Here is a 55,998-nt window from a genome sequence, read left to right on the forward strand (position 1 = left end):
TTGTTTTTTCTTTTTTCTTTGAGTTCTGCGGGGGCGGCGCGCCCCCCCGCCCGCCCCCCCCCCCCACCCCACCGGGACGGCACCGGGAGCCCGCACCGGGACCGGGCCGCCTTCACGCCCGCCGTCCGCACCCTTCGGCAGGAGCCCGCGTCCGGTGCTCGATAGGATGGCCGGGTCGACGGCGGCTGTGGCGGGCGCGCGGGCCCCGCAGGAGCCCCGTTCCACCGGTGTCCGGAGCCCGGTCACCGGTCCGGAGCCGGACCGGAAGCGTACGGTCCGGACCGCTCGACCCGGGAGGCGTCGCGATGGCCGCACAGATCACCTACCGGCGGGTCTACGAGGAGTCCTCGCCCCGGGACGGGCAGCGGGTCCTGGTCGACCGGGTCTGGCCGCGCGGCGTGCGCAAGGAGGACGCGCACCTGGACGAGTGGCTGCGCGACGTCGCGCCGTCCACCGAACTGCGCCGCTGGTACGGCCACGAGCCGAGCCGCTACGCCGAGTTCCGCCGCCGCTACCACGCGGAGCTGCGGGACGCCGGACACCGCGATGCGGTCGGCCACCTGCGCGAGCTCGCCGGCCACGGCCGGCTCACGCTGCTCACCGCCACCAAGGACGTGGACCACAGCCAGGCCGCCGTCCTCGCCGAGTGGCTGTCCGGGACGGAAGGCCGTACGGCCTGACCGAAGGCCCGAACTCCACCTGCCCGTACGCGCCTTGGCCCCGCCGGCCGGCCGCCCCGGGCCGGCGCCGGTCCGGTCGGAGCGGCGGGGATGATCATCCGGGCGTAGGCTCTCGGCTGATCACAGGGGCAGGAGAGGAAGACATGGGCCAGAAGATCATCCGGTTCTCGGACCTGACCGGCAAGCACGCGGAGAACGACGGGGACCTGGTGCGGATCGTGGTGCTCCAGCACCCCGACCTGACGGACGGTCCGGTCGAGATCGACGCGCTCGCCGGGGAGTTGGGCGGGGTGCGGGAGCTGGCGCTCGACCTGGTCACGGTCGAGCTGCACCACCCGGACCGGGCGGAGCCGCAGACGGTGGTGATGGAGGCCGAGACGTTCAACCGGCTGGCCTCGGCCGCGCCGATGGCCGAGGTGCTGCGCGGCGCCAGGCCGGCCGCCCGGGCCGCCACGTCCGGGACGGCGGTCACCGCCGGCCGGGAACGGGTCAACTACGCCAGCCTGGAGCACGCCGGGCGGCCGCACAAGGGCCGCACCACCGATGCGGAGAAGCAGCTCGTCCAGCAGCACCTGGAGGAGATCAACGAGCGGCTCGCCGCCGAGGGCGTCCGCACGATCGACCTGGAGAACGGCGAGCACGTGACCCGGTACGGCCTGGACACCCTGGCCCGGGAGACCGGCGTGATGCTCAGCTGACCAGCGCGGGCCCGCCCCCTGCCGCCGGAACCCGACGGCAAGGGGCGGCCGGCCCGCCGGTCGGGCGCCTCAGTCCCGGTCCGCCTCGGACAGCACGTCGGTGACCAGCTTGGTGGCGAAGTCCTTGCCGTTGCCGGAGATCCGGTTGACGTACTCCGCGAGCAGGACCGCCGTGGCCTCCAGGGGATTCATCTCCTCCTTCGTCCAGGGTCCGTACTGGGCGCGCCACAGGTTGGGGCTCAGGCCGGTGCCGGCGGCGATGAGCAGGCCGGCCATGGTGGGGATGACCTCGGGACGGAAGGTCCTCGGCATCATCCGCATGGTGGCCACCAGGCTGGGGATCGCGTGCTCGATCACGTCCTCCTCGTGCTGCTCGAAGGCCGATCGCAGCCAGTTCATGTACAGGTACACGAGCGTGCAGGCGCCTTCCACCAGCGCCTCGGCCTCCTCGGGGCCGAAGGACGCGGTGAGCTGGTCGACCATCCGCTGGTGCTCGGGGTCCGTCCCGGACTTGCCGTCGTAGACGGCCTTGAGCCGGGAGTCGATCACCATGAGCGCTGCGCTCACATCACCGACGGGAGCGTGCTGGGGGTCGCAGGACGACACAGGACTCCTCCTAGAGCGGCCACGGCCGGAACGGCCGGTCCGTTCGAAGGGTAGGCGACCGATCCGACGGGTCCGACGGATCCGGCCGGAGGCACCCCCGGTGACGGGTGCGCAAGGGCCGCCCCGGGCGGGCCGGGGCGGCACGGTGGCGGTGACTCGGGGCCTGTCGCCCGCTCCCCGTCACCCGGAGGCCGCGCCTCACACGTCAGAGCGAGGCGCCGGCAGCCGGGTTGACGGCGGCGGGCGGAGGGCGGCCGGCCCGCGCTCCCGGGCCGGCCGCCCTCCCTCCCGTCAGACGGCCGACGCGGCCGGCCTGGCGTTGCGGCGACGGACGTAGACGGTGGCCAGGACGCCGGCGAGCACCGCCCCACCACCCGTCCTCGCGACCGACGGGTCGATCATCGGGACCGCGGCCGCGGGCTCGGCCGCGCCCTGCGGGACCTGCTCGCCGACGAGGCCGCCACCGAACGGCTGGCGCGCCTCCCCTCGCCCTACGGCACCGGGCAGGCGAGCGCCGAGATCGTCGCCGCGGTCCGCAGCCGCTACCTCGCCCCCGAACGGCCCTCCGAACGCCCCGCGGAGCAGCCCGCCGTCCCGCTGCCCGCCCTCGACCGCGCGCCGGTCCCGGCCGCGGCCGCCCGCCCCCGGCACTGACCGGACCGCCGCCGCGGTCCACCCCCGACCGGCCGGAGCCCCTGGCAGGAAGGTGGCGGATCGGACCCGTCGACCCTGCGCGCACCGGCTGGCAAGGTCGGAAGCAGCCCGCAACCGGCGGGATCCACTGCATCCGGGGGGCTCCCTTGACGACGACATCCGACAGCCGGACGGCCACCGGAACCGGCGCCGACACCTACCGGCCGCGGACCGCGGGCTGAGGCGGGCACCATGGACGACCGCTACGAGCGCCACTGCCTCGCCGACCCGCTGTTCTACGACGAACCCGCCCGCGCCGAGCACCCGGACGACCGGTTCGCCGCCGCCTCCGCCCCGCTGCCGCCGGGCTGGCAGCGGGGCGAGCACGGCCCCTGGGTGCACGTGCGGCCGCCACACGCGCAGCTGCCCGAGCAGGGCTGGAAGGTGCACGTCTCGGCCACCCCGGACGAGGCCGAGCGAGTGATCGACCAGGTCCTGGCGTACTGCCTGGAGCACGAGCTGACCTGGAAGTTCCTGCGCGGCCGGGCCACCGTACTGATGGCGAACGGCAAGTACGCCGACCGCCGCTCCAGCGGCAAGCTGATCACGCTCTACCCGGAGGACGACGCCCGGCTGGCGCAGGTGCTCGACGAGCTGTCCACCCTGCTCAAGGGCGTCCCCGGCCCGTACGTGCTGAGCGACCTGCGCTACCGGGAGGGCCCGCTCTACCTGCGCTACGGCTCGTTCGTCGAGCGCTACTGCACCGACGAGCAGGGCCGGCGGGTGCCGGCCGTGAACGGGCCGGACGGCGAGCCGGTACCGGACGTCCGGGGTACGGTCTTCGCCGTGCCGGACTGGGCGCCGGTGCCGGAGGTCGTCGCGGCCCAACTGGCCGCCGACGCCGAGCGGGAGGCCGGGACGACGACCGAGTTCCCGTTCGAGGTCACCAAGGCGCTGCACTTCTCGAACGGCGGCGGCGTCTACCTGGCCACCGACCGGCGCAACGGCCGCGAGGTGGTGCTGCGCGAGGCCCGCCCGCACGCCGGCCTCGACTACGCCGGCCGGGACGCGGTGCAGCGGCTGCTGAGCGAGCGTCGGGTGCTGGAGGCCCTGGCCGGGCTGGACTTCGTGCCCGCACTGTACGAGCACCGGCAGGTCTGGGAGCACCACTACCTGGTCGAGGAGTACATCGAGGGCCAGCGGCTGGAGGAGGTCTTCACCCGCACCTGCCCGCTCGCCCACCCCGACCCGGACGAGGCCGAGCTGGCCGAGTACACCACCTGGGCGCTCGACGTGGTCGAGCAGGTCGCCGGCATGCTCGCAGCGCTGCACGAGCGCGGGCTGGTCTTCGGCGACCTCCACCCCAACAACGTGCTGATCCGGCCGGACGGGCGCTGCGCGCTGGTCGACTTCGAGATCACCTTCCCGGCCGACGACACCACCGCGCCCCCGCTGGGCGCGCCCGGTTTCGTCTCGCCTTCGGCCCGGCGCGGCACCGCGGTGGACGCGTACGCGCTCGCCGCGCTGCGGCTCTACCTCTTCCTGCCGGTGAACAACCTGCTCGCACTGGACTCGGGCAAGGCCGAGCTGGCCGGTCGGGAGATCTCCGCGCGCTACCCCGTCGGCCCCGGTTTCGGGGCCGAGGTCGCCGAGGCGCTGCACCGGGCGGCCGGCGGACGGCTGCCGCGTGGCGCCACCGAGCGCCGACCGGGCGCCGCCGACGGCGGCCCGGGGCCGTCGCGGCCGGCCTGGCCGCAGGCACCGGCGACGGACACCGAGGCCTGGCGCCCGGTGCTGGACTCGCTGGCCGCGGGCATCCTGGCGACGGCCACGCCCGAGCGGACCGACCGTCTCTTCCCCGGGGACGTCGAGCAGTTCGCCCCGGGCCACAACGGGCTGGGCCTCTCCTACGGTGCGGCCGGCGTGCTGTACACGCTGCGGGCCTGCGGCCGCCCCGCCCCGGCCGAGCACACCGACTGGCTGGTGGCCCGCGCGAACACCGAGCCGGACCTGCCGGCCGGGCTGTACGACGGCCTGACCGGCATCGCCTGGACGCTGGCCCGCCTCGGTGCGCCGGACGCGGCCGGTGCGCTGGTCGAGCGACTGCTCACCGCCGAGCTGCCGCTCGATCCGGGGCTCGGTTCCGGACGTGCCGGCATCGCGCTCGGACTGCTCGACCTGGCCGGCGCACTCGGCCAGGACCGCCTCGCCGACCGGGCCCTGGCCCTCGGGCACGAGCTGGCCCGTGAGGAGCGAGCGCCGCTGCTGCGCGGTCTGCTGGACGGCTGGAGCGGGCAGGCCTCGCTGTTCCTGCGGTTGCACGGGCACACCGGCGAGGCCGGCTGGCTGACGGCGGCCGAGGCGGCGCTGGGCCGGGAGCTGGACGAGGCGGACATCACCGACGGGATGCTCTTCCTGGTCGAGGACCGCTACCGGCGCAAGCTCCCGTACCTGGCCGCGGGTGGAGTGGGCACCGCGGGCCTGATCGCCGAGCTGACCGGGCGCACCGGCGCCGACCGGCTGCCCGACCGGTTCGCCGAGGCGCTGACGGCCGCCGACCGCGCCTGTCTGCCGGACCTGGTCGCCGCGTCGGGCCTGTTCGAGGGCCGGGCCGGGCTGCTGCTGCACCAGCTCCGGACCGGGCGGCGGGCGGAGGCCGACCGACACCTGCGGCTGCTGGAGTGGCACGTGATGGACCACCGCGGTCACCTGGCGTTCCCGGGGCGCCGCTCGATGCGGCTCTCGGCGGACCTGGCCACCGGCGCGGCCGGGGTCCTGGCCGCGCTGCACGAGGCGGTGCTCGGCCCGGTGCAGCTGCCCGGCATCACCGACCTCGCCCGGCCCTGACACCCGCCATCGACGCCCGGCACCACACGGCGCTGCCCGGCATCACGGACTTCCCCCGGCCCCGTGCCGGGGGAGCACGACGGTCACCACCCGGTGGCCGGGACCACATCACGGAAAGGAACGGACCATGACGCAGATCCTCGCGCTCCAGGGGCTGGAGACCGAGACCGGCACGTCGGCCTACACCAGCACCATCCTCCCGCCCAGCCACACGAGCAGCGCCCTGCACATGCGCTTCGACGCGCCCGTCTCGGACGAGACGGCGCGCTGATGTCGAAGATCCTGGCCCTCCAGGGCCTCGACACCGAGAGCGGCGCGGCGACCTACCCGCCCACCATCGAGCTGCCGCCCAGCCACTGGAGCGGCGCCGCGCACCTGCGCTTCGACGCGCCGGTGACCAACGAGGAGAGGACGCACTGATGTCGAAGATCCTGGCCCTCCAGGGGCTCGACGCGGTCGTGGACGGCGCGGCCATCCCGCTCAGCCACATCAGCACCGACCTGCACCTGCTGGTGGCTGCCCCGGTCGAGCCCGCGGAGTAGCGGCCGGGTCGGCTGTGCGGCTGTCCGCCGGGCCCACCCCGGCGGGCAGCCGCTCGTCGCCGTCCGGCCCCGAGCGGCGGCCCGCCTCAGCGCGGCGCCGTGACGTCCGCCCTGACATCCGCCGGGACGGTCAGCCCCTCGCGCTCGGCCGGCACCCCGGCCTGGAACCGGCTCTGCGCACCGAGGCGCGCCAGCAGTTCGGCGATGTGGCGCCGGCAGGTGCGGGTCGACATGCCCAGCCGCCGGGCGGTCGTGTCGTCCTTCTCCCCGGCGGCGAGCAGCACGGCGATCACGTCCGGGACGTCGCGGGACACCGTACGGGCCGCGGTCGGCGCGGTGTCGTACGGGACGGCCTGGCTCCACTCGTGTTCGAAGACCCGGACGAAGTACGCCACCAGGGACGGCTCGCGGACCAACAGCGCGCCGCCGGTGGCCGGCCGGGCGGGCACGAAGGCCGTGGTCCGGTCCACCACGACCAGCTGCGCCGACACCTCGGCGCGGGTCCGGATCTCCGCCCCCGCGGCGATGACCAGCTCCGCGAAGGAGCGGGTCGGCGGGTCGAAGCGGGTCGGGTGCTGGTACACGCTCCGCAGCCGGACGCCCCGCGCCAGCAGCTCCAGGTCCAGGGGAAGCGACTGCGCCAGGGCCTTCTCCGGGTGCCCGCCGCCCGGCCGGATCGCCGGCACCTCCTCCTTCGCGGCGCCCACCACGGACTCGGCGGCCGAGCGCAGGACGTGCACGTCCTCCAGCAGCCGGACCGAGCCGTCCGAGCCGCCGCCCTGTGACCGGTACACCGGCGCCAGCGAGGCCGGCTCGGCGCGCAGCCTGGCCAGTGCCGCCTGCCGGCGGCCCAGCTCGGCCTCCTCCAGGCGCAGTCGCGCCTCCTCCTGCCCGGTCAGCCGTGCCACGGCCGCCTCGGGTCCGACCGTCGTGTAGCAGTCCCGTTCGGCCCCCGGACGCCGGACCAGCAGGCAGAGCGCCGCCAGCAGGTCGACGGCCCGACGGCAGCGCGCCTCGGTGAGCCCGAGGTCACGGGCGATCCGCGCCCGGTCGGCCGGCTCGACCCGCCGGTGCCGCACCGCCCATTCGTAGACCAGCCGCGCCTCGTGATCGAGCAGGGCCTCCCGCCCCGACGGCCGGATCGTGTCCGTGTTCACCGGATTCATCCACCCCTCCTCAGTCGGCCATTCATCTTCCTGACCCCCTTCGGCCCTTGGCCACCGCCGCGAACTGTGACGACTATCGAACAACCGCTCCGGAGACCTCTCGTTCACCGGACGCGTCGTCAACCGCCACCTGCTGTCAAGAGGACCGCCATGAGAGAACGTGGAACCGCCAGGGTCGCGCTCACCGCACCCACCCCGGCGGACCCCGGAACCGTGCGTGCCGTGGTCGGCGACCGGCTGCGGCGGGCCCGCCGGGAGGTCCTCCTCTGCTGCCCCGGCGGCGACCCGACCGCGGCGGCGCTGGCCGAGCTGGTGCCGGCCGAACTGCCGCGCACCGAGCCCGCACCGCGCACCCGGATCGTCCGGCAGCACCCGGCCCGCTTCCACCTGCCCGCCCAGCGCCAGGCCCGGGCCGCGGCGCGGGCCGGCGCCGAGGTGCGGACCACCGGCGAGAGCTACGGTCCGCTGCTGGTCATCGACCGGGAGAGCGCGTTCCTGGCGGAGCGGGGGCGGCCCGACGGACTGGTGCTGGTGACGCAACCGTCCGTGGTGGGCCACCTGGCCGACTCCTTCGAGACGCTCTGGCACCGGGGCGCAGCCTTCCACAGCGGGCCGGCCGCCGCCCGCGCCGTCTCCGACGAGCTCCGCACCGTGATCCTGCGGCTGCTCGCCGACGGGCTGAAGGACGAGACCATCGCCCGCCGGCTCGGGCTGTCGCTGCGAAACTGCCGGCGGCACATCGCCGGCCTGTACAGCACGCTGGGCGCCGACAGCCGCTTCCAAGCGGGCGTGCTGGCGGAGCGCCACGGCCTCACCGGGAACGCGACGGCGGCCGCCGGTGAGCCACGGCAGACCTCCCGGGACGTCGCACAGAACAACGACCCCGCCAGACTCCTGTTCGACCACTAACCGGTTTCGGACGCTCCTGGCCGGGGTTCCGGACAGGCCCTCGAATCCTCGTGAACGGCGCTCCTCCCGCGCCCCACCCTGGAGTCGCCGGGCGGCCGAGCGCAGGACGGCCTCGGAGCCGCCCAAGTCCGGTGCACTGCACCGTACTTCACCGATCGCTCGCCGCCCCGACCAGGAGGTCGTCTTGAGCACCCACCGCCCCACCCGGAGGAACGTCCTGAAGGCCGCCGGCGGCGTCTCGGCAGCACTGGCGCTCGGCGGCGCGAGCGTCCTCGCGACCGCCTCGGCGGCCCACGCCGCCGACGACGGCTCCGGGCTGCACATCGTGGACCGCAACGAGGCCGACGCCCGGATGTGGTACTACCGCTTCGCGACCGCCGAGATCGGCTGGCAGCCCGCCGTCAACGTGCTGCTCCCCGACGGCTACCACACCAGCGGGCGCACCTACCCCGTCCTCTACCTGCTGCACGGCGGCCTCCAGGACTTCATCGAGTTCGACCGCCAGGGCGTCCGCGACTGGACCGCCGGCAAGCCGCTGATCGTCGTGATGCCCGACGGCGGGCAGGCCGGCTGGTACTCCAACCCGGTCGGTACCAACGTCGGCCCCCGGAACTGGGAGAGCTTCCACCTCAACCAGCTGGTCCCGTGGATCGACGCCAACTTCCGCACCTACGCGGAGTACGACGGCCGGGCCGTCGCCGGCTTCTCCATGGGCGGGTTCGGCGCCCTGAAGTACGCGGCCAAGTACTGGGGCCACTTCGCCTCGGTGAGCTCCCACTCCGGCCCGGCCAGCCTCCGCCGCGACAGCGGCGCGGTCGTGCACTGGGCCAACGTGTCCGCCGCGGTCAAGGACCTGGCCGGCGGCACGATCTACGGCGCGCCGCTGTGGGACCAGGCCAGGGTCACCGCCGACAACCCGGTCGAGCGCCTGGACAGCTACCGGAACAAGCGGATCTTCCTGGTCGCCGGCACCAGCCCCGATCCGACCAACCCCTTCGACCAGTTCAACGAAACGGAAGTGCTCGCCGGCCAGCGGGAGTTCCGCGCCCTGCTCGACAACGCGGGCATCCCGTACGAGGCCCACGAGGAGCCGGGCGGCCACATCATCCGCGACTACATGTTCAGGCGTGACATCGACGGCATCATCGACCGGCTCCGCAAGGCGTAGCACGGACGCACGCCGCCACGCCCGCCGAGGCGGTGGCGGCGGCCTCCGCCGCTCCGGTGGTCAGGGTGGTCCGGCCCTCAGACCGGACCACCCCGCTGTCCGACCCCTCCGGACGCCGCCCCCGGTCAGCGGGCCTCGGTGCGCGGCTCCAGCCGGGTGCCCGTGCGGAGGGTGACCGACATCAGGTCGCTGGGGGCGTCGAGCTCCAGCCGGTGCCAGCGCCCCCGGGGCACGATCACGGCCGTGCCCGCCGCCAGCCGCACCATGGACTCGGCGCCGCCGGGCTCGGCCGGGCGGAGGTAGAGCCGGACGCCGCCGGCCAGGCAGCAGACCGCCTCCTCGGCCTCGGGGTGCATCTCCCAGTGGTCGGCGTGGACGTCGGCGTCGCTCTCCACGTGGAAGGTCGCGATCTGCCAGGCCCCGGCGTCGCCGCCGGTCATCCGACGCTCGGCGGCCCGGACACCGCCGTCGGGGTGGATGTGCAGGGCCGAGGCGAACAGGTCCACGGCCGCGATCGAAGTGGGCGTCATGAGCGGGTTCCTTCCAGCCGGTTCCGAGCGGGGGTGAGCGGGCCGGGGCGCCTCGGTAAGTTTTTATACATGTATAGAAAGTAGCCCCGAGCGATCCCCGCTGTCGAGTCCCGGGTGATGATGGGGGCATGCAGCAGCCCTCCGCCCCACAGCCGTCCACGCCGCGCAAGGCCACCGGCCGGCCTCCCCGTATCTCCCTGGAGGAGGTCGTCACCACGGCCCGCCGGATCGTGGACGAGGAGGGCGTCGCGCGGCTGACCATGCGCCGCCTGGCCGCCGAGATCGACAGCACGCCGATGGCGCTCTACCACCACGTCCGCGACAAGGAGGAGCTGCTCGTCCTGCTGCTGGACGACTACGCCGCGCGGACCCTGCGGCCGACCGAACTGCCGACCGAGCCGCGCGAGCGCGTCGTCGCCGCCGCGGCCGCCATCCACGAGGCGCTCGCCGCCTGCCCCTGGATCGTCGAGGTGCTGACCGGGGACAGCCTGATGTCCGCTCACTCCCTGTGGTTCGTCGAGCAGATCGTCGACGGCCTGGTCGGGTGCGGCCTGTCACCGGAACGGGCCGTCCAGGGCTACCGCGCGATCTGGTACTACACCGCCGGCGAGATCATGGTCCGCGCGACGGCGGCCCGCCGCAGGGCCACCGACGACCGCCCGACCCACCGGCAGCAGGTCTTCGCCGACCTCGACCCGGAGCAACTCCCCCGCCTGGGCCAACTCGCCGGGCGCTGGGCGCCGCTCACCGCCCAGGACACCTACCGGGACGGCCTCGGCGCCCTGGTGGACGGCCTGCTCGCGGCAGGCTGAGCGGGCCGGCGCCCGGCCCGGACGGTTGCGTCCCCGGTGCCTCCCGGGCTCGCCCCGACCACTTCCCGGCTGCTTCCCGACTGCTTCCCGACCAGGACCCGGCCGAGGAGGCCGCTCAGCGCGCGCGGTGCCAGGCGCCGGGCCGTCCACAGGGCCCGGGTGCCGCGCCCGGGGAAGGTCCAACTCTCGCCAACCGTTCGGACATTGACGTCAGCCGTTGCCGAAGAAACCGAGCGCGCCCGCCGCGCAGACCCCGCCGGCCCCCATGAAGACCGGTGTCAGCACCTTGATCTCCACCCAGCTGCCGGCCCGGAACCGCATGCCCTTCGGCGGCCCGACCGGATACCAGCGCCGGCGCCCGACGGGGATCGGCCACAGCACCGGGCAGCCCGAGACGGTCAGCGCGTCGCCCAGGCAGTGCACCAGCGCGCCGAGCGCGATCGGCAGCCCGATCCAGAGGTACTGCTGCCCGGGCTCCTCGAACAGCCACTGCGAACCGTTGCCGGGCTTGTCGAGGACCTCCGCGAGCATCCACGCGCTGGTCGCCCCCAGCAGCCACACCAGGACGTCACTGGAGACCCGGGCGTGCCGCCACAGCAGGCCCTCGATCGCCAGCACCATGTGCACGAACAGCACCGCCAGCACGCCCCAGCGGCCGCCGTACACGGCCACCGCCGCGGCGCCCGCCCCGCACAGCACGGCCCAGGGCCAGGTGTGCGTCAGCGTCCGGTGGCCGCCCGAGCGCCGCGGGTCGCCCTTGCCCCGGGTGGCCTTGTACACGGCGTACGAGAGGTTGTCGATCACTTCGCAGAGCGCCCGGGACACCGGCCCGAACGCCCTGGATATCGTCGCCGCCTTGTGGTCCAGGTCCGGTGCCAGGGCCGCCCCCGCACAGATCAGCGCCCCCGCGAGCAGGACCGGCCAGGGCATCGGCTCCCCCATCCCGGCCGCCACCGCGCCCACCCCCAGCCACGCGGTCGCACCCGACAGCGAATGCGCCGGTCCCATCATGTCCGTACACCACCGATCCTCATCAGCTCCGTCCTCAACCCCGAGGACCTGACATCCCGGCAGCCTATCCGTCCAAGATCACCGGCCGGGCGCCTCACCCGGCCCGGCACCCCCCGCCCGCGGTCAGGCGAGGCTCTTCTCCAGCGCGGCGAGATAGCTGCGCATCAGATGGTCGCGGACGCCCTCACCGTCCGGGGAGAAGGCCGCGGCGCTCAGGCCCCCGGCCCGGTCGGTCAGCGCGGAGACCAGCCCGGCCTTCTCCTGGACGCGGCCCGCGGAGTCGATGTGGCGCAGCGCCGCGACATGGGTGAAGGCGGGCTCCGGAGGCAGCTCGGGGACGATGTCGTTGCCGTGGACGAAGCGGAAGGTGCGTCCCTTCAGGCCCTTGTCGTAGGCGGCGGCCAGCAGCCGGTCGCAGGTCCGGGGCTGGCCGAAGGTGTAGACGCCGTCGGCTGCCAGGCGCGGGTCCTCCAGGTCGAGCCGGGCGGCGACGAGCATGGCGAGGGCACCGCCGAGGCTGTGGCCGGTGAACCAGACGGTCTGGCCGTTGGTCCGCAGGTCGGAAACGGCCTCGGCGACATCGGGGAAGACGGATTCGAGGGCCTCGGCGAAGCCGTAGTGGACGTAGCCCGTCCGGGCGGGGCCCGGCCAGGGCGGGGTGGAGGCGTCGGTGAGCCAGTCGCGGATCTGGGCGGGTTCGGTGCCGCGGAACGCGGTGACGATCATGTTGTCGCCGGCCATGGTGTAGGCCTGGGTGTCCTGGAGCGGGAACGGCGGGGTGAACCGGGTCTGGTGGTGACGCACGGTGTCGAAGCCCCAGTCGCGGGCCTGCCCGTCGATGGTGGCCTCGTCCCGGTAGGCGAGGTCGGCGGCCCTGGCCAGCCAGTAGGCGTGCGGGAGGCTGTAGCCGGTGACGTGCTGGTCGAAGGTGGTCGGTACGGCCATGGGGGGCGCTCCTGTCGGGTGGACGGTCGACGGCTGGTCCGTCCCGGGGGCCGGTCGGCGCCCGCCGATGAGGGCTTACCGCGACGCCCCGGTGACCAAGGGTGACGCTACCGCCCATGCGGTTCGTGGGCGACCTGGCCGCCGCCACCCGCCCGTCCCGGCACTGACGCCCGCCCCGCCGCCGGCAGCCCCCGGCACCCGCGGGGTCGGCAGGCCGCCGTCCACGGCCTCAGGACGTACGCGTCCCGTCGAGGTAGGCGAGGACCGCGAGGACGCGGCGGTTGTCGTCGTCGGACGCCCCGAGGTCGAGCTTCGCGAAGATGTTGGAGGTGTGCTTGCTGACCGCGCCCTCGCTGAAGTGCAGCCGTTGCGCGATGGCGGCGTTGGAGCGGCCTTCGGCCATCATGGCGAGGACGTCGCGCTCGCGCGGGGTGAGGAGGGCGAGGGGCTGGTCGTAGGCGTTGCGGGCGAGAAGTCGGGAGATGACCTGAGGGTCCATGACGGTGCCGCCGGCGGCGACGGTGCGGACGGCGTCGACGAACTGATCGGCCTTGGAGACGCGGTCCTTGAGGAGGTAGCCGACGCCGCCGGTGCCGTCCGCGATCAGCTCCCGCGCGTAGAGCTGTTCGACGTGCTGGGAGAGGACCAGGACGGGCAGGCCGGGCCGCTCACGACGTGCGGCGAGCACGACCTGGAGGCCCTCGTCGGTGTACGTGGGGGGCAGGCGGACGTCGACCACCGCGATGTCGGGGTGGTGCTCGGCCAGTGCGGCGGCCAGTTCGGGTCCGCTCTCCACCGCGGCGACGATCTCGTGCCCGTGGGCACTGAGCAGCAGGGAGAGGCCGTCCCTCAGCAGGACGAGGTCCTCGGCGAGGACAACACGCACGGTAGCTCCATGATCAGCCTGGTCGGACCCCCCGGGGGGCTGGTCAGCGTGAGCGTACCGTCGAACGCGGCGAGTCTGCGCCGGATGCCCCGCAGGCCGCTGCCCCGGCCGGGGTCGGCGCCGCCGCGGCCGTCGTCGGTGACCTCGGCACGGAGCAGTCCTGCCGCGTGGGCGAGGTGCACGGTGGCGTGCCGGGCGTCGCCGTGCTTGACGGCGTTGGTGAGTGCCTCGCTGACGGCGAAGTAGACCGCCGACTCCACCGGTGCCTCGGCCCGTCCGGGCAGTTCGGCCCGTACCTCGACCTTCAGCGTGACGTCCAGCGCCAGCGCCCGCACGCCTTCGGCGAGGCCCCGTTCGGCGAGCACCGGAGGGTGGATGCCGCGCACCAGGTCGCGCAGTTCCTGGAGTGCCTGGGTGACGTTCTCCTGGGCGTCCGTCACCACCCGCTTCGCCTGTTCCGGATCGCGGTCGATCAGCGCCGCGACCGCGCCCAGGCGCAGGCTCACCGCGACCAGCCGGGCCTGGGCGCCGTCGTGCAGGTCCCGTTCGATCCGGCGCAGTTCGGCGGCCTGGGCCTCGGTGGCGTCCAGCCGGATCTCGGTGAGCTGCTCGACCCGCCGGGCGAGCCGGGAGCGTTCGGTGGGGCCCAGCAGGGTACCGGTCCACCGGCCGTGCAGACGCAGCGCGGGCCGGGCGAGGGCAAGTCCGGCGACGGTCAGCACCGGCCCGAGGAGGAGGAACAGGAGGGCGGGCACGCCTCCGGAGGGCAGGCCGAACGGCAGGTCGTACGGCAGCGGGGCCTGGACGATCCCGTACAGGCCGGCGCCGGCCAACAGCACGGGTGCGGCCGCGATGCCGCCGCCGACCAGGGGGTCGGCGATCAGCCAGAGGGCGTCGCGCCAGGTCGCCGGGTCGTTCCAGAGCCAGCGGACGGTGCGGCTCATGCCCGCGAACCAGCGGTTCTTGTGGTAGTCGTGACCGGTCCAGAACCAGCCGTGGAGGGTGCGTTCCAGGGCCGGGAGCGGCTGGTACGGCGGCGGTACGGGCACCTCCGACCAGTGGCCGGCCGCCCACCGGGCGGCGCCGGCGGCGGAGCGGACCATCCGGGTGGCGGCCGGGAAGAGCGGGAACATCCCGAGGCAGCCCCAGAGCAGGAAGGACAGCAGGTAGACCGTCATCAGCACCACCCCGACCGGTATCAGCAGGGTCAGGACGGCGAGCCGCCCGAGTGCCCGTGCGGCGGCGCGCAGCTCTCGGGCCGCACTGCCCGGTTCCCGGGCGGCTGGGGTCTGCGGGCTGCTCACGGGACCTCCGGTCGGGATCGGTGCGGGCCGTCCATGATCGCAGTCGGCTGCTCCGGCGTGCGTCCCGACGTCGGCCCCTGCGTGCGTCCCTGCTGACCACGGGTCAGCCGGTACGTCCCCACGAGGCAGCCCGCGCCCAGCAGCACGAACCCGACCGCCACCGGCACCTGCCACGCCGACGGCAGGTACAGGGCCAGGAGCCAGCTCCGGTTGGCCGGCGCGAAGAGCGACATCCCCAACGCCACCGCGCCCTGCGGGGCCACGGCCAGCACGCCGGCCGTGGTCAGCAGCCCGACCGTCACGGCGCGCCCGCGCGGCAGCCGGTCCGACGGTTCCTCGTCGCCCGGGGCGTCCGGGGCCGCCACCCGCCGTGCGCCCTTGCGCAGCGCGTCCAGCAGTTCCGGCCCGCGGGTCTCCAGCCGGCGCCGGGCCCCCGCCCCGAGCAGCCCTGCGTACAGCAGCCCGGTGCCCGCACCGACCGCCACCCCGGCCCAGCGCAGCGGTTCGCTGTGCAGCAGCGTGCCGGCCAGGACGACGCCGGCGGCGGGCAGCGCGGCGAGGGCCTGGAGCAGCAGGACGACCATGCTCTGCAGCCGGGTCTGGTCGGCGCTCTCGTCGCTGAAGCCGTCCAGCGGGTTGCCGCCGGGCCGGTCCGGGAACGGCGCGGGGCCGAGGACGGACACCAGCGGCACCAGACCCGCCCCGGCGCCGAGCACGGCGGGCAGGACGGCGAGCACCCAGGGCCGGCTCCCGTCGGCCCGGGCGGCGGCGCCCGCGACCAGGGTGAGCAGCAGGGCGGCGGGGGCGACGACCAGCAGCCAGGCGAGCTGCCGGGCCCGGACGTCGACCCGCTCGGCGCCGGGGACGACCAGGGTCAGCCAGAGCGCGCCGGCGTCCAGGCCGTACAGGTTGGCGCACAGCGCACCGGCGAACAGGGCCGCGACCACGCCGGCCCACGGCACCAGGGCGGGGAAGCCGCCGAGCAGCGGCAGCAGGCCGGTGAACACGCCCGTCCACAGCGCCATCCGCAGCAGCCGGGCCCGGCGCGGGTCGCGGGCCCACAGGCGCAGCTCCTTGCCGAGCACGGCACCGCCGGGGGTGTCCGGTACGGCCGGCCACCGGACACCCGCACGTGAGGGGCCCCGCCGGGAGGTGCCCCGCCGGGAAGTGCCCCTGTCGGCCGTACCGCGCGCCAACTGCCGGGCGAGCAGGGCCGTCCAGGCGGCGAACAGCAGCCCCGAGAGTGCCAGCAGCCCACCCAGGCAGGCCGCGGCCAGGACCCACTCCCCGCGTCGGGCGGCGTCGACCGCGACCACCGACCAGCCCGAGGGCAGGACCCGTACGACGGTGCCGACGGCGGCGGACCACTCGCCGCCGAGCAGCCGGGCGAAGAAGCCGATCGCGAACCAGCCGGTGTTGAGGAACCCGGTGACCAGGCCGACCAGCAGCGCGGACAGCTCCCAGCCCAGCCGCGAACGGGCCGCGCTGCCGAGGCCCTGAAGGGTCAGCTTGGACAGCACCACCACGAGGAGCAGGTGCAGCAGCACCGCGGGGACGGCGACCAGCGCGGGCACCGGACCGAACCCGGCGCCCAGGACGACCAGCACCGCGAAGGCGGCCAGGCTGACCAGCGGGGTGACCCCGACGAAGGCCGCGCCGAGCAGCCCGACGGCCAGGACGCGCGGCTGGCGGGGCAGCAGGGTGAAGTAGTCGAGCCGCAGGGTCGGATCGCCGCCCGTGACGGTCGGACCGAGCGCCCAGCCCGCCGTCCACACCAGCAGCACGGCGGCGATCACACCGACCCCGGCCTCGGGGGTGGGGAAGTCCGCCAGGCCCAGCAGTACGGTGCCGACGGCCGCGACCGCGCCGGTCACCGCCCCGAGGAACAGACTCGCCGCCCGGGGACCGGACATCGAACGCCGCAGGACGGCCAGCTTCATCCCGATCAGGACGCCAACCACGACAGGCCCTCCGCTCCCCCGGTCCGGGCGCCGACCAGCTCGACGAAGACCTCCTCCAGGCCGCGCCCGCCACGGACCTCCGCCACCGTGCCCGCCGCCAGCACCCGGCCCCCGGCGATCACACCGACGTGGTCGCAGACCTGCTCGACCAGCGCCATCACATGGCTGGACAGGACCACCGAGCCGCCGGAGTCGACGAAGCGCCGCAGAATGACCCGGATGGTCGCGGCCGACACCGGGTCGACGGCCTCGAAGGGCTCGTCCAGCACCAGCAGCCGAGGGGCGTGCAACAAGGCGGTGGCCAGGCCGATCTTCTTGCGCATCCCCGTGGAGTAGTCGATGACGGGGGTGTGCTCGGCGCCGTCGAGCTCCAGCACGGCCAGCAGCTCCTCGGACCGGGCGTCCACGGTGCCGGCCGGCAGACCGCGCAACCGGCCCAGGTAGTACAGCAGTTCGCGCCCGGTCAGCCGCTCGGGCAGCATCATGCCGTCGGGCAGCACCCCCACCAGGGACTTCGCCCGCACCGGGTCGCTCCACACGTCGGCGCCGAGGATCGCCGAGCTCCCGGCGTCCGGTCGCAACAGCCCGACGGCCATCGACAGCGCGGTGGTCTTGCCGGCGCCGTTGGGCCCGACGAGCCCGTAGAACGATCCGCAGGGTACGGACAGGTCCACCCCGTCCACGGCGACGTGCGCTCCGAACCGCTTGCGCAGCCCCGACAGTCGCAGTGCCGGGGCTGCCCGGCCCCCCACCGCCCGAAATGCCTGCCCCGCGCGCGCCGATCCTCGCACCTCGCCCCTCCCACGTCGTCACGGCCGCCCCGGTCCGGGCGGCACGTGATCAACGCTAGGGACGGCGGGGCGGCGGCAGAATCCACCTGCACCCCCACCGGGGGTGGGGCTGGACCCACCCCCGGTCCAGGCGCGCCACCGGTCGACGGGTGAGCCTCGGAACGCGGAAACCCGTGGCTCAGGCCCACGGCGGCCTGCCGCGCCCGTCCGCCCACAGGGCGAGCGCTCGCCGGTCGACGGCACGGATGCCGACCTGCGTGCAGAACGCGGCGGCGGCCCTGGTGAAGGAGCTGGTCGTCACCACGGCGGCCAGGTCGCAGTGGTGCACGTCGCGGTAGGTCCCGTTGACCTTCTGGACGTCGTGGGAACCGACGAAGGTGCGCGGCCCGTACCGCTTGGCCTGGATGAGGATGCGCTGCCCGGCGGGGGTGGTGGCCAGGACGTCCGCCGCGAGGTCGCCGGCTCCGCCGACCACCCGGACCTTCGTGCAGCCGTCCCGGCGGCACAGATCCGCCAGCGCGTACTCGAAGGCCTTCGGGGTCATCGCCAGGAACGGCCCGATGTGCCGCAGTTGGGCGGCCCGCGCATCCAGCTCCCGCCGACGGGCCCGTACCCGCGAGCGCAGCACGGCGGCGCCCACTCCTGCTCCGACGGTCAGCAACGCCGCGACCAGCACCAGGTGCTGGGCCAGCCAGCGGACCACCAGCGAGGCCAGAACGAACACGACCACTGCGACCACGCCCAGCAACGGTGCGTTCCGTCTGATCTGTCGCAACCGGCGGACGGCGGTCGACCGCCCTCGCCGGACGGGCCTACGGGCCACGGCACTCCCCCTCACGCGCGGTGTTCGGACGAGCCTAGAAGTCACCGCTCCCGTGCGCCTGCGATCACGTCGAACTCCACCCGCCGGATCGCCGAGTTGACCGGATCCCGACGACCGGCGTCCTGCCCCCGGCACCTGCACCTGCCCCTGCCCCGGCGCGCAGAAAGGAGGCTCTCCGGCCTGCGGCACGCACGGCCTCGGCCCCGTCCGGCCGCCGGCCGGGTGGCCCGTCGGGTGGTGAAGTACACGGACCTGGCGGCGAGTTGTCCGAGCCGCCAGGTCCTGGGTGCCGACCGGCCGGGTGGCCGGTGCGGGCCCGGACCACGAGCCGGTGACAGCCGATCCGCTGCCGCTCGCCTGGCCGGGCGCCGGGGCCCTCGGCCAGGCCGTGCACCGCTGCCACGAGCGGTTCGCGCCCGGTCGGGACTCGACCAACCGGGTTTCCCTCCGACGCGGCCGGGCAGCCGCCGGGCATGGACCTTTCGCACACGCCCGTCCTCGACGCGCTCGGCGGGCCGCGCCCGTCCGGCCGCCCACGGACGGTTCCCTCCACACGGAGCGGGCGGACGCCGGCCTTCCACCGGTTGCCCGCACCAGGTCGGACGGCGACCGGAACGAGGCGGCAACCGCCATGAACGCTGCCGAAGACTTCCCGAGCCGGCTGTCCGCCGAGCACCGGGCCATCGAGGCGCTGCTGCACCGGCTGAACCGCACCGCCACCCGCACCGGCATCCCCGACGAGGAGGCCCTGCGGCTGCTGGGCTCCTTGCGGCGGCTCCTCGCCCCCCACCTCCTGACCGAGGAGGCCCACCTGTACCCGCTGGCCCGGCGGTGCCTCGCGGCCGGTGACGCGCTCGCGGACGCCGCCGGCAGCAGCCACGCGGCGATCCGCCGGCTGCTCGACCGGGCGGAGGACGGCCGGCTGTCCGCCGGCGGGCGCCGCCATGCCACGGCCGTGCTGGTCGTCCTGCTCCGCGCCCATCTGCGCGGCGAGGAGGAACGGCTGTTCCCCGCGCTGCGTGCCCGCGCCGCGCCGCGGGACCTGCGGATCTGCGAGCGCCGCATGTACGAGGGCCGGGGCCGCCGGCCGGGTGCACCGCTGCGGGGGCTCCCGCCGCGGCCCGGGGCGATCGCGGCCCGCCGGGACCACGTCGGCGGGCACGACACCTCCGGGCACCGCCACTCGTCCTGACGACCACCGGTGCCCGCCGGGCCCCTCGGCCCCGGCCGCCCGGAGACCCCGGCCGCGCTACGAGCCGCTCCACTCGCCGGGCGCGGACCGCAGCCGGTCGCCCTCGGCCAGCCGCCGGGCCACCGTGTCGAGGTCCGTGCCCAGCCGCTGGGCGGCCGCGACCAGCAGGCTCAGCGCGGTGTGCGGGGTCACGCCGAACCGCTCGGCGGTGATGCCGATGGCCAGGCCGGTGGCGTGCCGGCGGTCCAGCAGGTCGGCCACCGCCCTGGACAGCGCGAAGCGGTCGAGGGCGGCCGACGCCTGGAGGGCGAGCACCTCCACCAGCCCGAGGGCCGGCGTACCGGGCTCGGCCGGTGTGCGCAGGTACGCGCTGAACACGGTGCAGCCGTGCGGGTGGGTGCGCAGGTGCGCACCGGCCACGGCCCGTACGCCGCAGCGCCGGGCCCGGTCGGCGAACCGGCCCGGCCGGCCCGGGTCGAGCCGCACCACGACCTGCCCCTCGCCCTGGCGGCGGAGCCGGGCCAGGAGGCCCGCCTCCGCCCCGCCCTGCGCGCGTTCGAGGGCCAGCAGGTACGACGGCGTGGCCGCGAAGGTCTCGACCGAGCCGTCGTCGTGCCAGGTGCTGACGGCGGCGCCCACGCAGTGCGGGACGGTGACCCTGGTCAGCTGCACCACGTCGTGCAGCGTGGGGAAGGACCCGGACCGCACCCGCTCGCGGGCCGCGAGCTCGCCGAGTACGGCCAGCAGCGTCGCGCGGGCCCGGTCCGTCGCCCGGGCCCCGGCCGCCGTCCCGCCGGCGCCGCCCGGGCCCTGGCGGTCCAGCAGCTCACGGGCCCGGGCGACCGCACGGGCCGCGTCGGCCTCCCCCGTGTAGATGCCGATCGTGTAGCAGACGTCGCGCAGCCGCTGCCCGGCTTCCGGCGAACTCGACGAGGACAGGGCCTCGTACTCCGCGACCAGTCGGCCGAGGGCCGCGACATCCACCATGCGCATGAGCACCTCCGTGTGTTTACGGAAAGTATGCGCCGATCACGCAGCGAAGCCACGCCGCCGGCCGGCCGCCCTCGGTGGCCGGCCCTCGGTGGTCAGCCCGCCGGCAGCCCGGCCTGGTCCAGCCGGCCGTCTCAGCCGACTTCCTCGGGCTCGTCGGCCCAGCCGGGGGCCTCCCGGTCCTCCAGCTCCTCGCGCAGCCGGGCCAGGGTGGCGCTGAGCAGCCGGGAGACGTGCATCTGGGAGACACCGATCCGCTCGGCTATCCGGGACTGGGTGCACCCGTCCCAGAACCGCAGCTTGAGGACGGTCTGCTCGCGCGCGGGCAGCCGGGCCAGCAGCGGGCGGACGGCGATGCGGAAGTCGACGAGTTCGATGCCGGGGTCGCAGTCGCCGAGGCGGTCGAGCAGGGCGCTGCCCGTCTCGTCGGTGTCCTGGTCACGCAGCGCGTCCAGGGAGTCGGGGCGGTAGACCCGGCCCGCCATCAGCCCCTCGGTGGCCTGCTCGACGGTGATGTCCAGGTCCTCGGCGATCTCCTCGGGCTGCGGCAGCCGGCCGAGCTCCTGCTCCAGGCGGTCCGAGCCCCGGGCGACGGACAGGTAGAGCTCCTGCATGCTGCGCGGGACCCGCACCGGCCACGACGTGTCGCGGAAGAACCGCTTGATCTCCCCGGTGATGGTCGGGATCGCGTAGGTGACGAACTCGACGCCGCGCTGCGGGTCGTAACCGTCGACGGCCTTGATCAGGCCGATCGTGCCGACCTGGAGGATGTCGTCCATGTCCTCGGCGCGGTGGCGGAAGCGGGCCGCGATGAAGCGCACCAGCGGCATGTTGAGCTCGATGATCGTGCCGCGGACGTAGCTGTAGGCGTGGGTCTCCTGGGCCAGCCCGGCCAGCCGCTCGAACAGCGCGTCGCTCAGTTCGCGCGCCTCGGACTTCCCCATCCGGCGCAGTTCGGCCGCCGTCGGTCTCGGCGGCAGGTCGGGCGGCAGGTCCGAAGGCGCGACTCCTTCAGCGGTTGTTTCCAGGTTGATGGACACCTGATTTCTCCTGGGCATCGGGGTGAACGCCCGGCGACGCGTGCGGACTCGCACCTGGTGCGTCGCGGACTTCTTCCCCCAGGACCTGTGCCCGGCTTCTTCAAGCGCGGTCCCGGTGGCACCGTCCACGGTGCTGGAGCAGCCGGTTCGGACACGGCCGCTGCATGAGTCGTTCTACCCCGGGATCCGGTTCCGAACTCACGATCCGGAGGTTTTCCTGCTCCGTTTCCGGGGTACTCACGCGGGCTCGCCCCCGGGGTCCCGGCCCGGCCGTCAGGCCCAGCGCTCGTGGTGGTCCCGCAGGACCACCACGAGCGCGGCCTCCAGCCGGACCGGCTCCCCCGCCCTCGGACGCGCAGCCCCGGGACCGCGCGGGCCGTACCGGCTCGAACGGGGAAGCGGAGGCATGCGTACCCGGCCCGTACGGAGGCCCGCCGGCCCTGCGAGATGGTCCGGCGCGAGCGGGACGGCGCGGTCGAGGTGCCGTTCCGGCCCTGACCGCCCGGCTCAGCGGCCGGTCGGCAGGGGCCGCCCCGACTGCCCCTGCCCATCCGGGCGGTCCGAGTGATCCGGCCGATCCGGCCGGATCGGCCGCCGCGGCCTGGCGTAGTCGATCAGCTGCATCATGCCGAGGTCCTCGTGCTGGAGCTGGTGGCAGTGCAGGACGGTACGGCCGGGGAAGTCCTCGTACGCGACCAGCAAGGTGACGGTGTCGCCCGGCTCGCCCCCGGCCAGGTCCACGGTGTCCTGCCACACCGGCGGGTCGAGCCGCACACCGTTGCGGTGGGTGACGAGGACGTGGTTGGTGTGCAGGTGGAACGAGTGGTGGAAGCCCGGCGCGGTGTCGTCGGTGTGCAGGGTCCACCGCTCGACGGTGCCGAGCTTCAGGGTGTGGTTGACGTCCTTGGGGTCGAACAGGCCGTAGGCGGGGTCGCGGGTGAGGTCGCCCTCGGGGTCGGCCGCCGGGGTCGGGTGGCTGCCGAGGAGGCGGTAGGCGTTGGGGAACGGCTTGTCGAAGACGCCCGGGTCGACGTGGAAGACCACCGTGCGATCGGCGCCAGGGTTGGCGATGTCGGCCTCGTCGAGGAACGGCTTGCCCTGCGGCAGGGTGACCGGCAGTCCCATCGGCGGCTCGACGGCCTCCCCCGCCACCTCGACCGTCATCAGCGGGACGGACACGCCCTTGGCCCGCAGTTCGTACGTCCCGGCCCCGCCGCCCCGCACCAGCACGTCGGCGCGGTTGCCGGGGGCCAGCAGCAGCACCTCGGTGGCGACCGAGGCGGGGAAGGTCACGCCGTCCCGGGCGATCTGATGCATCGTCAACGTGGCGTCCCCGTCGGCCACCTGGAGCGACAGCGTGGTGAAGCCGGTCGCCGCCACCAGCCGCCAGCGCTGGACCTCGCCCGGGCGCAGCACGAGGGTGGGGTTGACCTGGCCGTTGACGGTGAAGGCGGACGGCGTGCCGGTGAGCGAGTTGTCGGCGGTGAAGTCGGGGACCCGGCCGTCCTTGAGCTTGAGTTCGTTGATGCAGACGACGAGGTCGGCGGCGGCCGCGATCTCCGGCACCTCGTCGACGTCGCCCTCGACGATGACGACCCCGGCCATCCCCCCGGCGATCTGCCCGGCGGTGGCCCCGTGGACGTGCGGGTGGTACCAGTACGTGCCGGCCGGGTGGTCGGCCGGGATGTCGATGACGGTCAGGTACGACGGCTCCGGGGCGCCGGCCTCGACCTCGTCGGCCGTGCGCGGTGCGAACTCGCGCAGGATGTTGTCGGCGCGCCCGGACGGGGAGACGTGCAGGCCGTGGGTGTGCAGGTTGAAGCTGTTCTCGCGGTGCGGGTGGTTGTGGTTGCCGTCGTACGGCCGGTTGGGCGGCAGGCCGTTGACCTGGGTCAGCCGCAGGGTGTCGCCGCCGCGCACCCGCAGGGTCGGCCCGGGGATGGTCCCGTTGTAGGTGCGCGTGGTGACCGTGCCGTAGCCGGGGACGCGGGTGTCCGTGAACCGCACGTCGAGCATCTGCTCGAGCACCGCCCCCGGCCGGCCGGAGCCCGGCCGCGAGACGCCTGCGGCCGGCCGCGAGGCCCGTACGGCCGGCTGCGGGAAGGGCACCGCGGCGGCCGCCGCCCGCGACGGGGCGAGGATCCCGTCGGAGGCTGCCGCGAGGATGGCGGCTGCGGGGAGGGCCTTGAGCATCGACCGGCGACTGATTCCGACATCTTCTCTCATATCCGGGCAATGTAGGTCGACTTCTGAACGGCCATGGTCAGGCACACCGCGCGTCGGCCAGGGGTTGGGCCTTCCGTGCCAAGCTACGAACGCTCCGGGTGGGTCAGGTTGGCCCCGCTGCGGGGGTCGAAGACGTGGATGCGCGCCGTGTCCACCCGCAGCTCCAGCGGGCTTCCCTCGGCGGCCCGGGTGCCGGTGCTCAGCCGGGCGACCACCCGGTGCTCCTGCATGCCGGTGTCGGACCGGCCCGAGTCGGCGGCGAGCTCGGCGAGTTCCTCGGCCGCCGCCGGTCCACCCTCCTCCGCGAAGTGCACGTAGACGTCCGAGCCGACCGACTCCCGGACGTCGACGGTCACGGTGACGGTGACCCCTCCGGTGTGCCCCTCGGCCAGGGCGGCGTCCTCGAAGTCCTCGGGGCGGACGCCGACGATCAGTTCGCGCGGCGTGTCCGCACGCTCCAGGGCGCGCCGGGTGCGGTCGTCCAACGGCAGGTCGCCCAGCGAGGTGCGCAGGGCGTTGTGCTCCAGCACCGCGCCGAGGAAGTTCATGCCGGGCGAACCGATGAACCCGGCGACGAAGAGGTTCACCGGCTCGTCGTACAACTGCTGCGGCGAGCCGACCTGCTGGACGACGCCGGAGCGCAGCACCACCACCCGGTCGCCGAGCGTCATCGCCTCGACCTGGTCGTGGGTGACGTAGACGGTGGTGGTCCCCAGGCGGCGCTGGAGGGCGGCGATCTGGGTCCGCATCTGCACCCGGAGCTTGGCGTCCAGGTTGGACAGCGGCTCGTCCATCAGGAAGACCTTGGGGTCGCGGACGATCGCCCGGCCCATCGCGACCCGCTGGCGCTGCCCGCCGGAGAGGTTGGCCGGCTTGCGGTCCAGGTGCCGGGTGAGGTCCAGGATGCGGGCGGCCTCCTCGACCTTGGCGGCGATGGTCGGCTTGTCGACCTTGGCCAGGCGCAGCGCGAAGCCCATGTTGTCGCGCACGCTCATGTGCGGGTAGAGGGCGTAGCTCTGGAACACCATCGCGATGTCGCGGTCCTTGGGCGCGCGGTCGTTGACCACCTCCCCGGCGATCCGCAGGCTGCCCTCGGTGATGTCCTCCAGCCCGGCGATCATGTTGAGCGTGGTGGACTTGCCGCAGCCGGACGGGCCGACCAGGATCACGAACTCGCCGTCGGCGATGGTGAGGTTGACGTCGTGGACGGCGAGGACGCCGTCGGGGTAGCGCTTGGTGATGCCGTCGAGGACGATCTCGGCCACGGTCCGCCTTCCTGGTCCGCCGGGTGGGGCGGGCTCATCCGCTGGGTCTCGGGTCGGGCCTCAGCCCTTGACTGCGCCGGCGGTGAGCCCGGCGACGATGCGGCGCTGGAACAGCAGCACGAAGACCACGATCGGGATCGTGATGATCACGGCGGCGGCCGCGATCGAGCCGGTCGGCTGCTCGAACTGGGAGCTTCCGGTGAAGAAGGCGATGGCCGCCGGAACCGTCCGGGCCGAAGTGGTGGAGGTCAGCGAGATCGCGAACAGGAAGTCGTTCCAGCAGAAGATGAAGACCAGGATGGCGGTGGTGAACACGCCCGGCGCCGCCAGCGGCGCGATGACCAGCCGGAACGCCTGCCACGGCGTGGCGCCGTCCACCTTGGCCGCCTTCTCCAGGTCCCAGGGGATCTCCCGGAAGAACGCCGAGAGCGTGTAGATCGCCAGCGGCAGCGAGAAGGTCGTGTACGGGATGATCAGCCCGGGCCAGGTGTCGAACAGGCCGAGCGCCCGCTCGATGTCGAACAGCGGCGAGACCAGCGAGATCGGGGGGAACATCGCGATCAGCAGGGACACCCCGATCAGCAGTCGCTTGCCGGGGAAGCGCAGCCGGGCCACCGCGTACGCGGCCATCGTGCCGAGCACGACCGCGACGGTGGTGGCGATCACCGCGATGCCGATCGAGTTGACCAGGGCGTGGGTGAACTCCGAGGTGTGGAAGATGCCGCGGTAGTTGGCCAGGGTCCACCGGCGGGGCACGAAGTCGCCGTCGGACAGGGTGCTCGGGTCCTTGAAGGAGAGCGCCACGATCCACCACACCGGGAACAGCGCGTAGAGCACGATCACCAGGTTGGCGATGCCCCAGCCGGTCACCGTCCGGGCGTGTCCGCCGGTCATCGGCGCTCCGGATCCGCGCCGGGCGCGGCCGCGCCGAACAGCTTGACGAAGACCAGCGCGACGAGCGCCACGCAGACGAAGATCAGCACCGAGATCGCCGAACCGATGCCCAGGTTGAGCGCGGTGAAGAGGTTGTCGTAGCCGAGGATCGACACCGAGCCGGTGTCGTTGGCGCCACCGGTCAGCACGTAGATGTTGTCGAAGATCCGGAAGGCGTCCAGGGTGCGGAAGAGCAGCGCGACCAGGATCGCCGGCTTCATCAGCGGCAGGATCACCAGCCGCAGCCGCTGCCCGGAGCTCGCGCCGTCCACCATCGCCGCCCGGACCGTCTCGTCCGGGACGAGTGCCAGGCCGGCGAGCAGCAGCAGCGCCATGAACGGGGTGGTCTTCCACACCTCCGCGAGGATGATCAGACCGATGGCCGGCCACTGCCCGGTCAGCGGGGCGCTGCCCTCCGGCAGCAGGGCGGCCAGGTACCCGGTGCCCGGTGTCCAGGCGTACTGCCAGGAGTAGGCGGCGACCACCGTGACGATCCCGTACGGCACCAGCACCGCGGTGCGCACGGTGCCGCGGCCGAAGATCGTGCGGTGCATCACCAGCGCGAGCGCCAGGCCGAGCACCAGCTCGACGGCCACCGACACCACGGTGATCAGCACCGTGACGCCGAGCGCCTGCCACCAGAACGGGGAGGCCAGCACCGCGCCGTAGTTGGCGAGGCCGACCCAGTGCGCCTGCTCGGGGAAGCGCAGGTCGTAGCGGTGCAGGGAGAGGTGGACGGCGTAGCCGATCGGGTACGCGGTGACGGCCAGCATCACGATCACCGCGGGGGCGCACAACAGCAGGCCCAGCCTGCGCTCCTGGCGGGCACCGCGCGACGGCCCGGCCGGTTCCGGCGGGGCCTCGGCGGCCTCGGTGGACGGTGTCACGGGATCAGCCCCTTCGAGCCGAGGGCGTCCTGGATCTGCCCGTGGAGGTCGGCCACGTTCTGCTCCGGGTGGATGTCGGCGGGCGGGGAGAGGGTGTGCGAGACGGCGATCGAGACGTTCTGGTAGGCCGGGGTCTGCGGCCGCACGCTCGCGGAGTCGAGGGCGGCCAGCACGTCGGCGGCGAACGGGTAGCTCGCGGTGAGCTCGGCCGTCTCGTACAGGCTCCGCAGCGAGGGCGGGAGGCCGCCCTTCAGCGCGTTGGTGAGCTGGTTGTCCCGGTCGCGCAGGCAGAGGGTGGCCTCGGCGGCGAGGTCGGGGTGCCGGCTGTAGGCGCCCACCGCGAGGTCGATCCCGCCGATGGTCACGCTGGCGGGGCGGTCGGCGCTCACCGCGGGGTACGGGGCCCAGCGGAAGTGCGGGAACAGCTCCGGCCGGTTGGCCCTCATCGAGGGGTAGACGAAGGGGTAGTTGAGTTCGAACGCGGCCGTGCCGGACTCCATGGCGAGCCGGTTCTGGTCCTCCATCTGGTTCGGCAGCGAGGGGTCGGCGGCCTCCGAGACCGCCAGGTCCCGCATCACCCCGGCGGCCGTGACGGCGGGCGCCCCGAGCGAGGGCGCCTGCGCGTCGGGGGTGAGGATCGAGCCGCCCGCGCTGGTGACCAGCGTGTTGAACCAGACCGTCAGCCCTTCGTACTGGGCGCCCTGGATCTCCACGAAGTGCGGCTTGCCCTCGCGGGCCAGCTCCTGCGCCCGGGAGAGCATCTCCGCCCAGGTCCTGGGCGGGGTCGGCACCAGGTCGTCGCGGTACCAGAGCAGCTGGGTGTTGGAGTTGTACGGCACGGCGTACAGCCGGTCCCGCCAGGTCGCGGTCCGCACCGCCGCGTCGAGGGTGTCGGCGGTGGCCTGCTCGCGCATCGCCCCGGTCCACTCGCGGATCCAGCCGGCCTCGGCGAACTCGGCGGGCCAGGTGACGTCCAGGCCGAGGATGTCCACGCCGGCGTCGTGCGCCGCCATCCGGCGCACCAGCTGCTGGCGCTGGCCGTCCGCACCCCGGGGCAGCTTGTCGTAGCGGATCGTGTAGCGGCCGCCGGACTGCCGCCCGCAGCGGTCGGCGGCCTGCTGGAGGGCGCCCGAGTCGTCCGGGAAGTTGTACCAGTTCAAGGTGACGGGGCCACCGTTCCCGTCACCCCCGCAGCCCACCAGGGCGGAGGCGAGTACGGCCAGTCCGGCGGCTGCGCCCGTCCATCGCGAGCGGAAATCGGGGACCCTCGGCATCGTTCTCCCGGGCTGGCACGGAGCGGCCCGGCCGACCCTAGCCCGGCGCCCCCTCCGGGCCCGGGCGGGCCGCGCCGCCGGCCGGCCGACCAGCCGGACGGCCGAACCGGAGCCGCCGAAGCGCCACGCGGTCACCCTCCGTACCGCGAGCCGCTGCCGGGAGGCGCCCGCCGGGACCGGCGCGGATACTGGGGCCGCACCGGAACTGAGGAGCACGCCGTGACCGGACACGTCGTCGTCGGATTCGACGGCTCACCCGAAAGCCTGGCCGCCGCCGCGTGGGCCGCCCGCGAGGCGCAGCGCCGCGGCCTGCGTCTGGACGTCCTCCAGGCCTGGCCCCGGCCGAAGCACCTCGCACCCGGGAGCGAACGGGGCGACCATCCCGCACTGGCTCAACTCGCCGAACGGGAGGGCGAGCTGCGAGCACTGGCACCCGAGGTGGCGGTCTCCGCCACCTCGGTGGCCGCCGATCCCGTCGAGGCACTGGAGGCCGCCGCGCAGGGTGCCGCCCTGCTGGTGCTCGGCTCGCACGGGCTGGGAACCCTGCGCGGGTTCCTGGTCGGCTCGGTGAGCCAGGAGGTGCTGCGGAGGGCGGCCTGCCCGGTGGTGCTGGTGCGGGCCGGCGGGGACGAACCGGCCGGCGCGGTGACGGTCGGCCTGGACCTGGCGCACCCGGCGGACGAGGTGCTGGCCTTCGCCTTCGAGGCCGCCGCGCTCCGCTCGGCGCCGCTGCGGGTGATCCACGTCTGGTCCCCGCCGGCCGGCACCGAGTACATGTCCTACGGGGCGATCGGCGGGCTGGAGGGCGAGGTCTCCGGCGTGGAGCGCAGCGGGCTCGCGCAGGCCCTGGAGCCCTGGCGGGCCCGGCACCCCGAGGTGGCGGTGACCGCCGACCTGATCCGCGGCAAGGCCGCCGTCGAACTGGTGGACGCAGCCGCGACGGCCCGGCTGCTGGTCGTCGGCCGCCGCGTCCGGCGGAAGCCGCTGCGCCATCACCACCTCGGCCCGGTGGCGCACGCCGCGATCCACCACGTGCACTGCCCGGTCGCGGTCGTCCCGTACGGCTGACCGGGGTGCCGGGCGCGCTACAGTCCGGTCCCATGAGTGAGTCCGTACACCCGCCCTTCGGGAACTTCGCCACCGCCGCGGCCGCGCTGGAGGTCTGCGCGGACCTCGCCGCGCCCGTCGCCGACGCGCTGAAGAACTGGGGCGCGCCCGGGGCGGCCGCCTCGGTGCTCTACGTGGACAGCGATCCGGAACAGGCGGACACCGCCGTCTTCTGCGCGGCCTACGACGTGCCGCCGGAACTCTCCGCCAACTGCGTGGTGGTCGCCGCCAAGCGCGCCGGGGAGGTGACGCTGGCCGCGTGCCTGGCCCTGGCGACCACCCGGGTGGACGTGAACAAGGCGGTGCGCACCCACCTGGGGGCGCGCAAGGCGTCCTTCGCGCCGATGGACACCGCGGTCGAGCTGACCGGCATGGAGTACGGCGGCATCACCCCCGTCGGTCTGCCCGGCGACTGGCCGCTGCTGATCGACGAGGCGGTGGCCGCGGCCCCGTACGTCCTGGTCGGCAGCGGCCGGCGCCGGGGCAAGCTCATCCTGCCCGGGTGGGCCCTGGCGAAGCTGCCGGGCGCCCAGGTCCTGCCGGGCCTGGCCGGCTGACCGGGCCGGCGGCCGGGACCGTCACCGGGCCCGGGCGGGGCGGGCGCTGAGACCGACCGGGCAGACCACCGGGGTGCCGTGCACCGGGTCGGTGAGGATCGCGCTCTCCACCCCGTACAGCTCGCGCACCAGCTCGGGGGTGACGATGTCGCGCGGCGCGCCCTGGGCGGCCACCCGGCCGTCCCGCATGGCCACCATGTGGTCGGCGTAGCGGCAGGCGGTGGTGAGGTCGTGCAGGACGAGGACGACGGTGCGGCCGCGCCCGGTCAGGCCGCGCACCATCTCCAGCACCTCCAGGGCGTGGCCCATGTCCAGCGCCGAGGTGGGTTCGTCCAGCATCAGGATGTCGGTGTCCTGGGCGACGGCCATGGCGATCCAGGCGCGTTGGCGCTGGCCGCCGGAGAGGGTGTCCAGTGGGCGGTCGGCCAGCTCGTGCAGGTCGGCGGCGGTGAGCGCGTGCTCCACCGCCTCGGCGTCGGCGGCGGACCACTGCCGCAGCAGGCCCTGGTGCGGCTGGCGGCCGTAGCGGACCAGGTCACGCACGGTCAGCCCGTCCGGGGCGGTGGCGGACTGCGGCAGCAGGCCGACGATCCGGGCGATCGCGCGGGTGGACAGCGAGGTCAGCGGCTTGCCGTCGAGCAGCACGGCGCCGGAGCGCGGGGCGATGGTCCGGGCGAGGCCGCCGAGCAGGGTGGACTTGCCGCAGCCGTTCGGGCCGACGATGACGGTGACCTGCTGCTGCGGCAGTTCGAGGTCGAGCTCGCGCACCACGATGGTGCGGTCGTGGCCGAGGCTCAGCGCGCTGGTCGTCAGCCGGTGCGCGTCGGCGGCGGTGCGGGCGGTCATGCGGTCCTCCGGGGACGGGTGGTGAGCAGCAGCCAGAGCAGGTAGGGGCCGCCCACGACGGCGGTGACCAGGCCGGCCGGCACCTCCAGCGGCGACAGGACGGTGCGGCCGATCAGGTCGGCGAGCAGGGTGAAGACGGCTCCGGCGGCGGCCGAGGTGAGCACCGGCACGCAACGCGGTCCGGCGATCCGGCGGGCGGCCTCGGGCGCGGCGAGCGCGATCATGCCGAGCGGTCCGGCGACGGCCACCGCCAGGCCCGCGCAGACCACGGCGACCACCAGGACGCCGACCCGCAGACCGCGCACCCGCACGCCCAGCCCGGTGGCGACGGCGTCGGAGAAGCGCAGCAGCGACAGCCGGCGGCCGAGCAGCACGGCGGCGGGCAGGCAGACCAGCAGGCCGAGCCGGAGGTGGCCGACGGCGTCGGCGTCCCGGCTGTTGAGGGTGCCGACCGTCCAGGCGAAGGCGGAGTTGGCGGCGTCGACGGCGGCGCGGGAGAGCATCAGGTTGGTCACCGCGCCGAAGACCGCGCCGATGCCGAGGCCGACCACCAGGAAGCGGTAACCGTTGCGGCCGGCCCCGCCACCGAGGGCGAAGGCGAGCGAGGCGGCGGTGGCGGCGCCCACCAGGGCGGCGGCGGAGGGCAGCAGCTGGGTGGCGACGCCGGTGACGGAGGCGACCGCGAAGGCGGTGGCCCCCTCGTTGAAGCCGACGGTGTCCGGGGTGGCCAGCCGGTTCTGGGCGAGGGTCTGCATCAGGCAGCCCGCGACGCCGAGGGCGGCGCCGACGGCCAGCGCGGCCTCGACGCGGGGCAGCCGCAGCTTCTCCACCAGCAGCACGTCGCGTGCGGTGCCGTCGCCGAAGGCGGCGCGCAGGGCGGTCACCGGGTCGAGGTCGGTCTCGCCGACCGCCAGGCAGACGGCGGTCACCGCGACCACGGCGAGCAGCAGGGCGGTGCAGCCGAGCAGCGGCCGGACCGGGACGAGCACCGAACGGCCGCCCAGGGCGAGCAGCCGGGTGCCGGGCGGTACGGGCGGTGCCGACCGCCGGGTCGCGGCCGCGGGGTTGTCAGGGCTCGGGCCGTCAGGGCTCGGGCCGTCAGGGCTCGGCGCGTTCTTCACGGCGGCGGTGTTCGAAGGAGCCTTCACAGTGCGGGCATTCTGTGCGAGCGGACGACGGCGACCAGGACGGGGGCGCCGCACAGGGCGGTCATCACGCCGAGCGGCATCTCGTACGGTCGGGCGACCAGCCGGGAGGCCACGTCGGCGAGCAGCACGACGGCCGGCCCGAGCAGCGCGGACACCACGAGCAGCCGGCGCAGGTCCGGGCCGACCAGGGCCCGGGCGGCGAACGGAACCACCAGGCCGACGAAGGAGACCGGTCCGGCGATCGCGGTGGCGGCGCCGACCAGCAGCGCGACGGCGGTCACCGCGAGGGCGCGGGCCCGACGGGGCTTGTGGCCGAGGCCGGTGGCGACGTCGTCGCCGAGGCTGAGCGCGGTCAGCGCCGGGCCGGAGAGCAGGGCCAGCACCAGACCGAGCAGCAGGACCGGCAGCACGGCCGCCAGTTGCTCGGTGCCGCGGCCGGCGACCGAGCCGATGGTCCAGAACCGGATCTCGTCGGCGGCCCGGGCGTCGGACAGCAGCAGGACGGAGGAGCCGGCGTTCATCAGCCCGCTCAGCGCCGCGCCGGCGAGCACCAGCCGGACGGGGTCGTCGCCGGTGCCGCGCAGCCGGGCCGCGCCGAGCGAAAGCAGGCAGCCGGCGGCGGCGCCCAGGACGGCGACGTACGGGCCGACACTGGCGGCGCCGGCGCCGAGCACGATCGCGATCACGACGGCGAAGGAGGCGCCGGTGCTGACGCCGAGCAGGCCGGGCTCGGCCAGCGGGTTGCGGGCGGCGGCCTGCAGCACGGTGCCGGCCACGCCGAGCGCCAGTCCGACCGCGAGGGCCACGGCGGTCCGCGGGACGCGCAGGTGGAACACGGTGAACCGGGAGTCGGAGTCCCCGTCACCGAGCAGCGTGGCGAGTGCCCGTGACGGCCCCACATCGCCCGCGCCGAGCAGCAGGCTCGCCAGCACGGCGGCCAGCAGTATCGCGCCGGCGGGCAGCAGTCCGCGCAGCAGGAGTGATCGGAATGTCACACCGGGCCTCCCCGTCAGGGCCTTACATATGGTTAGGCTAACCTCAGAAAAACGGTTCGTCCGTAAACTACCATTGCCCGGAGAACACCCATGCTTGGCACCCGCTTTACCAAGACCCTGTTCGGCGCGGCCGTCCTCGGCGCCCTCTCCCTGGGCCTGACCGCGTGCGGCTCCTCGGGGTCCGGCGGCCCCTCGGGTGACTCCGGCCCCTCGTCCGCCGCCGCGAAGGACGGCAGGCGCAGCATCGACACCGCCTTCGGCGCCGTGGAGGTCCCGGCCGAGGCCAAGCGGGTCGTCGCCCTCGGCGACACCTCGCTGGACACCGCCCTCTCGCTCGGCATCACCCCCGTGGGCACCAGTTCCAGCCGCGGCGGCACCACCGCCCCCGCCTACCTGAAGGCCGACGGCATCCCCCTGGTGGCCACGGTCAAGGAGCCCAACATCGAGGCCGTCCTGAAGGCCGCCCCCGATCTCATCCTGGCCTCCTCGGGCATCGAGAAGTCCCAGTACGAGAAGCTCGCGGCGGTGGCCCCGACCGTCGTCCCCAAGGCCGGCGACTGGCGCTCGGTGCTCGCCGTGTACGGCGACGCGCTCGGCCACAAGGACGACCTGACGGCCAAGCTGGACGCCCTGGACAAGCGCGCCGCCAAGGCCGGCGAGGGCAGGACCGGCAGCGCCGTGGTGATGCGCTGGATGCCCAACGGACCGATCGTGATGAACACCGCCAACATGCCCGGCGACCTGCTGAAGAAGGCCGGCGCCGGCACCATGCCGATCGCCGACGGCCTGGGCGCCCAGCCCCACTCGGACCCGCTGTCCCTGGAGAACCTCAACAAGGCCGACGCGGACCGGGTGTTCGTCGCCACCCTGAACGCCGAGGGCGAGAAGGCCCTGGAGACCGCCCGCAAGCAGGAGGCCTTCACCCGTCTCAAGGCAGTCGGCACCGGCCAGCTCATGGGCGTCGACGGCCAGGTGTGGAGCAGCAGCTCCGGCCCGATCGCGGCGGAGAAGGTCGTCGAGGACATCGAGAAGGCCTTCGGCGCGAAGTAGTCGCACCCACCGGGGAATCCCCCCGCAGGAATTCCGAAGGGCCCCCGCGCGCGCGGGGGCCCTTCAGGCTGTTCCGGGGCGCCAGGGCCGCCGAGTCGCCCACCCCGCACAGTCGTCGGAGCGGCCGTCAGGCCTCCAGGATCAGCTGCAGGAGTTCGCGCAGGGACGCGCACTGGGAGGCGCTGAGCCGGGCCAGGGGATCGCCGGCGAAGGGCATGCGGGCGCGCAGATCGGCGGCGACGTCGCGGCCGGCCGCGGTGGCGGCGACGCGCTTGACGCGGCGGTCACCGGGATCGACGCTGCGCTCGACCAGGCCTCGGGACTCCAGGCGGTCGATGATCACGGTCACGTTGGACGGCTCCGCGTGCAGCCGCTCGGCGATGCGACGCGTCGGGACCGGGGCCTCGGCGGCGAGCAGTGCCTTGGCCTGTAGCGGGGTCAGGTCGTGGACCGCTGCGGCGGCCTCGGACTCCTGGCCGTAGCGGCGGTTGATGGCCGCGAAGAGTCCGACGATCTCCTTGGCGAGGTCATCCGATGGGTGAGGCATGACCACCAGGGTATCCAGGTGCTTGACAAAGTGAAATATCGGGGCACATAGTTATGGATCATATTGGTTATGACTCATAAGTATCCGAGGGCAGCGACATGAGCGACAAGACCGTCCTGATCACCGGCACCTCCTCCGGCATCGGCCTGGCCACCGCCGTCGCCGCCGCGCGCGGCGGCTGGCAGGTGATCGCCACCATGCGGAACACCGCGAAGGCCGGCGCGCTGCTGGCGGCCGCGGAGGAGGCCGGGGTCACCGTCGACGTCCGGGCGCTGGACGTGACCGACCCGGCGTCCGTCGAGGCCTGCCTGGCCGGCCTCGACCGGCTGGACGCACTGGTCAACAACGCCGGTGCGGGCCACGTCGGCACCCTGGAGCAGGAGAGCGTGGACGACGTCCGCGCCGTCATGGAGGTCAACTTCTTCGGGGTGCTGCACGTCACGAAGGCCGCCCTGCCCCTGCTGCGGGCGAGCAAGGGCCGGGTGCTGACCGTCACCAGCGTCGGCGGCGTGGTCGGCCAGCCCTTCAACGAGGCGTACTGCGCCGCCAAGTTCGCTGTCGAGGGCTTCATGGAGTCCCTCGCACCGGTCGCGGCCACGGCCGGCGTGTCCGTCGGCGTCGTCGAACCGGGCGCGGTGGCGAGCGAGTTCGTCGGCAACGTGGGCCTCGCGGACGACGCACCGGAACAGGCCGGGCCGTACGCACCGGCCCTGTCCGCCTACCTGGACCGCACCCGCGGCGCCTTCGCCAACGCGCAGGCACCCGAGGACGTCGCCGCCCGGATCCTCGACCAGCTCACCGCCGAACGCCCCGCCTTCCGGCTGCTCACCTCCGACGCCGCCCGGGCCTTCGCCGGAACGAAGCTCAAGGACCTCGACGGCTCGGCCGTGCAGAGCCTGACCGCCGGCTGGGTCGCCTAGCTGTTCTGTCCCGTGAGGTCGGGGACGCGGCAGTCGGGCAGCGTCGACGGGTGTACCGCCGGCGGCCCCTGGACCCGGCGCTCCCGGCCGAGTTCGGCTCCGGCACGCACCGCCCGGTACACCGCCCGGGCCGGCCGGGAGCCCCGGAGCGAGCGCGGGCCGCCGAAGGGGTCGGCCGGGGCACTCCAACCGCAGATCTCCTCGGGACCGGCGCCTCAGCCCAGGAGCTTCGCGACCACCCGGTCGAGCGCGCGGATGTCCTCCGGCGGCAGCGCGAGCAGCGCGTCCGGCGGGGTGGTGAGGATCCCGGTGGCGAGCGCGGCCTTCGCCTCGCCCTCCTCGGTGAGGTGGACCAGCTTGGAGCGCCGGTCGGCCGGGTTGGTGATGCGTTCGGCGAGGCCGCGCCGCACCAGGTCGTCCACGATGACGCTGGTGTACGGCGGGTCGGCGCCCAGCCGCTCGGCCAGCTCCCGCAGGGTGATCGGGCCGGCGGCGAGCCGGCGCAGCGCCCTGACCCGGCTGAAGCTCATGCCGAGGGCTTCGGCGACGGTCTTGCGGCGGTCGTAGCGCTCCAGCACCAGCGCGTACATCCCCTGCCAGGCCCGGGCCGCCGTTCCGGTGTCGGACTCGTTCCCCTCCGGGTGCCCGCCGGTGTCAAGGCGCTCCATCAGGCGTCCACCGTCTCCTTCGTCTTCCCGGTTCCCTCGGCCGCCCCCTCGGCGGCGAGCCGCTGCGCCGTGCGCTCGGCCGTCGCCCGGGCCCACCGGCCGGAAGTGAGCGTACCCGTGACCAACACGGCGGCACCGCAGCCGGCGATGATCCACCACGCCGCCCGTGCCGCCCCGGTGAAGGCCGCCGGGTCCGCCTGGGCCGCCCCGGCCATCAGGGCGCCGGTCACCGCGACGCCCAGCGACTGGCCGACCTGCCGGCTGGTGGAGGCGACGGCGGCCGCCACCCCGGCCTGCGAGCGGGGCATCCCGGAGACGGCGGTGTTGGTGATGGGCGCGTTGACCAGACCGAAGCCGGTGCCGAAGAGCAGGAAAGCGAGGACCAGCAGACCGGTCGGCAGGTGCTCGGAGTAGCCGATCGCCTGGAGCACGGCGCTCGCGGTCAGCGCCGTCCCGGCCAGCAGCAGCGGCGTGCGCGGCCCGCGGGTGGCCACCATCCGGCCGGACAGCGGCGCGGTGAGCAGCGACATGACCGCCATCGGCAGCATGAACAGCCCGGCGTGCAGCGGGTCGAGACCGCGGACGTCCTGGAGGTACAGGGAGCTGACGAACAGGAAGCCGCCGAGGCCGGCGAAGGCGGCGACCGCGATCACGGTGGCGCCCGAGAAGGGGGCGGAGCGGAAGAACCTCAGGTCGATCAGCGGGTCGGTGCGCCGGGGTTCGTACCACAGCAGGCCCAGCAGCGCGCCCAGCGCGGCCGCCGTGCAGCCGAGCACCAGGGGCGAGGTCCAGCCGCGCTCCGGCGACTCGATGATCGCGCAGGTGAGGGCGGCGAGCAGCACGACGACCAGCAGTTGCCCGACCGGATCCACCCGGCGGGTGCGGGCCGCCCGCGACTCCGGCACGTAGCGGCCGGTGAGGAAGAGCGCGGCCAGGCCGATCGGGACGTTGATCCAGAAGATCGCCCGCCAGCCGGCCGACTCCACCAGCGCGCCGCCGATGATCGGTCCGGCGGCCATGCTGATGCCCACCACGCCGCTCCAGACGCCGATCGCGCGGGCGCGCTGCCGGGAGTCCGTGAAGGTGTTGCTGATGATCGACATGGCGACGGGGTTCAGCATCGATCCGCCGACCGCCTGGAGCATCCGCGCGGCGATCAGCCAGCCGAGCCCGGGGGCCAGGCTGCACAGCAGGGAGGCCCCGGTGAACACCACCAGCCCGATCCGGAACACCCGGCGGCGGCCGATCCGGTCGGCGGTCGAACCGGAGAGCATCAGCAGGCTCGCCAGCAGCAGGGTGTAGGCGTCGACCGTCCATTGCAGCCCGGACACCGAGGTGTCCAGGTCGCGCCGGATGGCGGGCAGGGCCACGTTCAGGATGGTGTTGTCGAGGCTGACGATCAGCAGGCTCATGCAACAGATGGCGAGCACGAGCCACGGCCGCGGTCGGGCGGCATCGGGCATGACGAACGCTCCACGATTATTTGTGTTGTTGTAATTATTGCGAGCATACAACTAACTCGGTGGGCGACTCCACCCTCGACCGGCCCCGGACAGCAGAACGGCCGCGCCCCGCCGATCTCCTCGGCGGGGCGCGGCCGTTCAGGCGCGGGTCAGGCCTTCTTGACCACGCTGGACTTGAGCTGCATGGCGCCGAAGCCCTCGATGCGGCAGTCGATGTCGTGCCCGTCGACGCCGTCCACCAGGCGGATGTTGCGCACCTTGGTGCCGGCCTTGATGCCGGAGGCGCTGCCCTTGACCTTGAGCGCCTTGACCACCGTCACGGTGTCGCCGTCGCTCAGCACGTTGCCGACGGCGTCCTTGATCACGCGCTCGCCGGCCGGCGCTCCGGCCTGGTCGGCGCCGGCGGGCACCCACTCGTGGCCGCACTCGGGGCAGACCATGAGGGCGTTCATCTCATAGGTGTACTCGCTGGAGCACTGCGGGCACGGGGGAAGGTTGTCGCTCATGGGTTCAGGATATCCAGGGTGTTCGGAGGTGGTCTGCGGGACGAATGCGGAGGTCAGCGGGGGTTCCGGTCAACTGCCGGGCCGGTGGCCGCGAGGTCGTGGCCGGTGGGGGCCTCCCGGTCGTGCAGATGGGTACGGGCGTGGGCGATGGCCTCGGGGGTGGTGGCGAAGACGTGCCCGTCGGCGCGCAGCCGGTCGAGCACGCCGAGGGCGTCCAGTGGCCGGTGGTGTTCGTCGCGGATGCCGGAGACGAGGACGAGGGTGCCGCGGCGCCGGAGTTCGGTGATGGCGTCGCCGAGGACGGTGGCGCCGCTGGCGTCGATCGCGCTGACCCGCGACATCCGCAGGATCGCCACCCTGACCTCGGCGGACTCGGTGAGTTCGAGCAGGAAGCGGTGGGCCGCGGCGAACAGCAGCGGCCCGTCGATCCGGTAGGCGACGATGTGCTCGGCGAGCAGCGCCTGCTCCTCCTCGTGGTGGTCGGCCGGGGGCAGGTCGACGTGCAGCGGGACCTGCTCGATCCGGGCGGCCTTCGCGACGGCGGCGAGCGCCAGGACACCGGAGACGAGCATGCCGACGACGACGGCGGTGACCAGGTCGAAGGCGAGGGTGGCAACGGCGGTCAGGGCCAGCACGGCGGCCTCGCCGCGCCCCGTGCGGGCCAGTGCCCGCAGCGAGCCGACCTGGACCATGCGGACGGCGGTGGCGATCAGGACCCCGGCCAGGGCCGCCAGCGGAATCCCCGCGACCAGCGGCGCGGCGGCGAAGACGATCACCGCGAGGACGGCGGCGTGCACCAGGGCGGCGAGCCGGGAGGCGGCACCGGAGCGCACGTTGACGGCGGTGCGGGCGATCGCGCCGGTCGCGGCGACACCGCCGAACAGCGGGGCGGCCAGGTTGGCCAGGCCCTGGCCGAACAGCTCGCGGTCGCTGTCGTGGCGCTCGGACACGCTCATCGCGTCGGCGGCGGTGGCGGACATCAGTGACTCCAGCGCGGCCAGCGCGGCGACGGCGAACGCGGAGGGCAGCAGCGCGGGGACGGCGGAGAGGTCGAGGAAGCCCAGCGAGGGCGCCGGCAGGCCGGTGGGCAGGTGGCCGATGGTGGCGACGGGCAGGCCGGCCGCCCTGGCGGTGACGGTCGCGGCGACGACGGCGATCAACGAGAACGGCAGTGCGGGCCGCAGCCGTACGCCGATCAGCATCACGGCGGCGACGGCGAGCGCCACCCCGACGGAGGCCCAGTGCGGTGCGGCAGCGAAGTCGCGCACCGCCCGGGCCGCGACCACCGCGGGGTTGTCGCCCTCGGGCTTGCGCACTCCGAGTGCGCCGGGCACCTGCTGGAGGGCGATGACCCCGGCGATGCCGACGGTGAAGCCCTCCACCACGGGCACCGGCACGTACGCCATCCAGCGCCCGGCCCGGAGCAGGGCGAGGGCCACCAGGACCACCCCGGCCAGCAGGCCGACGGTCAGCACGCCGCCGGTTCCGTAGCGGGCGACGATCGGGACGAGGACGACGGTCATGGCGCCGGTCGGCCCGGACACCTGGAGGTTGGAGCCGCCGAAGACGGCGGCCAGCGCCCCGGCGACGACGGCGGTGGCCAGTCCGGCCTCGGCGCCCGCGCCGGAGGAGATGCCGAAGCCGAGGGCCAGCGGCAGCGCCACGATCGCCACCGTGAGGCCGGCGAGCAGGTCCTTGCGCGGGGAGCGGCCCATGGTGGCGAGGATCGCCCGGGTGGGAAGGACGGAACGCACCCGGTCGCCCATGACGGTGGCGAGGCTCATCCCGCGCCCCCCTCCGACCGGCCGGCTGCCGGCCGTTGCTCGCCGATTGCCGCGGTCACGACCGCCCCTTCCTGCGTCCGCCGGCGCCCGGATGCGCCGTGTACCGGTCCAACGGCACGCCAGCATGTATGAAATTGAAGAATTTTTCAAATCACTTGTTTCGCATGTGGTGGATGCCGACAGTAGTGATCTCTTGCGGTCAGTGGCGGCCGAACGGTCGGGGCCCACGCGCACCGCCCCCGGAATCCGTACGGACGATCGCCCGTCGCACGCCCGACGGATCCCTCGGGTGCTCCGCGCCGCCGATCCGGCCGCCCGGGGCACGACCCGGAGCGAACCCGGGACAAGGACGATCCGGGTGCGCAAGGCTCGGGCCCCGGCCCAGGACGCGCGGCCTCCGCGGTCCGGCCGGGCCTGGCCGGAATCCGATTGCGCGCCGAAACCGGAAGGGTGGCATGACCGTTCAGGACCCCCCGACCGCCGGGACCGCCCGGCGCGGCGAGTTCGCCGAGCTGTACCGGCGCGTCGCGGAGGCCGGCCTGCTGCGTCGGCGCCCGCTGTACTACGCCTGCCGGAGCACCGCGCTGTTCGCCGCACTGGCGGGGCTGCTGGCCTGGTTCGTCGCGCTCGGCCCGAGCTGGTGGCAGCTCGGCCTCGCGCCGCTGTTCGCCTTCCTGCTGGGCCAGTTGGCGCTGCTCGGCCACGACGTCGCGCACCGCGCGGTGTTCACCGAGCGCCGGACCACCGAGCTGGCCGGCATCGTGCTGGGGAACCTCGTGGTCGGCATGAGCTACGGCTGGTGGGTGAGCGACCACAACCGCCACCACGCCCACCCGAACCACGAGGGCCACGACCCGGCCGCCGACGCCATCCTCTTCGTCAGAACCGCCGAACAGGCCCACCGGACACGGGGGTTGCGACGCCTCGTGGCCCGGCACCAGGCGGAACTGTTCTTCCCGCTGCTCTCCCTCCAGGCCCTCGGCCTGCTCATCGCCACCGGCCTGACCCTCACCCGCGGCACCGTCCGGCGCCCCGTCCTGGAACGCGCCCTCGCCGCACTGCACTACGCCCTGGCCGCGGTCCTGACGGCCGTCGTGCTCCCACCGCTCCAGGCACTCGCCTTCACCGCACTGTTCGGGGCGCTGCTCGGCGTCTACCTGGGCTGCATCTTCGCCCCCAACCACAAAGGCATGCCGATGACCGGCCCCGGCGCCGAGCGCACCGACTACCTCCGGCGGCAGGTTCTGCCCTCCCGCAACCTGCGGGCCGGCCGGTTCGTCCACTTCCTCTTCGGCGGCCTCGGCTACCAGATCGAGCACCACCTCTTCCCGGCCATGCCGGTGGCGTCGCTGCGCCCGGCCTCGCACATCGTGCGCGCGTTCTGCGCGGAGAAGGGCCTGCCGTACGCCGAGGCCGGTCTGACCGCCTGTTTCCGGGAGATCCTGCGGGACCTGCGCGCGGTCGGCCGGTCCGTCCCGGCGGGCCCGGGCGGGGCGGAACCCGGCCGGTCGGCCGTGCCGGGGCCGGAGGCCGTCCGGTGAGCGGAGTCCTGCCCGGGCCGACGGCGCACGCCACGGACGGCCCGGTCCACGGCGGCGAGCGGCTGCGGGTGGTGATCGTCGCCGAGTCCTTCGCCCCGCAGCTCAACGGTGTGGCCCACAGCGTGCTCCGGACCGCCGAGCACCTCCTGGCCCGGGGCCACCGCCCGCTCGTGGTGGCCCCGGCGGGCCGCATCGCACGCCGGCGTGCAGGCGAGCCCGGCGACCGGGCGTACGGCTACCCGGTGGTCCGCGTCCCGTCGCTGCCGCTGCCCGGGTACCCGGAGGTGCGGATCGCCCTGCCGGGGCGGCAGGTCGCCGACGCCGTCGGGCGGCACCGCCCGCACGTGGTGCACCTGGCCGGCCCGTTCGCGCTCGGGGCGGCCGGAGCCGCGGCGGCCGGGCGGGCGGGCGTCCCCGTCGTCGCGGTCTACCAGACCGACCTCGCCGCCTACGCCCGGACGTACCTGCCCTTCGCGGGCCGGGCCGGGGCCCGGCTGGCCTGGCACCGGCTGCGGCACATCCACGCGGCCGCCGCCCGGACCCTGGCGCCTTCCCGGGCCTCGCTGCACGCCCTGGCGGCCCACGGCGTCCCCCGGCTCCACCTGTGGCCGCGCGGCGTCGACTGCGTGCGCTTCCACCCCGGCCACCGGGACGAGGCCCTGCGGCTGTGCCTCGGCCGGCCCGGCGAGGTCCTGGTGGGGTACGTCGGACGGCTCGCGCCGGAGAAGCAGGTCGAGCGGCTGGCCGAGGCGGCCCGGCTCCCGGGCGTGCGGCTGGTGGTGGTCGGGGACGGCCCGTACCGCGCCCGGCTGGCCGCCGCGCTGCCGGGCGCGGTCTTCCTGGGCCGCCGCTCGGGGCACGAACTCGCCCGGCTCTACGCCTCGTTCGACGTGTTCGCCCACACCGGGCCGTTCGAGACCTTCGGCCAGACCCTCCAGGAGGCGATGGCGAGCGGTCTGCCCGTGGTCGCCCCGGCGGCCGGCGGTCCGCTCGACCTCGTCCGTCCCGGACGCACCGGCTACCTCGTACCGCCCGGCGCGGGCACCGGATTCCGGGAGGCGGTGGAGCGGCTCGCCCGGGACGAAGGGCTCCGCCGGGCGCTCGGCCGGGCGGGCCGGGCCGCGGTGGCGGAGCGCAGCTGGGAGGCGGTCGGCGACCAACTCATCGGGCACTACCGGCAAGCCGTCGCGGAGGCCGCCGTGCCCGTACGCCGCTGACCGGGGCCGGCCCGCCACGACGACGACCGACCCGCACCACACCACACCGCACCGAGGAGACGGACCGACCACCATGCAGCAAGCCACCGGCAGCCGGCCCGCACCGCCCGGCCTGCTCGCCGCCGCGTACGTACCCGGCGCCGGCCCGGATGCCGAAACCGCCGTGTTCCTGCACGGGCTGGGCGGCTGGACGCACAACTGGGCCGCGCTGATCGACCGCCTCCGGCCGTCGGTGCACTGCCTGGCCCTCGACCTCCCGGGCTTCGGGCGCTCCGCTCCCCCGCCCGACGGCCTGGTCACCGTCGGACGCCAGGCCGCCGCCGTCGCCGGTCACCTCGACCGCACCGGGCACCGCCGCGTCCACCTGGTCGGCAACTCCCTGGGCGGGCTCACCGCCCTGCGGCTCGCCGCCGACCGCCCGGACCTGGTCGCCTCGCTGACCCTCGTCTCCCCGGTCCTGCCCGGCTTCCCGTCGGCCCAGGCACTGCGGGTGTCCGTGCTCGGCCTGCCGGGCGCTTCCCGGCTCCACGCCCGGCAGTTGTCCACCCGAAGCCCCGACCGGCAGCTCGACGACCTCTACGGCCTGATCTACGCGGACCCGTCCCTGGTCGGCGCCGAACAGCGGGCGGCAGAGGCCCGCGAACGCCTTCGCCGAGCCGAACTTCCCTACGCCCAGGACATGTTGGCCGAGGGCGTGCGCGCCGTCGTCCGGTCGCACCTGTACCGGTCGGCCGAGGAGTCGGCCTGGCGCCAGGCCCGCCGGGTCCGCGTCCCCACCCTGCTGGTCTACGGCCGCGAGGACCGCCTCGTCCCGTTCCGCACGGCGGTCCGGGCCTACGCCGCCTTCCGTGACGCCCGGCTCCTCACCCTGCCCGGTGTCGGCCACGTCGCCATGCAGGAACGTCCGGCGCCGGTGGCCAGGGCACTGCTCGCCCTGGTCGCCGGGGCCGGCCTTCCGGCAGCCAGAGCTGCTACGGCGTGTAGGTGAACGTCACCGGGTCGCTGGTGCCGCCCGCCGTGGTCACCGTGACGCCCACCGGGCCGGGCCGGTCGGCCGCCGGGGCGGTGGCGGTGCACAGCTGCGGGCCACAGGAGGCGCGGGTGGCGGGCTGTCCGCCGAAGGAGACCGTGCCGCCGGCCAGGTCGTCGCCGGTCACGACGATCGCGGTGCCGCCGCCGACCGGGCCCGAGGGGGTGTTCAGGCCAAAGAGCGAGGGCGCCGCCGGGGGCGGCGGCGGGGCACCGGTGTAGTCGAACGCCGCCGGGGCCTCGACCGGCCCGCCGGGTCCGACCACGGTGACGGCGGCACTGCCCGAGCCGCCGGGTGTGGTCACCGCGCAGGCGGTGTCGGTGCAGGTGCCGGGCGCCGGAACGCCGCCGACCAGCACCATCGCACCGGCCAGGCTTTCGCCGGTGACGGTCACGGGGGTGCCGCCCGCTCCCGGGCCGGTGGTGGCGCTGACCTCGTCGATCCGCGCCTTCGGGGCGAACAGCGGTGGCAGCAGGCCGATGCCGAGCAGGTAGGTGGAGACGTGTCCGGTGGGGATCGTGTCGTTGGCGTTGGCCACCCTCGCGGTGATCGCGCCGGTGACCGGGCCGGTCCCCTCCGCGACGACCGGGATCTGCATGAACTCCTCGGCCCCGGAGCTACGGTTGCCGTTCAGGACGGCCTCCAGGTGGCGGCCGTCGGGCGAGACGGTCTCGGTGAAGGTGTAGTCGTACGGCGTGGAGTGGAACATCGCGCCGCCGGTGGTGAGCCCCGGGGGCAGGTCGACGGTGAAGTGGGTCGGCCCGGTGAGGTCCTCGGTCCCGATCGACCTCCAGGACACCGAGAAGACGCCGTGCCGGTTCTGCTCGGTGGGGTAGTTCCCGGCCTGGGTGAGGACCACCCGCTGGCGCATGAGGGTCGGGCCCCCGGTGGGCACGGTGGTCGCCCCCGCCGTCGCGGTGGCGGCGGTCAGGGACAGGGCTGCGGCGAGACCGGCTCCGGCCAGTCTGATGATCGTAGGCATACGGAAATCCTCGCGGGCACCCGGCAGTTCGGCGGCCGCTTTTCCGAATTGCCCGAACCGGCGCGGCTTTTGGCGCGATCCCGCCCGCCCGCCGCCCGCCCACCGCCCGTCCTCCCCCGCCCGTATTCCCCTGGCGCGCCGTCACCCGGCCAGCGGCGCGGGCAGCGGGCGGGAGTGCAGGACGTCCAGCCGGGAGACCGCCCTGGTCACCACCACGTACAGCCGGTGCAGGCCGCGAGCCTCCGCCTCCACGATGGCGGCCGGCTCCAGCACCACCACGTGGTCGTACTCCAGCCCCTTCACCAGCGAAGCCGGCAGCACCGTCACCCGCGCCGCGGTACCGACCTGTTCGGCCGCCCCGGTCGGGATTCCCGCCGCGCGGAGCGCCTCGGCGGCCTCCGTCACCGCGCCGTCCGCCGCGATCACCGCGATCGAGCCCTCGCGCTCCAGCGCGGCCCGCACCGCCGCCACCGCCGCTCCGCCCAGGCTGTCGCCGTCCACCCGCCGTACCGTCAGCTCGCCGTCCTGCCGCAGCGACACGGCCGGCGGAACGTCCACGTCCAGCGCGCCCAGCAGGGTGTTGGCGAGTGCCATCACGGCGGCCGGGACGCGGAAGCCGGTGGTCAGCAGCACCACCGCGGCCTGCGGCTTGCCCAGGTGGGCGAGCTGCTCGGACCAGCTCCGGGCGGCCCACGGGGCGGTCGCCTGGGCGAGGTCGCCGAGGACGGTGAGGGAGCCGAAGGCGCTGCGGCGGGCGATCGCCCGGCACTGCATCGGGGAGAGGTCCTGGGCCTCGTCCACCACGACATGGCCGAAGCCGGCCGGGCGCTCGATCAGGCCGGCCACCTCGTCCAGGAGCATCAGGTCGTGCTCGGACCACGGGGCGCTCCGCTCCGAGCGCGGCGGCCGGCGCCACAGGACGGCCGCCTGCTCCTCGGGGCCGAGCACGCCGTCGGCGGCCTCGGCCAGCGCGGCGGGATCGCTCAGCAGGGCGGCGACCACGGCCTCCGGGCGCAGATCGGGCCAGGCGGCCTCCAGGAAGGCCGCGACCGGCCTGCAGCGGCCGATCTTCCGCGACCAGGCGCCGGACCTGACGCCGGACCGGCGCTCGGCCTGGTCCTGGAGCATCGCCACCACCCGGGTACGGAGGCTCTCCCGGCCGACCGCGTACGGCGGCGCCTGCTCGCGCAGTTCGGCGACCGTCCGGTCGAGCCGCTCCGGCGAAACCCGCCACCGGTAGGAGCCGTCCGGGACGACCAGTGGCTCCGAGCCCGTCGCCCGGACGCGACCGTACAGTGCCCGGCGCAGCACCGTCGCCATCCGTGCGTCCTGCTTGACGGCGGCGGCCCGTTCGTCGTCCACCGAGCTCACCGGCCGGGTGGCGACCAGGTCCTCGACGGTGCTCTGGGTGACGTCGATCTCGCCGAGCGCGGGGAGCACCTCGGCGATGTAGCGCAGGAAGGTCCGGTTGGGGCCGATGACCAGCAGGCCGCTGCGCCGGATCCGCTGCGGGAAGCTGTGGAGCAGGTACGCGGCGCGGTGCAGCCCGACGGCGGTCTTGCCGCTGCCGGGCGCGCCCTGCACGCACACCGACTCGCTCAGCCCGCCCCTCACCAGCGCGTCCTGTTCGGGCTGGATGGAGGCGACGATGTCCCGCATCGGGCCGGTGCGGGGCCGCTCGATCTCGGCGGCCAGGATGCTGCCCGCACTGCTGCCCCCGCTGCCCGTACTGCCCGCCGGGCCGCGCCCGCCGGCTCCGCCGAGGGGCTCGTCCTCCAGCCCGGTCAGCTCCTCCGGCGCGCCCAGGCTCCACGGCGCCCAGCCGAACCAGCGGCGCCGCGCGAGCCCGAGCGGGGCGTGGGCGCTCGCCTGGTAGAACGCCCGGGAGACCGGGGCCCGCCAGTCGACCACCAGCGGCGGCACCGTCGGGTCCTCGGAGATCCGCCGTCGGCCCACGTAGTAGCGCTGCCGCCGGTGGTCGCCGGCCTCCGCGGTGTCGGCGAAGTCCAGGCGGCCGAAGAACGACGGGCTCTGCGGCAGCTCCCTCATCCGCTTGGCGCGGGTGCGCAGGTACCGGCCGAGCGCCTCCGCGCCGGCACCGTCGCCGGAGACGTCCTCCCCGGCGGCGACCTGGTGGCTCGCGTCCCCTTCCTGCACCACGGGCTCACCTGCTGCTCAGAGTTCAGTATAACTTAACTCAGTAAGAATACTGACTTGGTTGCCATTCCGAGGAGGGGTTCGGCCCAGGCGCCTCAGGACACCAGGGGCGCCTCCTCCAGCTCGGTCAGCGTCACGGTGCACAGGCCGCCGCGCTCGGCCCGCACCTCCGTGACCTCCAACTGCGTGCCGGGCAGCAGGATGAACTCCTCCTCGCCGGTGAACGCCGAGAAGTTCTTGATGCCGGCCGCCCGCACCGGGCGCACCTCGAAGAGCGTCCGCTTGCCCCGGCTGCCGAGGAAAGACCGCGCCACCCCGAGCTCGGAGGTACAGGAGGACACACCCCACCACGTGACCGTCTTCCCGAGCGGGTACTGCCGCCGCAGGTCCAGCGACACCCCGCGCCACAGCGGCGCGGTGCGGGCGGGCAGCCGCGACACCGCCGCGAACAGCAGCCGCAGGTACGGCAGGTACGGCACCAGCCGGCCACGGTCCGGCGAGCGCAGCACCGCGTTGATCTCCCGGTAGAACGCGGACTCGCAGGTGTACAGGTGGAGCGCGGCGATCTCGTCGGCGGACAGGCCGGTGGCCGCCCCGTCCGCCCGCCGCTTGCCGAAGTCGTGCGACAGCGACACGTGCCGGTCCAGGCCGCGCAGCAGCTCGGCGACCGGCGACACCGCCTCCCGGAAGCCCAGCAGCGGGGTGTCGAACACACCGGTGATGGCGGGCAGGACGAGGCCCTCGTCCTTCACCCCGGCGAGTCGGTCCAGGTAGAGCTGGTGCAGCTCCATGGTGGAGGCGATGAAGGCGCCCATCCGCTCGGCGGTCCCGTCCTGCGCCCCGCCGGCCTGCGCCGACGGCGCGTTCCACCCGGCGCTGGGCAGCCAGTCGACCTCGTCGGCGCCGAGCGAGGCGAGGGCGGCGTTCACCGTGGCGAAGTGCCCGCCGTCGCAGAAGATGTCTCCCTGGGCCGCCGGGTTGGCGTGGTCGATGTGGCGGACCTCGACCTCGGGGTACTTCTCCTGCAGCCGCAGCACGACGTTCTTCAGGCTGCGCGCGTGCGCACCCCACCAGGCGAAAACGACGTAGCGGTCCTCCTCGGCGGACTGCTGCTTGGCACGGAGGATCTCCTCGACGATCCGCTCGGCGACCGGCCGCCAGAACCCGGTGTGCTGGTCCGGCCCCATCCCGCCGTCGCTGCTCGCGGTGAGCGCCGCGTTCAGCAGCAGCACGCCCTGGGTGAGCATCGCCTGGAACCACTCCGGCGGCTGGACCGTCTCCTGCTTCTTCAGCAGCGCCCGTATGTCCGCGATCGGCGTCTTCTTGGGGATGCCGTACTTCCACATCGCCGCGGCCTTGATCAGGCAGCGGATGCTGATCACCCGGCCGAACTGGCTGTCCTTCCAGTCGTGGAAGGTGTTGTCGAACATCGCGATGCCGGTGGCGCTCTCCGGCCTCGGATACGGGTTCTGACCGAAGACGACGACCTTCCACTTGTGCGGCGCGTGCGGCTTGAGCGCCTGGAAGGTCAGCTCGCGGACCGGGACGACCTCCGGACTGCGGCCGGGGCCGATGAACGAGGCCGCGCCGGGCTGCGCCTCGATGACCGGCTTCAGCAGCGGCAGCCACGGCTCGCCGCCGCCCGTGAAGAGCTCCGCGAGGGCGAGCGGGTCGTTCGGGTCGGGCTGGGCGGCGGGGGTGTCGACAGCGCTCATGGTGGTGCGACTCCGGCTGGTCGGGACCGTACGAATGACAGACGAACGGCAGATGATGAACCGTCAGCTTCCCTGGCGGACACGACAGTCCTACCAGCGGGGTCTGACAATCCGGCCCGCCCCGACCGGCCGCCGACCGGGGCGGGACGGATTGTCAGACCCGGGCGCTAGCTTCGTCGGTGTCACCAAGGAACCGGATCGACCGGCCCGGCCGACGGGCCGGACCGCCGCCCGGGCCGCACACCCGACCGACAGGAGCCCAGCATGACCACGGACCGTACCCCGTCGCCGCTCAAGGTGGTGCTGACCGACCTCAACGCGACGGTCGTGGAGTCCTGGCGAGCGGCCTTCGCCGACGTCCCGGAAATCGAGATCCGGCACGCCTCCCTCCTCACTTCGAAGGTCGACGCCTGGGTCAGCCCCACCAACTCCCGCGGCCGGATGGACGGCGGGACGGACGCGGCGATCAAGCGCCACCTGGGCGCGGGCATCCAGCTGCGGGTCCAGAAGGCGATCCGCGAGCGGCACGCCGGCAGCCTCCCGGTCGGCAGCGCGGTCTGCGTGCCCTCCGGCGCCGTCAACCCCGCGTTCCTGATATCGGCCCCGACCATGCAGACCTCCTCGCAGAACGTCAGCGAGACCTTGAACGTGGCCCTGGCCTGCGCCGCCGCCTTCCAGGCCGTCCACCGCCAGAACCACCTGGCGCCGGGCTCCATCCGGTCCGTCGCCCTGGTCGGCATGGGCGCCGCCACGGGCAAGGTCCCGCCCCGGGTCTGCGCCAACCTGATGTGGTCCGGCTACACCCTCTTCAACGACCACCACTTCGAGGACGACGACGACCTGCGCGCCACCGTCCTCGCCCAGCTGGACGACCTCGAAAAGGCGCCCGCCACCCAGCGGGTGCGCATCACGCCGCCGGCGCGCCGGAGTTCGCCCACCCGGCGGGCCTGACCCCACCCCGGGCGGCCGGCCGCCACCCGTCGCCCTCCGCCTCACGGCCCTCCCACCGCCGCACGGCCCCGTGCGGCGGCGGCGCTCCCTCCCCCGCCCGTCTCCCGGCCGCACACCCCGGGAGGCGCCGTCAGCCCGCCGTGAGCGCGAGCCGGATCCACCGTTCGGACTCCGCGACCGCCACCCCCACGTCGAAGGCCTTCGGACCGGCCGCGGCCTGCACCACCAGCCCCTTGAGCAGCCCCACGAAGGCCAGCGCGAAGGCCCCCGGGTCCACGCCGGGGCGCAGCTCGCCGTCGCGCTGCCCCTGCCCGACCACCTCGGCCGCCCACTCCCGGGTCCGGGCGTCCAACTCCGCCACCGCGGCGGTCAGTTCCGAGGACCCGGCGAGCGCCTCGGCCCCCAGCACCACGAAGGCCCGGCCCAGGTCGGTCGGGTTGCGCACACCCTCCAGGCAGCCGCGCGCGAACCGGCACAGCTCGTCCGCCGCCCCCGCCCCGCTGCGCTCCGGCGCGGCCGCCGCCATCGCCTCGGCCAGCGCCGCCTCCTGGAGCCGGGCCAGCAACGCGGCCTTCGAGCCGAAGTAGTGGGTGGCCAGGCCCCGGCTGAATCCCGCTTCCTCCCCCACCCTGGCGAGCGTGACCCCGGTGCTGCCGTGCTCGGCGATCAGCCGGGCGGCGGCCGCGATCAGCGCGGACTCGGCCCGGACACGCCGTTCGGCCTGGGTTCGGCGCGCCGGCGCCTCCCCGGAAGCCCCGGCACCGCGGGTTGGGTCCTCATCGTGCGTAGACATGGCACCATGCTACGGTAAACTTGCTTGTTGGATAACAAGTAACTTCCGGGGCGGCGGCGGACACCCACCCGACCCGCCGCCCCCGCACGAAGGGGAGTCCCGATGGCCACCACGATGCTCGCCGGCCGGCTCGACGTCTCGAAGGGCGCGTTCGCCCTGGAGGAGGTACCCGTCCCGGTGCCCGGCCCGGGCGAGGTGCTGATCAAGGTGGAGGCCGCAGGCGTCTGCCTCTCCGACGTCCACCTGATCGAGGGCATGCTCAAGCCGCTCTTCCTCAAGGGCGACAAGGTCACCCTCGGCCACGAGGTCGCGGGCACCGTGCACACCCTCGGCGAGGGTGTGACCACCGCGGCCGTCGGCGACCGGGTGCTGCTTCAGGCCGGCGAGACCCGCGACGGCGTCACGTACACCCGCGGTGTGGACTACGACGGCGGCTGGGCCGAGTACGCACTCGCCACCGCCACCACCCTGGTGCCGATCCCGGACGAGCTCCCCTTCGAGCAGGCCTGTTTCATCCCCGACGCGGTCTCCACCCCCTGGGCCGCGATCACCACCACCGGCTCCGTGCGCCCGGCCGAGGCGGTCGGCGTCTGGGGCGTCGGCGGCCTCGGCGCCCACGGCGTGCAGCTGCTGCGGGCCATCGGCGCCTTCCCGATCGTCGCCGTCGACCCGCTGCCGGCCGCCCGCGAGCGCGCCCTGGCCTTCGGGGCCGACGCGGCCCTCGACCCGGCCGACCCCGGGTTCGCCGAGCTGCTGCGCGAGGCGACCGGCGGTCGCCCACTGTCCGCCGCCTTCGACTTCGCCGGGGTCGCCCCGGTGCGCGAGCAGGCCATGGCCACCCTCGGCGAGCACGGCCGCCTGGTGCTGGTCGGCCTCACCGACAAGCCGCTGACCGTCACCAACGGCACCCTGGTCAGCTACCTGCGCCAGCAGATCCGCGGCCACTACGGCTCCGAGGGCCAGGACGTCGTCGACCTGGTCAACCTGGTCCGCGGCGGCCGGCTCGACTTCTCCCGCTCGGTGAGCGGGACCTTCCCGCTGGCCGAGGCGGCCCGCGCGGTCGAGGCGCTGGAGCGCAAGGAGGGCAACCCGATCCGCCTGGTGCTCAAGCCCTGACCCGAGGCTCCACCGACCCGGCGCCGCACCTCCGGACTGAGCCGGGCAGGTGCGGCGCCGCCCTCTCGCCCGGCTACTCCGCCTCCGGGACCCGCACCACCGGGCCCGGCGCCGGCACCGTCGCCACCCCGGCCGACTCCCGGTACAGCGCGGCCCGGAACACCCCGTACAGACTCGACGTCACCGCCACGGCCGCCCCCAGGCACAGCGCCGCCCCGGCCATCAGCAGGGCCCCCAGCCCACGGTCGGTCACCGTGAGCCCGACGACGAACACCACCAGGCACGGCAGCAGCGCCACCTGAACCGGCATCGCCATCCGGACCGACCCCCGCACGAACCGCCCACGGTCCCGCCGGTACGCCTCCCGCGAGCTCCGCCGCGCCTCCCGCACCCCGCCTCCGTCGAGCACGAGCGCCGGCAGCACCAGATAGTTCGCCGACGACCACCCCGCCCCCACCAGCAGCAGCGCCCCGACGATTCCCAGGGCTCCAGCCGGCGCCCATCCCGCGATCACCGGCAACCGCCTCGCCGCCCGCACCCAACAGGACCCGATCCCCACCGGCCGCCCGTGCAGCGCGTCGTCGGCCGCGATGAGCGTCACGGCGTTGAGGAAAGTGGCGGCCACGACCACCACCGACACCCCCGCCACTCCCAGCACCACGCTCCCCCCGGCCCACACCTCCGCCCGAACCAGCAGCGACAGCAGCCCACCCACCACCACCGTCGCGACCGCGGGCAGCAGCACCAGCTCCTTCCGCCGCCACAGCACCCGCGCCAACGCCCGCACGGACCCGCTCTCGCCCAACACCCTGCCCCGCTTCCCACGTCAACGAGCGGCCAGGCTACTGCCCAGCACCGGCCTGGACCCCCACTCCGGGCCGCGCAACTGACCGACCGGTGGACCAGAACTGACCTCAACTCCCCTCCACCGCACGGAAAATGGCATGCACGCCACTAGCCAACCGGCCAGTAGCACCCCTACCGTCGACTCTCCGTGAGACTTCGACGGAGGAGTCCGTCTTGCGCCAACGCCCCCGCCCCCGCTCCCTCCGACTCCCGGCCGCCGCCCTCGCCCCGGCCCTGCTCGTCACCGCGGCCCTGACCACCACCCCCACCGCCACCGCCGCGCCCGCCCCCGCTGCGACGACCGCCGCCGCCAACGACTACTGCGGCGGCCGCTGCGCCGACATCCTGCCGCCCGGCGAGAACGGCAACGCCACCCTCGCCGACATCCTGCTCAACCGGGCCTTCGGCACCCGCCCCGCACACACCGACGACCAGCTCGGCCCGTACGCCTCCCTCGCCTCCGGCTACCCCGGCCTGACCGAGGCCAAGCTGCGCGACTTCTTCAACGACGCCTCCTTCGGCGTCCCCACCGACCAGGTGGCCAGTACCACCAGCCCGCGTGCGGACGTCACCATCGTGCGCGACAAGGCCACCGGCGTCCCGCACATCACCGGCACCACCCGCTACGGCACCGAGTTCGGCGCCGGCTACGCCGCCGCCCAGGACCGGCTCTGGGTCATGGACCTCTTCCGGCACGTCGGCCGCGGCCAGCTGTCCGGCTTCGCCGGCGGCGCCGCCGCCAACCGCCAACTGGAGCAGACCTTCTGGCAGGCGGCGCCGTACACCGAGGCGGAGCTGCAGCAGCAGATCGACGCCATCGCCGCCCGCGGCGGCCGGGCCACCCAGGCGCTCGCCGACGCCAACGCCTACCTCGACGGCATCAACCAGTACGCCAAGGAGTCCTACAACGCCCGCACCTTCCCCGGGGAGTACGACCTCACCGGGCACATCGACCCGATCACCAACGCCGGCTCGATCGAACCGTTCAAGCTGACCGACCTGGTCGCCCTCGCCTCCGTGGTCGGCGCGCTGTTCGGCTCCGGCGGCGGAGGCGAACTCGCCTCCGCCCAGGTCAAGTCGGCCGCCGAGGCCCGGTACGGCAAGGACGCCGGGGACGCGGTCTGGAAGTCCCTGCGCGAGGCGGACGACCCGGAGGCCGTCCAGACCCTGCACGACGGGCAGAGCTTCCCGTACGCGACCGTCCCGGACCACCCGCAGGGCGAGGCGCTGCCCGACCCCGGCTCGGTGGTGCCCGAGCGGGTGGTCTACGACGCCACCGGCTCCGCCGGCTCCGCCGCCACCGAGGCGAACGGCGTCCTGCCCGGCAACCTGCTCACCGCCCGGCACGGCATGTCCAACGCCCTGCTGGTCTCCGGCGCGCACACCGACGACGGCCACCCGGTGGCCGTGTTCGGCCCGCAGACCGGCTACTTCGCCCCGCAGCTGCTGATGCTGGAGGAGATCCAGGGCCCCGGGATCAGCGCACGCGGCGCCGCCTTCGCCGGCCTGAGCTTCTACGTGCAGCTCGGCCGCGGCCAGGACTACGCCTGGAGCGCGACCTCCGCCGGGCAGGACATCACCGACACCTACGCCGTCCCGCTCTGCACCACCGACGGCTCCCCGGCCACCACCGCCGCCGACTCCTACCTCTGGCACGGCCAGTGCCTGCCCTTCGAGCGGCTGGAACGCAAGAACGCGTGGAACCCCACCACCGCCGACTCCACCCCGGCCGGCTCCTACACCCTGGTGATGTACCGCTCCAGGTACGGCCTGGTGACCGCCCGCGGCACCGTCGGCGGCGCACCCGTCGCCTTCACCTCGCTGCGCTCCACGTACCGGCACGAGGCCGATTCCATCATCGGCTTCCAGGAGTTGAACGACCCGGGTGCGGTGCACGACGCGGCGGGCTTCCAGCAGGCCGCGCAGGACATCAACTACACCTTCAACTGGTTCTACGCCGATTCGCGCGACATCGCGTACTACAACTCCGGCAGCAACCCGGTCCGCGCCCCCGGCGTGGACCCTGGGCTGCCCGTCCAGGCCCAACCCGCCTACGAGTGGGCCGACTTCGACCCCGCCGCCAACACCGCCCGGTACACCCCGGCAGCCGAGCACCCGCAGTCCGTCAACCAGGACTACTACGTCTCCTGGAACAACAAGCAGGCGAACGGCTACACCTCGGCCGGCTTCGGCAACGGCTCGGTGCACCGCGGCAACCTGCTGGACGACCGGGTCAAGTCCCTGCTCAGGAACGGGGGCAGGGCGAGCCGGGTCTCGCTCACCCAGGCCATGGAGAGCGCCGCCCTGGCCGACCTGCGGGCCGAAGACGTGCTGCCCGACCTGATCCGCGTGCTGCGCAGCGCCCCCGTCACCGACCAGGCCACCCTCACCGCCCTGCAGCAGCTGGAGGCCTGGCTCGCCAACGGCGCCCAGCGGAAGGAGACCTCACCGGGCAGCCACGGCTACGCGGACGCCACCGCGATCCGGGTGATGGACGCCTGGTGGCCGCTGGTCGCCGACGGCGTCATGCGGCCGGGCCTCGGCGATCCGCTGTTCGGCGCGCTGACCGGCGCCCTCCAGATCAACGAGTCCCCCTCGGGCGGGCAGGCCGGCCCCGCCACCGGCCCGGTGAGCGCCAACGAGGCCATCCCGCACAAGGGCTCGGCCTTCCAGTACGGCTGGTGGAGCTATCTGGACAAGGACCTGCGCGCCGTCCTCGGCGACCAGGTGGCCGGCCCGCTGGCCCGGCCGTTCTGCGGCGGGGGCGACCTCGCGGCCTGCCGGACCGTCCTGCTGACCACCCTGAAGCAGGCCACCGCCCAGACCCCCGCCCAGGTCTACCCGGGCGACGCGGACTGCGCGGCCGGCGACCAGTGGTGTGCCGACACGATCGTCCAGCGCCCGCTGGGCGGCGTGACGGACGCCAAGACCACCTGGCAGAACCGTCCGACCTACCAGCAGGTGGTGCAGTTCCCGAGCCACCGCTGAGCAACGCCGCCGGGCACCCCACGGCCGGGTGCCCGGCGGCCTCGGCACACCGGCCACTCCGGTCCGCCCACCCGCTTCGCGGCCGCCGCCTCGCCCGCACTCCACCGTCCATCGCGGCCCCCGGTCCGTTCACCCCCTGATGTCCCCCGCGAGCCTTCCCGCCCCGCACCCCGCTCGGGCCCGGCCCGACGCGCGGCCCGCGGGAACTGCCCCTAGCGTGGTCCGGGGACCGCCCGACCACCCCCGGGCCGAGGCCCGGGACCCGCATCAGGAGGCACGCCGACCATGACCGCCAACCTCTCCGAGCTCACCGGCGACTACATCCTCGATCCCGCCCACACCCGGATCGGCTTCGTCGCCCGCCACGCCATGGTGACCAAGGTCCGCGGCGCCTTCCACAAGTTCGAGGGCACCGCCCACCTGGACGGCGGCGACCCGTCCCGTTCCTCCGGTCAGGTGGTGATCAAGGCCGAGAGCATCGACACCGGCGTGGAGCAGCGCGACCAGCACCTGCGCACCAACGACTTCCTGGACGCGCCGAACTTCCCCGACATCGCCTTCCGCTCCACCGCGATCGAGGTGCGCTCCGACAGCGAGTACCGGGTCACCGGCGACCTCACCATCAAGGACACCACCCGCCCGGTCACCATCGACTTCGAGTACACCGGCAACGCCGTCGACCCGTACGGCAACCTGCGGGTGGGGCTGGAGGGCTCGGTGACCATCAGCCGCAAGGAGTACGGCGTCACCTGGAACGCGGCCCTGGAGGGCGGCGGCGTCCTGGTCGGCGACAAGGTCGTCCTGGAGTTCGACATCTCGGCGATCCGCCAGGGCAACTAGACCGGCCGGAGCAGCACGACCGCCCGGAGCAGCCGGTACCGGTACTCCCACGAAGCGGAAGCGGTTCGCCCCGGGCCCCGCCGACCGCCGGACCGCAGGTCGGCCGCCCGGC

The 55,998-nt window shown here is 74.4% G+C and carries 52 protein-coding genes; 21 read left to right on the plus strand and 31 right to left on the minus strand.

What is annotated here, in order from left to right; all coding sequences use genetic code 11:
* Positions 1-305: 305 nt before the first annotated feature.
* Both AB0O11_RS07740 and AB0O11_RS07745 read left to right on the plus strand, forming a co-directional pair.
* The gene (locus tag AB0O11_RS07740; RefSeq protein WP_224284813.1) at positions 306-680 is read left to right on the plus strand and encodes a DUF488 family protein; all 375 of its coding nucleotides are present in this window, start codon (positions 306-308) and stop codon (positions 678-680) included.
* Between the two features lie 143 nt (positions 681-823).
* On the plus strand, positions 824-1,378 hold the full coding sequence (locus tag AB0O11_RS07745; RefSeq protein WP_363383010.1) for a hypothetical protein: 555 nt from the start codon (positions 824-826) through the stop codon (positions 1,376-1,378).
* 69 nt (positions 1,379-1,447) lie between these two features.
* On the opposite strand, the gene AB0O11_RS07750 is transcribed toward AB0O11_RS07745, so the two are convergent.
* A complete protein-coding gene (locus tag AB0O11_RS07750) occupies positions 1,448-1,930 on the minus strand; it encodes a hypothetical protein (RefSeq protein ID WP_363383548.1) in 483 nt (160 codons plus the stop codon).
* A 345-nt stretch (positions 1,931-2,275) separates the two neighbouring features.
* Positions 2,276-2,635, minus strand: coding sequence for a hypothetical protein (locus AB0O11_RS07755; protein ID WP_363383012.1), 360 nt, complete (start codon positions 2,633-2,635; stop codon positions 2,276-2,278).
* Positions 2,636-2,869: 234 nt separating this feature from the next.
* On the opposite strand from AB0O11_RS07755, the gene lanKC reads away from it, so the two are divergent.
* From lanKC to AB0O11_RS07775, 4 genes are all read left to right on the plus strand, one after another.
* A complete protein-coding gene (lanKC, locus tag AB0O11_RS07760; RefSeq protein ID WP_363383014.1) occupies positions 2,870-5,464 on the plus strand; it encodes a class III lanthionine synthetase LanKC in 2,595 nt (864 codons plus the stop codon).
* Positions 5,465-5,591: 127 nt separating this feature from the next.
* Entirely contained in the window at positions 5,592-5,735 is a 144-nt protein-coding gene (locus AB0O11_RS07765) for a hypothetical protein (RefSeq protein ID WP_224284959.1), read from the plus strand.
* Positions 5,735-5,884, plus strand: a complete 150-nt coding sequence (locus AB0O11_RS07770) for a hypothetical protein (protein ID WP_363383017.1) — start codon at positions 5,735-5,737, stop codon at positions 5,882-5,884. Before AB0O11_RS07765 ends, AB0O11_RS07770 begins: the two co-directional genes overlap by 1 nt.
* Positions 5,884-6,006, plus strand: coding sequence for a hypothetical protein (locus tag AB0O11_RS07775; protein WP_363383020.1), 123 nt, complete (start codon positions 5,884-5,886; stop codon positions 6,004-6,006). Before AB0O11_RS07770 ends, AB0O11_RS07775 begins: the two co-directional genes overlap by 1 nt.
* Positions 6,007-6,092: 86 nt before the next feature.
* Here the strand turns inward: AB0O11_RS07775 and AB0O11_RS07780 are convergent, their stop codons facing one another.
* On the minus strand, positions 6,093-7,172 hold the full coding sequence (locus AB0O11_RS07780) for a hypothetical protein (RefSeq protein WP_363383022.1): 1,080 nt from the start codon (positions 7,170-7,172) through the stop codon (positions 6,093-6,095).
* A gap of 150 nt (positions 7,173-7,322) precedes the next feature.
* Here AB0O11_RS07780 and AB0O11_RS07785 point away from each other — a divergent pair, with 150 nt between their 5' ends.
* Complete coding sequence (locus AB0O11_RS07785; protein ID WP_363383025.1) at positions 7,323-8,081, plus strand: LuxR C-terminal-related transcriptional regulator; 759 nt, start codon at positions 7,323-7,325, stop codon at positions 8,079-8,081.
* Positions 8,082-8,265: 184 nt separating this feature from the next.
* Positions 8,266-9,249: an alpha/beta hydrolase-fold protein gene (locus AB0O11_RS07790; protein ID WP_363383028.1), complete on the plus strand. Its 984-nt coding sequence runs from the start codon at positions 8,266-8,268 to the stop codon at positions 9,247-9,249.
* A gap of 125 nt (positions 9,250-9,374) precedes the next feature.
* Here AB0O11_RS07790 and AB0O11_RS07795 read toward each other — a convergent pair whose 3' ends face one another.
* A complete protein-coding gene (locus AB0O11_RS07795) occupies positions 9,375-9,779 on the minus strand; it encodes a cupin (RefSeq protein ID WP_363383030.1) in 405 nt (134 codons plus the stop codon).
* 128 nt (positions 9,780-9,907) lie between these two features.
* Here AB0O11_RS07795 and AB0O11_RS07800 point away from each other — a divergent pair, with 128 nt between their 5' ends.
* The gene (locus AB0O11_RS07800; protein WP_363383032.1) at positions 9,908-10,591 is read left to right on the plus strand and encodes a TetR/AcrR family transcriptional regulator; all 684 of its coding nucleotides are present in this window, start codon (positions 9,908-9,910) and stop codon (positions 10,589-10,591) included.
* Between the two features lie 210 nt (positions 10,592-10,801).
* Here AB0O11_RS07800 and AB0O11_RS07805 read toward each other — a convergent pair whose 3' ends face one another.
* The 7 genes from AB0O11_RS07805 to AB0O11_RS07835 form a co-directional block, all read right to left on the minus strand.
* Positions 10,802-11,602: a metal-dependent hydrolase gene (locus AB0O11_RS07805; RefSeq protein ID WP_363383035.1), complete on the minus strand. Its 801-nt coding sequence runs from the start codon at positions 11,600-11,602 to the stop codon at positions 10,802-10,804.
* 123 nt (positions 11,603-11,725) lie between these two features.
* A complete protein-coding gene (locus AB0O11_RS07810; protein ID WP_363383038.1) occupies positions 11,726-12,547 on the minus strand; it encodes a lipase family protein in 822 nt (273 codons plus the stop codon).
* Between the two features lie 229 nt (positions 12,548-12,776).
* Positions 12,777-13,433 (minus strand): response regulator transcription factor, encoded by a 657-nt coding sequence (locus AB0O11_RS07815; RefSeq protein WP_363383040.1) that lies wholly within the window; start codon positions 13,431-13,433, stop codon positions 12,777-12,779.
* Positions 13,397-14,737, minus strand: a complete 1,341-nt coding sequence (locus AB0O11_RS07820) for a sensor histidine kinase (RefSeq protein ID WP_363383042.1) — start codon at positions 14,735-14,737, stop codon at positions 13,397-13,399. The genes AB0O11_RS07815 and AB0O11_RS07820 overlap by 37 nt, the downstream gene beginning before the upstream one ends.
* Positions 14,734-16,698: a hypothetical protein gene (locus AB0O11_RS07825; RefSeq protein WP_363383043.1), complete on the minus strand. Its 1,965-nt coding sequence runs from the start codon at positions 16,696-16,698 to the stop codon at positions 14,734-14,736. Before AB0O11_RS07825 ends, AB0O11_RS07820 begins: the two co-directional genes overlap by 4 nt.
* Positions 16,683-17,450: an ABC transporter ATP-binding protein gene (locus AB0O11_RS07830; protein ID WP_363383046.1), complete on the minus strand. Its 768-nt coding sequence runs from the start codon at positions 17,448-17,450 to the stop codon at positions 16,683-16,685. Before AB0O11_RS07830 ends, AB0O11_RS07825 begins: the two co-directional genes overlap by 16 nt.
* A 217-nt stretch (positions 17,451-17,667) precedes the next feature.
* Positions 17,668-18,228, minus strand: a complete 561-nt coding sequence (locus AB0O11_RS07835; protein WP_363383048.1) for a restriction endonuclease — start codon at positions 18,226-18,228, stop codon at positions 17,668-17,670.
* A gap of 715 nt (positions 18,229-18,943) precedes the next feature.
* Between AB0O11_RS07835 and AB0O11_RS07840 the strand changes: the two genes are divergently transcribed.
* Positions 18,944-19,504 carry a hemerythrin domain-containing protein gene (locus tag AB0O11_RS07840; protein ID WP_363383050.1) on the plus strand — a complete coding sequence of 187 codons (561 nt, stop codon included), beginning with the start codon at positions 18,944-18,946 and terminating at the stop codon, positions 19,502-19,504.
* A 57-nt stretch (positions 19,505-19,561) separates the two neighbouring features.
* Here the strand turns inward: AB0O11_RS07840 and AB0O11_RS07845 are convergent, their stop codons facing one another.
* The 7 genes from AB0O11_RS07845 to AB0O11_RS07875 form a co-directional block, all read right to left on the minus strand.
* Positions 19,562-20,491 (minus strand): DUF5133 domain-containing protein, encoded by a 930-nt coding sequence (locus AB0O11_RS07845; RefSeq protein WP_363383053.1) that lies wholly within the window; start codon positions 20,489-20,491, stop codon positions 19,562-19,564.
* Between the two features lie 137 nt (positions 20,492-20,628).
* A complete protein-coding gene (locus tag AB0O11_RS07850) occupies positions 20,629-21,534 on the minus strand; it encodes a SigB/SigF/SigG family RNA polymerase sigma factor (RefSeq protein ID WP_363383056.1) in 906 nt (301 codons plus the stop codon).
* A gap of 507 nt (positions 21,535-22,041) precedes the next feature.
* Complete coding sequence (locus AB0O11_RS07855) at positions 22,042-23,760, minus strand: multicopper oxidase domain-containing protein (protein WP_363383059.1); 1,719 nt, start codon at positions 23,758-23,760, stop codon at positions 22,042-22,044.
* 83 nt (positions 23,761-23,843) lie between these two features.
* Entirely contained in the window at positions 23,844-25,025 is a 1,182-nt protein-coding gene (gene ugpC / locus AB0O11_RS07860; RefSeq protein WP_363383061.1) for a sn-glycerol-3-phosphate ABC transporter ATP-binding protein UgpC, read from the minus strand.
* Positions 25,026-25,085: 60 nt separating this feature from the next.
* A complete protein-coding gene (locus AB0O11_RS07865; RefSeq protein ID WP_363383064.1) occupies positions 25,086-25,919 on the minus strand; it encodes a carbohydrate ABC transporter permease in 834 nt (277 codons plus the stop codon).
* A complete protein-coding gene (locus AB0O11_RS07870) occupies positions 25,916-26,845 on the minus strand; it encodes a sugar ABC transporter permease (protein WP_363383065.1) in 930 nt (309 codons plus the stop codon). The genes AB0O11_RS07865 and AB0O11_RS07870 overlap by 4 nt, the downstream gene beginning before the upstream one ends.
* A complete protein-coding gene (locus AB0O11_RS07875) occupies positions 26,842-28,005 on the minus strand; it encodes an ABC transporter substrate-binding protein (RefSeq protein WP_363383068.1) in 1,164 nt (387 codons plus the stop codon). The genes AB0O11_RS07870 and AB0O11_RS07875 overlap by 4 nt, the downstream gene beginning before the upstream one ends.
* Positions 28,006-28,338: 333 nt before the next feature.
* Between AB0O11_RS07875 and AB0O11_RS07880 the strand changes: the two genes are divergently transcribed.
* The gene (locus tag AB0O11_RS07880) at positions 28,339-29,187 is read left to right on the plus strand and encodes a universal stress protein (protein ID WP_363383069.1); all 849 of its coding nucleotides are present in this window, start codon (positions 28,339-28,341) and stop codon (positions 29,185-29,187) included.
* 32 nt (positions 29,188-29,219) lie between these two features.
* Entirely contained in the window at positions 29,220-29,783 is a 564-nt protein-coding gene (locus AB0O11_RS07885; protein ID WP_363383072.1) for a YbaK/EbsC family protein, read from the plus strand.
* Between the two features lie 21 nt (positions 29,784-29,804).
* Here AB0O11_RS07885 and AB0O11_RS07890 read toward each other — a convergent pair whose 3' ends face one another.
* Genes AB0O11_RS07890 through AB0O11_RS07900 form a run of 3 tightly spaced genes read right to left on the minus strand, consistent with a single transcriptional unit; the run spans position 29,805 to position 32,772 of the window.
* Complete coding sequence (locus tag AB0O11_RS07890) at positions 29,805-30,629, minus strand: ABC transporter ATP-binding protein (protein ID WP_363383073.1); 825 nt, start codon at positions 30,627-30,629, stop codon at positions 29,805-29,807.
* Complete coding sequence (locus AB0O11_RS07895) at positions 30,626-31,777, minus strand: iron ABC transporter permease (RefSeq protein WP_363383075.1); 1,152 nt, start codon at positions 31,775-31,777, stop codon at positions 30,626-30,628. The genes AB0O11_RS07890 and AB0O11_RS07895 overlap by 4 nt, the downstream gene beginning before the upstream one ends.
* Positions 31,774-32,772 (minus strand): iron ABC transporter permease, encoded by a 999-nt coding sequence (locus tag AB0O11_RS07900; protein ID WP_363383078.1) that lies wholly within the window; start codon positions 32,770-32,772, stop codon positions 31,774-31,776. The genes AB0O11_RS07895 and AB0O11_RS07900 overlap by 4 nt, the downstream gene beginning before the upstream one ends.
* Before the next feature lie 90 nt (positions 32,773-32,862).
* On the opposite strand from AB0O11_RS07900, the gene AB0O11_RS07905 reads away from it, so the two are divergent.
* Positions 32,863-33,822, plus strand: coding sequence for an ABC transporter substrate-binding protein (locus AB0O11_RS07905; RefSeq protein WP_363383079.1), 960 nt, complete (start codon positions 32,863-32,865; stop codon positions 33,820-33,822).
* Positions 33,823-33,949: 127 nt separating this feature from the next.
* On the opposite strand, the gene AB0O11_RS07910 is transcribed toward AB0O11_RS07905, so the two are convergent.
* A complete protein-coding gene (locus tag AB0O11_RS07910) occupies positions 33,950-34,369 on the minus strand; it encodes a MarR family transcriptional regulator (RefSeq protein ID WP_363383080.1) in 420 nt (139 codons plus the stop codon).
* A 98-nt stretch (positions 34,370-34,467) separates the two neighbouring features.
* On the opposite strand from AB0O11_RS07910, the gene AB0O11_RS07915 reads away from it, so the two are divergent.
* Positions 34,468-35,289 carry an SDR family oxidoreductase gene (locus tag AB0O11_RS07915; RefSeq protein WP_363383082.1) on the plus strand — a complete coding sequence of 274 codons (822 nt, stop codon included), beginning with the start codon at positions 34,468-34,470 and terminating at the stop codon, positions 35,287-35,289.
* A 215-nt stretch (positions 35,290-35,504) separates the two neighbouring features.
* Here AB0O11_RS07915 and AB0O11_RS07920 read toward each other — a convergent pair whose 3' ends face one another.
* From AB0O11_RS07920 to AB0O11_RS07935, 4 genes are all read right to left on the minus strand, one after another.
* Positions 35,505-35,957: a MarR family transcriptional regulator gene (locus AB0O11_RS07920; RefSeq protein ID WP_363383085.1), complete on the minus strand. Its 453-nt coding sequence runs from the start codon at positions 35,955-35,957 to the stop codon at positions 35,505-35,507.
* The gene (locus AB0O11_RS07925; RefSeq protein ID WP_363383088.1) at positions 35,957-37,420 is read right to left on the minus strand and encodes an MFS transporter; all 1,464 of its coding nucleotides are present in this window, start codon (positions 37,418-37,420) and stop codon (positions 35,957-35,959) included. The genes AB0O11_RS07920 and AB0O11_RS07925 overlap by 1 nt, the downstream gene beginning before the upstream one ends.
* A 149-nt stretch (positions 37,421-37,569) precedes the next feature.
* A complete protein-coding gene (locus tag AB0O11_RS07930; protein WP_363383090.1) occupies positions 37,570-37,926 on the minus strand; it encodes a zinc ribbon domain-containing protein YjdM in 357 nt (118 codons plus the stop codon).
* A gap of 53 nt (positions 37,927-37,979) precedes the next feature.
* Positions 37,980-39,710: a SulP family inorganic anion transporter gene (locus tag AB0O11_RS07935; RefSeq protein ID WP_363383092.1), complete on the minus strand. Its 1,731-nt coding sequence runs from the start codon at positions 39,708-39,710 to the stop codon at positions 37,980-37,982.
* A 455-nt stretch (positions 39,711-40,165) separates the two neighbouring features.
* Between AB0O11_RS07935 and AB0O11_RS07940 the strand changes: the two genes are divergently transcribed.
* From AB0O11_RS07940 to AB0O11_RS07950, 3 genes are all read left to right on the plus strand, one after another.
* Positions 40,166-41,251: an acyl-CoA desaturase gene (locus tag AB0O11_RS07940; protein ID WP_363383095.1), complete on the plus strand. Its 1,086-nt coding sequence runs from the start codon at positions 40,166-40,168 to the stop codon at positions 41,249-41,251.
* Between the two features lie 62 nt (positions 41,252-41,313).
* Complete coding sequence (locus AB0O11_RS07945; protein ID WP_363383549.1) at positions 41,314-42,468, plus strand: glycosyltransferase family 1 protein; 1,155 nt, start codon at positions 41,314-41,316, stop codon at positions 42,466-42,468.
* 73 nt (positions 42,469-42,541) lie between these two features.
* Complete coding sequence (locus AB0O11_RS07950) at positions 42,542-43,456, plus strand: alpha/beta hydrolase (RefSeq protein ID WP_363383097.1); 915 nt, start codon at positions 42,542-42,544, stop codon at positions 43,454-43,456.
* Here AB0O11_RS07950 and AB0O11_RS07955 read toward each other — a convergent pair.
* From AB0O11_RS07955 to AB0O11_RS07965, 3 genes are all read right to left on the minus strand, one after another.
* Positions 43,440-44,480, minus strand: coding sequence for an IPT/TIG domain-containing protein (locus AB0O11_RS07955; protein WP_363383100.1), 1,041 nt, complete (start codon positions 44,478-44,480; stop codon positions 43,440-43,442). The genes AB0O11_RS07950 and AB0O11_RS07955 overlap by 17 nt on opposite strands.
* A 141-nt stretch (positions 44,481-44,621) precedes the next feature.
* The gene (locus AB0O11_RS07960) at positions 44,622-46,640 is read right to left on the minus strand and encodes an AAA family ATPase (protein WP_363383103.1); all 2,019 of its coding nucleotides are present in this window, start codon (positions 46,638-46,640) and stop codon (positions 44,622-44,624) included.
* A 92-nt stretch (positions 46,641-46,732) separates the two neighbouring features.
* On the minus strand, positions 46,733-48,352 hold the full coding sequence (locus AB0O11_RS07965; protein ID WP_363383105.1) for an ADP-ribosyltransferase domain-containing protein: 1,620 nt from the start codon (positions 48,350-48,352) through the stop codon (positions 46,733-46,735).
* 264 nt (positions 48,353-48,616) lie between these two features.
* Between AB0O11_RS07965 and AB0O11_RS07970 the strand changes: the two genes are divergently transcribed.
* Positions 48,617-49,303, plus strand: a complete 687-nt coding sequence (locus tag AB0O11_RS07970; protein ID WP_363383108.1) for a macro domain-containing protein — start codon at positions 48,617-48,619, stop codon at positions 49,301-49,303.
* 130 nt (positions 49,304-49,433) lie between these two features.
* Here the strand turns inward: AB0O11_RS07970 and AB0O11_RS07975 are convergent, their stop codons facing one another.
* Positions 49,434-50,096 (minus strand): TetR family transcriptional regulator, encoded by a 663-nt coding sequence (locus AB0O11_RS07975; protein ID WP_363383110.1) that lies wholly within the window; start codon positions 50,094-50,096, stop codon positions 49,434-49,436.
* Positions 50,097-50,198: 102 nt separating this feature from the next.
* Here AB0O11_RS07975 and AB0O11_RS07980 point away from each other — a divergent pair, with 102 nt between their 5' ends.
* Positions 50,199-51,212, plus strand: coding sequence for a zinc-binding dehydrogenase (locus tag AB0O11_RS07980; protein ID WP_363383113.1), 1,014 nt, complete (start codon positions 50,199-50,201; stop codon positions 51,210-51,212).
* A 73-nt stretch (positions 51,213-51,285) separates the two neighbouring features.
* Here AB0O11_RS07980 and AB0O11_RS07985 read toward each other — a convergent pair whose 3' ends face one another.
* Positions 51,286-51,999, minus strand: coding sequence for a hypothetical protein (locus tag AB0O11_RS07985; protein ID WP_363383116.1), 714 nt, complete (start codon positions 51,997-51,999; stop codon positions 51,286-51,288).
* A 401-nt stretch (positions 52,000-52,400) separates the two neighbouring features.
* Between AB0O11_RS07985 and AB0O11_RS07990 the strand changes: the two genes are divergently transcribed.
* The gene (locus tag AB0O11_RS07990) at positions 52,401-55,046 is read left to right on the plus strand and encodes a penicillin acylase family protein (protein WP_363383550.1); all 2,646 of its coding nucleotides are present in this window, start codon (positions 52,401-52,403) and stop codon (positions 55,044-55,046) included.
* 285 nt (positions 55,047-55,331) lie between these two features.
* Entirely contained in the window at positions 55,332-55,886 is a 555-nt protein-coding gene (locus AB0O11_RS07995) for a YceI family protein (protein ID WP_363383119.1), read from the plus strand.
* The last annotated feature ends 112 nt before the right edge of the window (positions 55,887-55,998 follow it).

The sequence above is a fragment of the Kitasatospora sp. NPDC093102 genome, from assembly GCF_040683915.1.
Taxonomy (GTDB): Bacteria; Actinomycetota; Actinomycetes; order Streptomycetales; family Streptomycetaceae; genus Kitasatospora.

Bases quoted from the DNA above. Each gene is read 5' to 3' on its own strand.
- AB0O11_RS07740 (WP_224284813.1), top strand. From the start codon at position 306: ATGGCCGCACAGATCACCTACCGGCGGGTCTACGAGGAGTCCTCGCCC.
- AB0O11_RS07745 (WP_363383010.1), top strand. From the start codon at position 824: ATGGGCCAGAAGATCATCCGGTTCTCGGACCTGACCGGCAAGCACGCG.
- AB0O11_RS07750 (WP_363383548.1), bottom strand. From the start codon at position 1,930: ATGGTGATCGACTCCCGGCTCAAGGCCGTCTACGACGGCAAGTCCGGG.
- lanKC (WP_363383014.1), top strand. From the start codon at position 2,870: ATGGACGACCGCTACGAGCGCCACTGCCTCGCCGACCCGCTGTTCTAC.
- AB0O11_RS07765 (WP_224284959.1), top strand. From the start codon at position 5,592: ATGACGCAGATCCTCGCGCTCCAGGGGCTGGAGACCGAGACCGGCACG.
- AB0O11_RS07770 (WP_363383017.1), top strand. From the start codon at position 5,735: ATGTCGAAGATCCTGGCCCTCCAGGGCCTCGACACCGAGAGCGGCGCG.
- AB0O11_RS07775 (WP_363383020.1), top strand. From the start codon at position 5,884: ATGTCGAAGATCCTGGCCCTCCAGGGGCTCGACGCGGTCGTGGACGGC.
- AB0O11_RS07780 (WP_363383022.1), bottom strand. From the start codon at position 7,172: ATGAATCCGGTGAACACGGACACGATCCGGCCGTCGGGGCGGGAGGCC.
- AB0O11_RS07785 (WP_363383025.1), top strand. From the start codon at position 7,323: ATGAGAGAACGTGGAACCGCCAGGGTCGCGCTCACCGCACCCACCCCG.
- AB0O11_RS07795 (WP_363383030.1), bottom strand. From the start codon at position 9,779: ATGACGCCCACTTCGATCGCGGCCGTGGACCTGTTCGCCTCGGCCCTG.
- AB0O11_RS07800 (WP_363383032.1), top strand. From the start codon at position 9,908: ATGCAGCAGCCCTCCGCCCCACAGCCGTCCACGCCGCGCAAGGCCACC.
- AB0O11_RS07805 (WP_363383035.1), bottom strand. From the start codon at position 11,602: ATGATGGGACCGGCGCATTCGCTGTCGGGTGCGACCGCGTGGCTGGGG.
- AB0O11_RS07810 (WP_363383038.1), bottom strand. From the start codon at position 12,547: ATGGCCGTACCGACCACCTTCGACCAGCACGTCACCGGCTACAGCCTC.
- AB0O11_RS07840 (WP_363383050.1), top strand. From the start codon at position 18,944: ATGAACGCTGCCGAAGACTTCCCGAGCCGGCTGTCCGCCGAGCACCGG.
- AB0O11_RS07845 (WP_363383053.1), bottom strand. From the start codon at position 20,491: ATGGTGGATGTCGCGGCCCTCGGCCGACTGGTCGCGGAGTACGAGGCC.
- AB0O11_RS07855 (WP_363383059.1), bottom strand. From the start codon at position 23,760: ATGAGAGAAGATGTCGGAATCAGTCGCCGGTCGATGCTCAAGGCCCTC.
- AB0O11_RS07865 (WP_363383064.1), bottom strand. From the start codon at position 25,919: ATGACCGGCGGACACGCCCGGACGGTGACCGGCTGGGGCATCGCCAAC.
- AB0O11_RS07885 (WP_363383072.1), top strand. From the start codon at position 29,220: ATGAGTGAGTCCGTACACCCGCCCTTCGGGAACTTCGCCACCGCCGCG.
- AB0O11_RS07890 (WP_363383073.1), bottom strand. From the start codon at position 30,629: ATGACCGCCCGCACCGCCGCCGACGCGCACCGGCTGACGACCAGCGCG.
- AB0O11_RS07905 (WP_363383079.1), top strand. From the start codon at position 32,863: ATGCTTGGCACCCGCTTTACCAAGACCCTGTTCGGCGCGGCCGTCCTC.
- AB0O11_RS07910 (WP_363383080.1), bottom strand. From the start codon at position 34,369: ATGCCTCACCCATCGGATGACCTCGCCAAGGAGATCGTCGGACTCTTC.
- AB0O11_RS07915 (WP_363383082.1), top strand. From the start codon at position 34,468: ATGAGCGACAAGACCGTCCTGATCACCGGCACCTCCTCCGGCATCGGC.
- AB0O11_RS07920 (WP_363383085.1), bottom strand. From the start codon at position 35,957: ATGGAGCGCCTTGACACCGGCGGGCACCCGGAGGGGAACGAGTCCGAC.
- AB0O11_RS07925 (WP_363383088.1), bottom strand. From the start codon at position 37,420: ATGCCCGATGCCGCCCGACCGCGGCCGTGGCTCGTGCTCGCCATCTGT.
- AB0O11_RS07930 (WP_363383090.1), bottom strand. From the start codon at position 37,926: ATGAGCGACAACCTTCCCCCGTGCCCGCAGTGCTCCAGCGAGTACACC.
- AB0O11_RS07935 (WP_363383092.1), bottom strand. From the start codon at position 39,710: ATGAGCCTCGCCACCGTCATGGGCGACCGGGTGCGTTCCGTCCTTCCC.
- AB0O11_RS07940 (WP_363383095.1), top strand. From the start codon at position 40,166: ATGACCGTTCAGGACCCCCCGACCGCCGGGACCGCCCGGCGCGGCGAG.
- AB0O11_RS07950 (WP_363383097.1), top strand. From the start codon at position 42,542: ATGCAGCAAGCCACCGGCAGCCGGCCCGCACCGCCCGGCCTGCTCGCC.
- AB0O11_RS07955 (WP_363383100.1), bottom strand. From the start codon at position 44,480: ATGCCTACGATCATCAGACTGGCCGGAGCCGGTCTCGCCGCAGCCCTG.
- AB0O11_RS07965 (WP_363383105.1), bottom strand. From the start codon at position 48,352: ATGAGCGCTGTCGACACCCCCGCCGCCCAGCCCGACCCGAACGACCCG.
- AB0O11_RS07970 (WP_363383108.1), top strand. From the start codon at position 48,617: ATGACCACGGACCGTACCCCGTCGCCGCTCAAGGTGGTGCTGACCGAC.
- AB0O11_RS07975 (WP_363383110.1), bottom strand. From the start codon at position 50,096: ATGTCTACGCACGATGAGGACCCAACCCGCGGTGCCGGGGCTTCCGGG.
- AB0O11_RS07980 (WP_363383113.1), top strand. From the start codon at position 50,199: ATGGCCACCACGATGCTCGCCGGCCGGCTCGACGTCTCGAAGGGCGCG.
- AB0O11_RS07995 (WP_363383119.1), top strand. From the start codon at position 55,332: ATGACCGCCAACCTCTCCGAGCTCACCGGCGACTACATCCTCGATCCC.